This window comes from Mesorhizobium sp. M1348 (assembly GCF_040317925.1).
Lineage (GTDB): Bacteria > Pseudomonadota > Alphaproteobacteria > Rhizobiales > Rhizobiaceae > Mesorhizobium.
Genome location: NZ_JAMYLH010000003.1, coordinates 1 through 56579, shown reverse-complemented (window position 1 = coordinate 56579; position 56579 = coordinate 1). Strand labels below are relative to the sequence as shown.

At 63.1% G+C, this 56579-nt stretch carries 55 protein-coding genes (1 of these 55 running past the window's edge); 40 read left to right on the top strand and 15 right to left on the bottom strand.

All coding sequences use genetic code 11. The annotated features are described in order from the left end of the window. The 10 genes from hisA to NKH13_RS07210 all read left to right on the top strand — a co-directional run. Nucleotides 1-385, top strand: the 3' portion of a protein-coding gene (gene hisA, locus NKH13_RS07255; RefSeq protein ID WP_352911719.1) for a 1-(5-phosphoribosyl)-5-[(5-phosphoribosylamino)methylideneamino]imidazole-4-carboxamide isomerase. The gene continues 359 nt to the left of window position 1, outside the view; only the last 385 of its 744 coding nucleotides appear in the window; its start codon lies beyond the left edge, outside the window; it ends in the stop codon at nt 383-385. A 3-nt stretch (nt 386-388) separates the two neighbouring features. Then, complete coding sequence (locus NKH13_RS07250) at nt 389-1225, top strand: arginase family protein (protein ID WP_352911716.1); 837 nt, start codon at nt 389-391, stop codon at nt 1223-1225. Further along, nucleotides 1222-2016 (top strand): imidazole glycerol phosphate synthase subunit HisF, encoded by a 795-nt coding sequence (gene hisF, locus NKH13_RS07245; protein ID WP_352912200.1) that lies wholly within the window; start codon nt 1222-1224, stop codon nt 2014-2016. The genes NKH13_RS07250 and hisF overlap by 4 nt, the downstream gene beginning before the upstream one ends. Before the next feature lie 36 nt (nt 2017-2052). Continuing rightward, entirely contained in the window at nt 2053-2379 is a 327-nt protein-coding gene (locus NKH13_RS07240) for a phosphoribosyl-ATP diphosphatase (protein ID WP_292660336.1), read from the top strand. Between the two features lie 18 nt (nt 2380-2397). Beyond that, entirely contained in the window at nt 2398-3357 is a 960-nt protein-coding gene (coaA, locus tag NKH13_RS07235; protein WP_352911713.1) for a type I pantothenate kinase, read from the top strand. A gap of 76 nt (nt 3358-3433) precedes the next feature. Then, nucleotides 3434-4441 (top strand): glycosyltransferase family 2 protein, encoded by a 1008-nt coding sequence (locus NKH13_RS07230; protein ID WP_352911711.1) that lies wholly within the window; start codon nt 3434-3436, stop codon nt 4439-4441. Then, nucleotides 4441-5211 carry a class I SAM-dependent methyltransferase gene (locus NKH13_RS07225; RefSeq protein WP_352717195.1) on the top strand — a complete coding sequence of 257 codons (771 nt, stop codon included), beginning with the start codon at nt 4441-4443 and terminating at the stop codon, nt 5209-5211. Before NKH13_RS07230 ends, NKH13_RS07225 begins: the two co-directional genes overlap by 1 nt. 7 nt (nt 5212-5218) lie before the next feature. Beyond that, nucleotides 5219-5614: a GtrA family protein gene (locus NKH13_RS07220; RefSeq protein ID WP_352717196.1), complete on the top strand. Its 396-nt coding sequence runs from the start codon at nt 5219-5221 to the stop codon at nt 5612-5614. Continuing rightward, complete coding sequence (locus NKH13_RS07215; protein WP_352911707.1) at nt 5604-7178, top strand: hypothetical protein; 1575 nt, start codon at nt 5604-5606, stop codon at nt 7176-7178. Before NKH13_RS07220 ends, NKH13_RS07215 begins: the two co-directional genes overlap by 11 nt. Nucleotides 7179-7268: 90 nt before the next feature. Then, nucleotides 7269-8882, top strand: coding sequence for a hypothetical protein (locus tag NKH13_RS07210; protein WP_352911704.1), 1614 nt, complete (start codon nt 7269-7271; stop codon nt 8880-8882). Here NKH13_RS07210 and NKH13_RS07205 read toward each other — a convergent pair. The 3 genes from NKH13_RS07205 to NKH13_RS07195 form a co-directional block, all read right to left on the bottom strand. Further along, nucleotides 8845-9462 carry an alpha-ketoglutarate-dependent dioxygenase AlkB family protein gene (locus NKH13_RS07205; RefSeq protein ID WP_352911702.1) on the bottom strand — a complete coding sequence of 206 codons (618 nt, stop codon included), beginning with the start codon at nt 9460-9462 and terminating at the stop codon, nt 8845-8847. The two genes, NKH13_RS07210 and NKH13_RS07205, sit on opposite strands and share 38 nt — an antisense overlap. Before the next feature lie 131 nt (nt 9463-9593). After that, nucleotides 9594-10031 (bottom strand): alternative ribosome rescue aminoacyl-tRNA hydrolase ArfB, encoded by a 438-nt coding sequence (gene arfB / locus NKH13_RS07200; protein WP_352911699.1) that lies wholly within the window; start codon nt 10029-10031, stop codon nt 9594-9596. 79 nt (nt 10032-10110) lie between these two features. Beyond that, a complete protein-coding gene (locus NKH13_RS07195; RefSeq protein WP_352911696.1) occupies nt 10111-11721 on the bottom strand; it encodes a phosphoenolpyruvate carboxykinase in 1611 nt (536 codons plus the stop codon). Between the two features lie 342 nt (nt 11722-12063). On the opposite strand from NKH13_RS07195, the gene NKH13_RS07190 reads away from it, so the two are divergent. The 13 genes from NKH13_RS07190 to NKH13_RS07130 all read left to right on the top strand — a co-directional run bounded on the left by NKH13_RS07190 (nt 12064) and on the right by NKH13_RS07130 (nt 30165). Continuing rightward, nucleotides 12064-12765 (top strand): response regulator transcription factor, encoded by a 702-nt coding sequence (locus NKH13_RS07190; protein ID WP_023677547.1) that lies wholly within the window; start codon nt 12064-12066, stop codon nt 12763-12765. 201 nt (nt 12766-12966) lie between these two features. Beyond that, nucleotides 12967-14751, top strand: coding sequence for a sensor histidine kinase (locus NKH13_RS07185; RefSeq protein ID WP_352464664.1), 1785 nt, complete (start codon nt 12967-12969; stop codon nt 14749-14751). Between the two features lie 31 nt (nt 14752-14782). After that, entirely contained in the window at nt 14783-15229 is a 447-nt protein-coding gene (locus tag NKH13_RS07180; RefSeq protein WP_352464662.1) for an HPr kinase/phosphorylase, read from the top strand. A 164-nt stretch (nt 15230-15393) separates the two neighbouring features. Further along, nucleotides 15394-15795 (top strand): PTS sugar transporter subunit IIA, encoded by a 402-nt coding sequence (locus NKH13_RS07175; RefSeq protein ID WP_254815942.1) that lies wholly within the window; start codon nt 15394-15396, stop codon nt 15793-15795. Continuing rightward, the gene (locus NKH13_RS07170; protein ID WP_023677551.1) at nt 15792-16088 is read left to right on the top strand and encodes an HPr family phosphocarrier protein; all 297 of its coding nucleotides are present in this window, start codon (nt 15792-15794) and stop codon (nt 16086-16088) included. Before NKH13_RS07175 ends, NKH13_RS07170 begins: the two co-directional genes overlap by 4 nt. A 156-nt stretch (nt 16089-16244) precedes the next feature. Next, nucleotides 16245-17645, top strand: a complete 1401-nt coding sequence (ahcY, locus tag NKH13_RS07165) for an adenosylhomocysteinase (protein WP_352911693.1) — start codon at nt 16245-16247, stop codon at nt 17643-17645. 188 nt (nt 17646-17833) lie between these two features. Then, nucleotides 17834-20395 carry a sensor histidine kinase gene (locus tag NKH13_RS07160; protein ID WP_352911690.1) on the top strand — a complete coding sequence of 854 codons (2562 nt, stop codon included), beginning with the start codon at nt 17834-17836 and terminating at the stop codon, nt 20393-20395. Nucleotides 20396-20403: 8 nt separating this feature from the next. Further along, entirely contained in the window at nt 20404-21915 is a 1512-nt protein-coding gene (tsaE, locus tag NKH13_RS07155) for a tRNA (adenosine(37)-N6)-threonylcarbamoyltransferase complex ATPase subunit type 1 TsaE (protein ID WP_352911688.1), read from the top strand. Nucleotides 21916-21956: 41 nt separating this feature from the next. Then, nucleotides 21957-22715, top strand: a complete 759-nt coding sequence (locus tag NKH13_RS07150) for a nucleotidyltransferase family protein (protein ID WP_352911686.1) — start codon at nt 21957-21959, stop codon at nt 22713-22715. Continuing rightward, nucleotides 22712-25849, top strand: coding sequence for a double-strand break repair protein AddB (gene addB / locus NKH13_RS07145; protein WP_352911684.1), 3138 nt, complete (start codon nt 22712-22714; stop codon nt 25847-25849). Before NKH13_RS07150 ends, addB begins: the two co-directional genes overlap by 4 nt. Then, nucleotides 25846-29358 (top strand): double-strand break repair helicase AddA, encoded by a 3513-nt coding sequence (gene addA, locus NKH13_RS07140; protein WP_352911681.1) that lies wholly within the window; start codon nt 25846-25848, stop codon nt 29356-29358. Before addB ends, addA begins: the two co-directional genes overlap by 4 nt. Before the next feature lie 73 nt (nt 29359-29431). Then, nucleotides 29432-29755, top strand: coding sequence for a thioredoxin (gene trxA / locus NKH13_RS07135; protein ID WP_023677558.1), 324 nt, complete (start codon nt 29432-29434; stop codon nt 29753-29755). Nucleotides 29756-29883: 128 nt separating this feature from the next. Beyond that, nucleotides 29884-30165, top strand: coding sequence for a cupin domain-containing protein (locus tag NKH13_RS07130; protein ID WP_352717209.1), 282 nt, complete (start codon nt 29884-29886; stop codon nt 30163-30165). A 47-nt stretch (nt 30166-30212) separates the two neighbouring features. Here NKH13_RS07130 and NKH13_RS07125 read toward each other — a convergent pair whose 3' ends face one another. The 6 genes from NKH13_RS07125 to NKH13_RS07100 all read right to left on the bottom strand — a co-directional run bounded on the left by NKH13_RS07125 (nt 30213) and on the right by NKH13_RS07100 (nt 35875). Continuing rightward, a complete protein-coding gene (locus tag NKH13_RS07125) occupies nt 30213-30632 on the bottom strand; it encodes a VOC family protein (protein ID WP_352717210.1) in 420 nt (139 codons plus the stop codon). 49 nt (nt 30633-30681) lie between these two features. Continuing rightward, complete coding sequence (locus tag NKH13_RS07120) at nt 30682-32007, bottom strand: bifunctional folylpolyglutamate synthase/dihydrofolate synthase (RefSeq protein ID WP_352717212.1); 1326 nt, start codon at nt 32005-32007, stop codon at nt 30682-30684. A 62-nt stretch (nt 32008-32069) separates the two neighbouring features. Continuing rightward, nucleotides 32070-32996 (bottom strand): acetyl-CoA carboxylase, carboxyltransferase subunit beta, encoded by a 927-nt coding sequence (gene accD, locus NKH13_RS07115; protein WP_352717214.1) that lies wholly within the window; start codon nt 32994-32996, stop codon nt 32070-32072. A gap of 93 nt (nt 32997-33089) precedes the next feature. Further along, a complete protein-coding gene (trpA, locus tag NKH13_RS07110; RefSeq protein ID WP_352911676.1) occupies nt 33090-33929 on the bottom strand; it encodes a tryptophan synthase subunit alpha in 840 nt (279 codons plus the stop codon). 2 nt (nt 33930-33931) lie between these two features. Then, the gene (trpB, locus tag NKH13_RS07105) at nt 33932-35182 is read right to left on the bottom strand and encodes a tryptophan synthase subunit beta (RefSeq protein WP_352911674.1); all 1251 of its coding nucleotides are present in this window, start codon (nt 35180-35182) and stop codon (nt 33932-33934) included. Between the two features lie 33 nt (nt 35183-35215). Further along, nucleotides 35216-35875 (bottom strand): phosphoribosylanthranilate isomerase, encoded by a 660-nt coding sequence (locus NKH13_RS07100; protein WP_352717373.1) that lies wholly within the window; start codon nt 35873-35875, stop codon nt 35216-35218. 165 nt (nt 35876-36040) lie between these two features. On the opposite strand from NKH13_RS07100, the gene NKH13_RS07095 reads away from it, so the two are divergent. Then, on the top strand, nt 36041-36259 hold the full coding sequence (locus NKH13_RS07095; protein WP_352717216.1) for a hypothetical protein: 219 nt from the start codon (nt 36041-36043) through the stop codon (nt 36257-36259). An 8-nt stretch (nt 36260-36267) separates the two neighbouring features. Here the strand turns inward: NKH13_RS07095 and NKH13_RS07090 are convergent, their stop codons facing one another. From NKH13_RS07090 to NKH13_RS07075, 4 genes are all read right to left on the bottom strand, one after another. Next, complete coding sequence (locus NKH13_RS07090) at nt 36268-37026, bottom strand: M48 family metallopeptidase (protein WP_352717218.1); 759 nt, start codon at nt 37024-37026, stop codon at nt 36268-36270. Nucleotides 37027-37123: 97 nt separating this feature from the next. Continuing rightward, a complete protein-coding gene (locus NKH13_RS07085; RefSeq protein ID WP_352911671.1) occupies nt 37124-37594 on the bottom strand; it encodes a DUF2852 domain-containing protein in 471 nt (156 codons plus the stop codon). A 116-nt stretch (nt 37595-37710) separates the two neighbouring features. Continuing rightward, complete coding sequence (locus NKH13_RS07080) at nt 37711-38853, bottom strand: benzoate/H(+) symporter BenE family transporter (protein WP_352911668.1); 1143 nt, start codon at nt 38851-38853, stop codon at nt 37711-37713. A 4-nt stretch (nt 38854-38857) separates the two neighbouring features. Next, nucleotides 38858-39625 carry an alpha/beta hydrolase gene (locus tag NKH13_RS07075; protein WP_352911666.1) on the bottom strand — a complete coding sequence of 256 codons (768 nt, stop codon included), beginning with the start codon at nt 39623-39625 and terminating at the stop codon, nt 38858-38860. Between the two features lie 214 nt (nt 39626-39839). Here NKH13_RS07075 and infC point away from each other — a divergent pair, with 214 nt between their 5' ends. The 9 genes from infC to NKH13_RS07030 all read left to right on the top strand — a co-directional run bounded on the left by infC (nt 39840) and on the right by NKH13_RS07030 (nt 47488). Further along, on the top strand, nt 39840-40376 hold the full coding sequence (infC, locus tag NKH13_RS07070; protein ID WP_023677573.1) for a translation initiation factor IF-3: 537 nt from the start codon (nt 39840-39842) through the stop codon (nt 40374-40376). Nucleotides 40377-40577: 201 nt separating this feature from the next. Beyond that, nucleotides 40578-41219: a methyltransferase family protein gene (locus NKH13_RS07065; RefSeq protein WP_352911663.1), complete on the top strand. Its 642-nt coding sequence runs from the start codon at nt 40578-40580 to the stop codon at nt 41217-41219. Between the two features lie 191 nt (nt 41220-41410). Continuing rightward, entirely contained in the window at nt 41411-41614 is a 204-nt protein-coding gene (gene rpmI / locus NKH13_RS07060) for a 50S ribosomal protein L35 (RefSeq protein WP_006201248.1), read from the top strand. Nucleotides 41615-41762: 148 nt separating this feature from the next. Next, nucleotides 41763-42164: a 50S ribosomal protein L20 gene (gene rplT / locus NKH13_RS07055; protein WP_352522431.1), complete on the top strand. Its 402-nt coding sequence runs from the start codon at nt 41763-41765 to the stop codon at nt 42162-42164. Nucleotides 42165-42260: 96 nt separating this feature from the next. Next, on the top strand, nt 42261-43346 hold the full coding sequence (gene pheS, locus NKH13_RS07050) for a phenylalanine--tRNA ligase subunit alpha (protein ID WP_352717222.1): 1086 nt from the start codon (nt 42261-42263) through the stop codon (nt 43344-43346). A gap of 106 nt (nt 43347-43452) precedes the next feature. Next, the gene (pheT, locus tag NKH13_RS07045) at nt 43453-45861 is read left to right on the top strand and encodes a phenylalanine--tRNA ligase subunit beta (protein ID WP_352717223.1); all 2409 of its coding nucleotides are present in this window, start codon (nt 43453-43455) and stop codon (nt 45859-45861) included. A gap of 10 nt (nt 45862-45871) precedes the next feature. Continuing rightward, entirely contained in the window at nt 45872-46465 is a 594-nt protein-coding gene (locus tag NKH13_RS07040) for a prolyl hydroxylase family protein (RefSeq protein WP_352568469.1), read from the top strand. A 28-nt stretch (nt 46466-46493) separates the two neighbouring features. Further along, nucleotides 46494-46841, top strand: a complete 348-nt coding sequence (locus NKH13_RS07035) for a hypothetical protein (protein WP_352911658.1) — start codon at nt 46494-46496, stop codon at nt 46839-46841. Nucleotides 46842-46885: 44 nt separating this feature from the next. Continuing rightward, on the top strand, nt 46886-47488 hold the full coding sequence (locus NKH13_RS07030) for a nucleotidyltransferase family protein (protein ID WP_352911655.1): 603 nt from the start codon (nt 46886-46888) through the stop codon (nt 47486-47488). Nucleotides 47489-47757: 269 nt separating this feature from the next. Here NKH13_RS07030 and NKH13_RS07025 read toward each other — a convergent pair whose 3' ends face one another. Further along, nucleotides 47758-48753, bottom strand: coding sequence for an aldo/keto reductase (locus tag NKH13_RS07025; RefSeq protein WP_352911652.1), 996 nt, complete (start codon nt 48751-48753; stop codon nt 47758-47760). Nucleotides 48754-48858: 105 nt separating this feature from the next. Here NKH13_RS07025 and NKH13_RS07020 point away from each other — a divergent pair, with 105 nt between their 5' ends. From NKH13_RS07020 to NKH13_RS07000, 5 genes are all read left to right on the top strand, one after another. Beyond that, nucleotides 48859-49749, top strand: coding sequence for a LysR family transcriptional regulator (locus NKH13_RS07020; RefSeq protein ID WP_352717226.1), 891 nt, complete (start codon nt 48859-48861; stop codon nt 49747-49749). 60 nt (nt 49750-49809) lie between these two features. Next, nucleotides 49810-50388, top strand: coding sequence for a cytochrome b (locus NKH13_RS07015; RefSeq protein WP_352717227.1), 579 nt, complete (start codon nt 49810-49812; stop codon nt 50386-50388). A 68-nt stretch (nt 50389-50456) separates the two neighbouring features. Beyond that, on the top strand, nt 50457-51032 hold the full coding sequence (locus tag NKH13_RS07010) for a YceI family protein (RefSeq protein ID WP_352717229.1): 576 nt from the start codon (nt 50457-50459) through the stop codon (nt 51030-51032). Nucleotides 51033-51340: 308 nt separating this feature from the next. Further along, nucleotides 51341-52327, top strand: coding sequence for a Gfo/Idh/MocA family protein (locus tag NKH13_RS07005; RefSeq protein WP_352490432.1), 987 nt, complete (start codon nt 51341-51343; stop codon nt 52325-52327). Between the two features lie 59 nt (nt 52328-52386). Then, entirely contained in the window at nt 52387-54045 is a 1659-nt protein-coding gene (locus tag NKH13_RS07000; protein WP_352911649.1) for an FAD-binding dehydrogenase, read from the top strand. A 61-nt stretch (nt 54046-54106) separates the two neighbouring features. Here the strand turns inward: NKH13_RS07000 and NKH13_RS06995 are convergent, their stop codons facing one another. Next, nucleotides 54107-54853 (bottom strand): GntR family transcriptional regulator, encoded by a 747-nt coding sequence (locus tag NKH13_RS06995; protein ID WP_352911647.1) that lies wholly within the window; start codon nt 54851-54853, stop codon nt 54107-54109. 99 nt (nt 54854-54952) lie between these two features. Between NKH13_RS06995 and NKH13_RS06990 the strand changes: the two genes are divergently transcribed. Continuing rightward, entirely contained in the window at nt 54953-55507 is a 555-nt protein-coding gene (locus tag NKH13_RS06990) for an autotransporter (RefSeq protein ID WP_352911644.1), read from the top strand. A gap of 157 nt (nt 55508-55664) precedes the next feature. Further along, on the top strand, nt 55665-56450 hold the full coding sequence (locus NKH13_RS06985) for a DUF899 domain-containing protein (protein WP_023677589.1): 786 nt from the start codon (nt 55665-55667) through the stop codon (nt 56448-56450). The last annotated feature ends 129 nt before the right edge of the window (nt 56451-56579 follow it).

Below are 56579 nucleotides of genomic sequence, written 5' to 3'. Positions count from 1 at the left end.
CCCGGGCAAGATCGCCGTCGGCATCGACGCCAAGGGCGGCAAGGTCGCGGTCGAAGGCTGGGCCGAGGCATCGAGCCTCGGCGTCATCGAACTGGCGAGGAAATTCGAAGGCGCCGGCGTTGCTGCCATCATCTACACCGACATCGATCGCGACGGTGTGCTGGCAGGCATCAACTGGGACGCAACCATCGACCTCGCCGAGGCGGTTTCGATCCCGGTCATCGCCTCGGGCGGGCTCGCCTCGATCGCCGACATCGTGCGCATGACCATGCCCGATGCGCAGAAGCTCGAAGGCGCGATCTCCGGCCGCGCGCTCTACGACGGCCGCATCGATCCGGCCGAGGCACTGGCGATCCTGCGCGGCAAGCCGATGGCAGGGGTGTGAAACGTGAAGGTCTCGATTATCCTCGCCCCCTATGACAGCGGGCACTATCACGAAGGGTGCGGCCAGGGGCCGGACGCCATTGTCGGCGGTGGGCTGGTCGAAGCCCTGACCGTGGCTGGCCATGACGTCGCCGTCGAAGATATCGGCAAGGTGGGAGACGAGCAGGAGCGCGAAATTGCAACCGGCTTCGCCGTCTGCAACGCTGTCGCGACTAAGGTTAGCCTCGCCCGCGATGGAGAACGCTTCCCCATTATCCTTGCTGGAAATTGCCTGACCGCCGCCGGTGCGGTCGCCGGTGAAGTTGCGGATTCGATCATCTGGATCGACCAGCATGGCGATCTCAACACGCCGGAGACGTCGGCCTACGGCTTTCTCGACGGCATGGCGCTGGCGGCGACGCTCGGGCTCTGCTGGCGTCCGATGGCGGCAGCGATTCCGGGGTTCCGGCCGATAGACCCGGCGCGCTGTATGCTGGTCGATGCCCGCGACCTCGATCCCGACGAAAAGCGCCTGCTGGAAACTTTGCCGATCGTGCGCACCGAATGTGCCGGTGCACTCGATAGAGTCGGAAAGCTCACAGCGGCAGGGGCCGTCCAGGCACATCTGCATCTGGACCTGGATGTTCTAGATCCGGATGTGTTGCAGGTGAACCGCTACGCGCATCCGGGCGGCCCGAGCCCGGAACAGCTACGGCAGCTTGCCTGCGGACTGGCCAGGTCAATCCCGATCGTCGGCGTGACGCTCTCGGCCTACGACCCGGCCTTTGATTCCCAGGCCGAGGTTCCGCCCGTCGTCGGCCAGCTGCTTGTCGATTTTCTTGCGGAGATCGAGAGGATCTGATGCTGAAAGCCCGCGTCATCCCCTGTCTCGACGTCAAGAACGGCCGCGTCGTCAAGGGCGTCAATTTCGTCGACCTGGTCGATGCCGGCGATCCCGTCGAAGCGGCAAAAGCCTATGACGCGGCCGGCGCCGACGAGCTCTGCTTTCTCGACATCACCGCCTCGTCGGAAAACCGCGAGACCATTTTCGATGTCATCGCCCGCACCGCCGAACAATGTTTCATGCCGCTGACCGTTGGCGGTGGCGTCCGTCAGGTCGCCGACATCAGGAAGCTGCTTCTGGCCGGCGCCGACAAGGTGTCGATCAACACGGCGGCGGTGAAGACCCCCAATTTTGTCGCCGAAGCAGCCGACAAATTCGGCAACCAGTGCATCGTCGTCGCTATCGATGCCAAGAAAGTGTCCGCTGCGGGCGAGGCCGGTCGCTGGGAGATATTCACCCATGGCGGCCGCGAGAAGACCGGCATCGATGCCGTCGAGTTCGCTCGGCAAGTGGTCGATCTCGGCGCCGGCGAGATCCTGCTGACATCGATGGACCGCGACGGCACCAAGGCCGGCTACGACATAGCCCTAACCCGCGCGGTCGCCGATGCCGTACGCGTGCCGGTTATCGCTTCCGGCGGCGTCGGCACGCTCGACCACCTGGTCGAAGGCATTCGCGATGGCCATGCCGGCGCGGTGCTGGCGGCGTCGATCTTCCATTTCGGCACCTACAGCATCGCCGAGGCCAAGCTGCATATGGCTCAGGCCGGACTGCCGATGCGGCTGGACTCGCCGGGTAATCGGTCCTAGAGCCTTTCCGGCTAAGAAGAGGCTGTAAACGCCGTCATGACTGAGTTCTCACTCTCCGATCTGGAGAAGATCATTGGCGAACGCGCACGCTCCGGCGATCCGGATTCGTGGACGGCCAAGCTCTTTCAGCGCGGCATGAGCAAGGCAGCGCAGAAACTCGGCGAAGAGGCGGTCGAAACGGTGATCGCAGCCGTCAGCGCCGATAGGGCCGCGCTTGTTTCGGAAAGCGCCGATCTCATTTATCATTGGCTTGTCGTTCTTGGCGTAGCGGGCATTCCGCTGAGCGATGTGCTCAACGAGCTTGAACGCCGCACCGGTCGTTCGGGCATCGCCGAAAAGGCGTCTCGGCTGGACCGGGGCTGATCGCTGCGGAGGAACTCGATGGACCAGCTCGCTCCTACCGAGAAGTATTCACCCTATCGTTTCTTCTCGGCCGAGCAATGGTCGCGGTTCCGCGCCGATACGCCGATGACGCTGACCGCAGACGAGATCCATCGTCTGCGGTCGCTGAACGATCCGGTCGATCTCCACGAGGTCGAGCGCATTTACCTTTCGATGTCGCGGCTGTTGTCGGCTCATGTCGAAGCCAGTCAACTCTTGTTCAGGCAACGCCAGGTCTTCTTCAACGCGCTGGACGTGGCCAAGACACCGTTCATCATCGGCATTGCCGGTTCCGTGGCGGTCGGCAAATCGACCACGGCGCGCGTCCTAGAGGAGCTGCTGGCGCGCTGGCCGTCGAGTCCCAAGGTCGACCTGGTCACCACCGACGGTTTCCTGCTGCCGAACGAAGTACTGCGCCGCAACAATCTGATGGAGCGCAAGGGCTTTCCCGACAGCTACGACGTCGGCGCGCTGCTGCGCTTCCTGTCCGGCATCAAATCGGCGCAGCGTAACGTCCTCGCGCCAGTCTATTCGCACCTGACCTATGACGTCATTCCGGGCGAGTTCCAGACCATCGACCGGCCGGACATCCTGATTTTCGAAGGCATCAATGTCCTGCAGCCGGGCAAGTTGCCGAAGGACGGCAAGATCGTGCCTTTCCTGTCGGATTTCTTCGACTTCGCCATCTATATCGATGCCGAGGAGGCGCTGATCCATCACTGGTATATCGCCCGCTTCATGCGGCTGCGCGAAACCGCCTTCCGCGACCCGGCTTCCTTCTTCCATCGCTATTCGCAACTTTCCGAGGATGCGGCCCGCGCCATCGCCGAGGGCCTGTGGACCAACATCAATCTGAAGAATTTGCGCGAGAATATATTGCCGACCCGCGCCCGAGCCGATCTCATCCTGCGCAAGGGCGCCAACCATCTGGTCGAGGAAGTGGCGCTCCGAAAACTTTGAAATCCTGAGGCATTCCTTAAAGTCATCTTAACCCAGTCTTCCTATTGTCGGGCTTGATCTGCGGGCTCGGCAAACAATGAATGCGCCATTCCTAAATATTGATCGGCCGGCAGCTGGCCGCGCGGCACATCCGGGCAGCGGCGCCGCAACGATTGCCCTGATCGTGCCGGTCCACAATGAGGAAGGCGCAATTGCTCCATTCCTGAAGGCCGTGTGTGAAAGCACTGCTCCGCTGAAGGACAAAGGCGTTGCCCTCGAGTTCATCTTCGTCAACGACGGCAGCAGCGATACGACGCTCGAAAAGCTGATCGAAGCTCAACAAACCGATCCACGCATCCACGTAATCGACCTTTCGCGCAATTTCGGCAAGGAAGCTGCGATGACCGCGGGTCTCGACAGCTGCGATGCCGATGCAGCGATTCCGATGGATGTCGATATGCAGGATCCGCCGCATGTCATTCCGCTGCTTGTGGAAAAGTGGCGCGAGGGTTTCGAGGTTGTTCTTGCCAAGCGAGCCAACCGGTCGAGCGACAGCTTTCTCAAGCAGCGCTCCGCCTCGATGTTCTACCGCGTTCACAACTGGATCGCGCAGCAGAAGATCCCGCACGATGTCGGTGACTTCCGTTTGATCGACCGTCAGGTCATCCAGGCGCTGCGGTCTTTGCCCGAACGCCGTCGTTTCATGAAGGGCCTGTTCGCCTGGGTCGGGTTCCGCACCGCAAGCATCGAATATGTCCGCGATCAGCGCATCGCCGGCCAGTCGAAATTCTCCGGCTGGAAGCTGTGGAACTTCGCGCTCGAAGGCATTACCAGCTTCTCCACCGCTCCGCTTGAAATCTGGACCTATGTCGGCGCAACGATTTCCGCACTGTCGTTCCTCTACGGCCTGCTGATCGTCGCCAAGACAATGATCTTTGGCGTTGATGTTCCCGGCTACGCCTCGCTGCTGGTCAGTGTTCTTTTCCTTGGCGGCATCCAGTTACTCGGCATCGGCATCATCGGACAGTACCTCGGCAGGGTCTACGCCGAGATCAAGCAGCGTCCGATCTACATTGTGCGCCGCAAATATGAGGGAATGAGCTGATGGAGCTCGACGCCTACCGACAGATGGCCGCCACCGAAGACGAGCATTGGTGGTTCTGCGGGCGTCGCGCCATCGCAGAGGCGGTCATTCGCAGCATCGACCTGCCCGAAAAGGCGCGCATCGTCGAGATCGGCGCCGGCACCGGCGGCAACATCAGGATGCTGGAGCAGTTCGGCGCCGTGACGGCAGTCGAGATGAGCGATCTCGCGCGCAGGATTGCCTGGGAAAAGACCGGCCGTGACTTCCTTGCCGGATATCTGCCGGACAACATTCCTGTCGCGCCGCAAAGCTGCGACCTGGTTTGCCTGTTCGACGTGCTGGAACATGTCGCCGAAGACGAGGCATCGCTTGCCGCGATCCGCCAAATGCTGAAACCGGGCGGCAGCGTCGTCCTCACGGTGCCCGCACACCAATGGTTGTGGAGCACGCATGATGTGGGGCTGCATCATATGCGGCGCTATTCGCGCAATCTGCTGCGTGAACGAATTGAAAGGGCTGGCTTCAGGATCGACCGGCTGAGCTACACAAATGCCGCACTCTTTCCTGTAGCGGCACTGGCACGGCTGGTGGACAGGTTGCGCACGTCGGCCTTGCCAGCCGGCCATGCAACGCCGCCGAAACCACTGAATGCGGCGATGAAGGCAGTGTTTTCGGCGGAAGGCCGCATCATACCAAATGCAAGCCTGCCCTTCGGTGTTTCGCTGCTGGCGGTATTCCGCAAGGACGACGCCGTCGAAACCGGTCGCCTCGACGAGAAATTGGCTGCTTGACCGCGTAATGGGCAGCGGCTCGTATCGTCGACTATCGCGCTTTGCGCTAATTGGCATCGCGTCGACGCTGATCTATGCCGTTTGTGCTTTCCTACTGTCGCGTGGACAGGCAACGGCGGCCCTGCCGGCGGCGCTCACATCGTTTGCGGCCTACGCCGTCGCCGCGCTGTTCTCCTACACCGGGCATAAATATTTCACCTTTACCTCGGGCGGCAGCCACGCGATGGAATTGCCCCGCTTCCTCCTGCTCACCGCTTCCGGTCTCGCCGTCGCGATCGCCCTGCCGGGCCTTTTGACCCAGATGCTCGGCGTCCCGGCCGCAATCCCGATCCTGCTCACCTGCATTGCCGTGCCGGTCATCAACTATGTCGTCCTCGGGCGGTGGGTGTTTCGTGGTCTCTAGCGCGCGATCCCTCAGTGAACTGCTGCCCGGCGCCAACCGTTTCTCGCCGTTTGCGGGTGTAGCGGGTGCTCCGTTGCTGCTGGCCTGCCTGGTCGTCACATACGCCGTCTGGCTATCCACCGTTGCAATTCCGACCAATGTCGACGTGTCATGGCTTCTGGTCGTCTGTGACCGCCTGCTTGGCGGAGAGCGGCTCAACACGGACATCATGGAGACCAACCCACCGTTCTCGATCTGGCTCTACATGCCGTTCATGCTCCTGGAAAAGCTCACCGGCATACGTGCGGAATTCTGGCTGACGCTTGGCATCGTTTGCCTGAGCCTGGCCAGTCTTTTTATTTCCGTCCGCATTTTCGCGCGCGATGAACCGGTTTACCGGCAGCCCCATGCGCTGTGGGCGGCAGCGGCGGCCCTGTTTTCGATCCTCTGTTTCATGCCGGATCAATTCGGCCAACGCGAGCACTTCGCGATGATTGCCATTTTGCCCTGGGTGGCGTTGCAATGCACACGTCAGCGGACCCCGGATTTCAGCGCGGGCTCGCCCCTGGAGCACATGGTCGCGGGCCTCGGCGCGGCGGTCGGGGTCATGGTCAAGCCGCCCTATTTTGCGCTGGCCTTCATGTTGCCGTCACTCTGTCTTGCGGTTGAAAGGCGGTCGCTGAAACCGCTCTTCGTCGTGGAGAACGTGCTTGGCGCTGCGATCGTGGCCGCCTATGTCGCGTCCATCGCGCTCTTCGACCGCGCTTACGTCAGCGACGTCCTGCCCTTGGTCAGGGAGGTCTATCTTCCGTTGAGGGCCTCTGCCGCCGATATGCTGGCAAACTGGCCGAAAGTGGTGCTGCTTCTGGCCGCCGCCACCGTGCTTGTGGCCGGCGGCCTGAGACAGACGAGCTGGGACGTCAGGATTCCGCTTCTGACCGCACTGGGGTTCATTCCGGCCTTCATCATCATGGGCAAGGGTTGGCCCAATCACGCCCTGCCGATGGTCGTTGTTGCAGCACTTGCATTTGGCATCCAGCTTGTGCGGTTCGGCACATTCCGCAGTGCAGGCTTCGTTCGTAAGGCCGCCCTGATCTTCGGTTGCGTGCTGGTGCTGCAAATAGCGGTCAGGGCACAGTACGCGGCGCTGACGACGGACGACGGACCGATCGCCCGGTCTGTCGCCGCGATCCGCTCGACGGTCGAAGCCCCGACCATCATGTCGATTGCCGACCAGATGCAGGTTGCCCATCCCCTCGCCAGGCTGGTCGACGGCAGGTTCATATCACGCCATCCGAGCGCCTGGGCGGTCTCCAACGCGGACACGCTCGCCCGCGTCACCGGTGATCTCGAACGGAGACGGGACCTTGAAAGCATCCGCGATCGGGTGATCGGCGAATACGCCGCCGAGATATCAGCGAAGAAGCCCGATATCGTGCTGTCAGGCTCGCCGGCGTGGACTGCCCTGATGCTGCAGGACAAGCGGATCGCTGTCGCTTTGGCCGACTATCGTCTGCTGCACGCCGAGCCGGAAATTACTGTCTATCTTCGTTACACGGCGCTCGCGCCGCTCCAAACCGATTGAGCAGAGGCTTCCAGAAACTATGGCACGGCTGGATCCAATCGCTCCGCTGGACGACATATGGCTCGAGCCCGAGAGCCTTGGTGAAACATCATGAGCGTCTCGAACGACATTGGCGGCTTGAGCCACGGGCGCGGCCGGGATATCGCAGCGTCGCTGCTTCCTAGCCGCAATGTCCTGGCCATTGCCGCAGTCACCGTCTTCTCGATCGTCTGGCAGCGGCGTTGGGGGACTGTTCCCGATACTAGCTGGCTGATCACGGTCTGCGAGCGTATGCTGTCCGGTGAGCGGCTTTACTCGCAAATCTACGAGACCAATCCTCCATTCAGCGTCTGGCTCTATCTGCCGCCAGTGGCTGCGGCCAGATTGCTGGGCACCGCCCCGGAAATCCTGGTTGAGGCCTGGACATACCTTGCCGTGCTTATCGGACTTTCGCTCTCGGGCGTGATCGTCAAGCGTGCGGGTTTCACCGAAACTGCATCATTGTTTGCACTGGGGCCAGCGTTTTGCGCAATGTTGGTGGTCTTCCCCGGCAATGCCTTCAGCGAGCGGGAGCATATCGGCATGGCGCTTTTCATGCCGCTGCTTGCGCTTCATGCTTGGCGCGCGCGCAGAGATGCAGCTGCCCAACCAGGCACGGGGCTTGCCGTACTCGCCGGCCTGTCGGGCAGCATTCTGCTGCTGGTCAAGCCCTACTATGCGATCATGGTGTTGGCGCCGGCGTTGGTCGTTGCAGTGCGCCGGCGCAGTCTGAAATCGATCTTCGCCCTGGAACACTGGGTCATTGCCGGCATCTGCATTGTCTATCTCAGCACGGTCACGCTGATCCATCCGGAATTCCTGCGTGACGTCTATCCCCTCTTGGCGGATGTTTATGGAAAGATCGGCATCTTTTGGCCGATTGTGATCGGCTACGGTTTCTCGTGGTGTTTCCTTGTCTTCCTGATCTGGTGGCTGTGGCCTGCCAGGCGGTTTCCAGAGCTGGCGGCGGTAGCGTTGGCGGCATCGATCGCCGGCATGTTTCCCCTATTCTACCAAGCGAAAGGCTGGTCTTATCATGCCTATCCCGCGATCTTTTGCGCTGTGGCAGCCATTTTCTGCCTGCTGGCGGTGCCCAGGATCGTGCAGCAGCCGTCGAAGCTGTTGGCGTTCGTGACGGCTCCTTCGCGAGCTTGGGCACTGGCGGCGGTGGCAATCGCTTTCTTGCCGTACTGGAGCACCCAGAAACCAGGGCCGGCGCTGGTTGCCACCATTCGCGCCGCCACCGATCGGCCGACCGTAGCGTTGGTCAGTTCGGATATTTCCTCGGGACATCCGTTGAACCGTATGATCGATGGGCAGTTCGTTTCGACCCACGTCAGCGATTGGCTTGGAGCGTTCGCACTTTCCCTGTCCCGGCAGGCAGCCCTCTCGGGTGACACCGCCGAAGCCACGCGTTACCAGGCCATCATGGCGCGTTACGTCGAAAGCAAACGCGAAGAATTCGCGCGTCTGCGTCCGGATGTCGTCGTCTTCAAGAAAAACAACACAATGTGGACAAGCCAACTGATGGGGCGTTTTGGCTTTGACGCCATCCTGGCGCACTACCGCATTCTCGTCGAGGACGAGACCGAGCGCATCTATCTGCGCGACGATTATGTCCGCCCCGGCCGCCGGCCGCCCGAGCAGCCTATTTCGGCATCGTCACCCGTCGCAGCGTCAGATTAATGCGGCCGCCGTTCCTGAGCAATGCCGAGGTCGACGGGTAGATACGGTCGACGCCGTGAAAGCAGAGCCGCCCTTCGCCGCCAAGCACCACGACGTCGCCGCTTTTCAACCTGAACGATTTGGTGGCGCCGTCGCGCGTCGTCTGGCCGACCCGGAACAGGCAATCGTCGCCGAGCGACACCGAGACGACGGGCGCGGAGAAATCGCTCTCGTCGCGGTCCTGGTGAAGACCCATCTTGGCATCCTGCGAATAGAAATTGACCAGGCAGGCCTCCGGCGGGTGCGCATAGGCAGATACGTCCCGCCACAGATCTAGTAGTATCTCCGGGATCGGCGGCCAAGGCCTTCCGGTCACCGGGTGGGTCGGCTGGTAGCGATAGCCATGCTCCTTGTCGGTGACCCAGCCCAGCGGGCCGCAATTGGTCATGCGCACGCTCATCTCCTTGCCGGTACGCGGCATCGCCGGCACGAACAGCGGGGCCTCCTGCACGACCTCCCTGATATCTTCCACCAGCACTTCCTGCATGGCGCGCGACAGGTAGCCGGGCATATGGCGGACGCCTTTGGGCAGTACGAGCATCGCGTCGCTTGATCCGTTGGTCTGGAGAAATCAGAATGCCACCGTCAAACGAAAACGGCGACCCGAAAGCCGCCTCCGACGGTGGCTGCGCGCTTTAGCCGGCGATCTGGAATCCGAAGCCGCTTCGGCTGTCAGTCATCCTCGACCCGGCCGCGCATTTTCTTGATCGAGCCCCGCCCGGCCTTGCTTTTGAGCCGTCTTTCGACCGCGCCTTTGGACGGCCTGGTCTTCTTGCGCGGCGGTGGTGGTGGTTCGGCGGCCTTGGCGACCAGTGCCGTCAGCCGCGCCCGGGCGTCCGCCCGGTTCTGCTCCTGGGTGCGGAAGCGTCCGGCTTCGATGACGATGACGCCGTCCTTGGTGGCGCGCTGGCCGGCGAGCTTGATGGTCCGTTCGCGCACACGCTCCGACAGGCCTGGAGCATTGGCAGCATCGAAGCGCAATTGCACCGCCGTCGCCACCTTGTTGACATTCTGGCCGCCCGGGCCCGACGAACGGATGAAGTCCTCGTGCAGGTCGCCCGGATTAATCACCGCATCGTCGGTGATGATGATCTTGTCGTCGGCGTTCATGCCGCAGTCATGGCGCGGCAGGCGAAAAAAGAAAGGGCCCGATCGAAGCCGGGCCTTGAAGCATCACCAGGGGCGACGGCTATTCAGCCGCTACCTGCATGCGTGGTGCAGCGCCGAGCACGGTGGCGTCGACATGGGCCTCGAACTTTTCGAAATTGTCGACGAACATGCCGACCAGCCTTGCCGCCTGCCGGTCATAGGCGGGCTTGTCGATCCAGGTCGATCTCGGGTCGAGAATGGCGCAGTCGACGCCGGCAACCGTCACCGGTACGTCAAAACCGAAATTGGCGTCGGTCCGGAAGTCGGCCGCTTTCAGCGAGCCGTCGAGCGCTGCCGCAAGCAGCGCCCGTGTTGCCTTGATCGGCATCCGCTTGCCGGTGCCGTAGGCGCCGCCGGTCCAGCCGGTATTGACCAGCCAGCAATCGACACCGTGGTGTGCGATGAGCTCGCGCAGCAGATTGCCGTATTCCGATGGATGCCGCGGCATGAACGGTGCGCCGAAGCATGTCGAAAATGTCGCTTCGGGCTCGGTAACGCCCTTCTCGGTCCCCGCCACCTTGGCGGTATAGCCGGAGAGGAAATGGTACATGGCCTGCGCTGGGGTCAGCCGCGCGATCGGCGGCATCACTCCGAATGCGTCGGCGGTCAGCATGATGATGTTTTTCGGGTGGCTGGCGCGCCCCGTCTTGCTGGCGTTGGGGATGAAGTGGAGCGGGTAGGCGCAGCGCGTGTTTTCGGTCAGCCCGCCGTCGTCGAAATCCGGCACGCGACCGGCGTCGAGCGCGACATTCTCCAGCACCGTGCCGAAGCGCTGGGTGGTGGCGAAGATCTCCGGCTCGGCTTCGGCCGAAAGCTTGATCGTCTTGGCATAGCAGCCGCCTTCGAAATTGAAGATGCCGTGCGGTCCCCAGCCATGCTCGTCATCGCCGACCAGCGTGCGCGATGGGTCGGCCGACAACGTCGTCTTGCCGGTCCCGGAAAGGCCGAAGAAAACGGCCGCGTCGCCGGCTGGCCCTTCATTGGCCGAGCAATGCATCGGCATCACGCCTTTTGTCGGCAGCAGATAGTTGAGCACGGTGAACACCGACTTCTTCATCTCGCCGGCATAGGAGGTACCGCCAATCAACACGATCATGCGCGAAAGATCGACGGCAATCACCGTTTCGCCGCGCGTGCCGTGGCGGGCGGGATCGGCGCGGAACGACGGCAGGTCGATGATCGTCAAACCGGGCATGAAATGCTCGAGTTCGGCGGCGGCCGGCCGGATGAGCAGATTGCGGATGAACAGGGAGTGCCAGGCAAGCTCCGTGATCACCCTGGTCGGCAGCTTCAGTTCCTCGTCGGCACCGCCGACCAGGTCCTGCACATAAAGGTCCTTTTCAGCGGCATGGGCGCGAAAATCGGCAAGCAGCGTATCGAATTGCCCCGGCGAAATCGCTTTGTTGTTGTCCCACCATACATGCGGCGCGGTGCTTTCGTCGCGCACCACGAATTTGTCCCTGGGCGAGCGGCCGGTGTGCTGTCCGGTTTCGGCGGCAAGCGCGCCATGCGCGGTGAGTCGGGCCTCGCCACGGCGGATTGCCTCCTCGTAGAGCGCGGCCGCGCCGAAATTATAGCGCACCACGCCCGTGGTTCTCAGGCCGATCCGATCGATTGCACATGCAGGATTGCGTTTGCCGGCTTCCGACATGGGTGTCCCTTCTTCGATTTACCGCGTCTTTACCGGCGAATTCCGGAACCCCCATTGCAGGAGCTAAAAACGTCAAAACCAGAAAAGGCGAATGATATCAAATCATTAATCGATTTAAATATTTTGAAAGTTGTTTAAATCGTTTATATGTGCAAAAACACTGATGGTTGCCCAAAGGATTGGCGATGTTCATTGGTCCAATCCATGTCGAGGTACAATTGTGGCCGCCGGCATGCCGCGCGTGACAGCGGATAGAGCCTATGCCACATTTTGTACCTAATTTGTCCTGCAAAAGCCCCTTCTCGACGAAAGAAGGGACAGCTCATGAGGGAGCCGCTTGAAATGGCAACAATCGCGCTTGTCGACGACGATCGCAACATTCTGACTTCGGTTTCGATCGCCCTCGAATCCGAGGGTTATCGGGTCGAAACCTACACGGATGGGGCGTCGGCGCTGGAGGGACTGGCGGCGCGCCCGCCGAACCTCGCCATCCTCGACATCAAGATGCCGCGCATGGACGGCATGGAGCTGCTGCGCCGGATGCGTCAGAAATCCGACCTGCCGGTAATCTTCCTGACCTCCAAGGACGATGAGATCGATGAACTGTTCGGCCTCAAGATGGGCGCCGACGACTTCATCCGCAAACCCTTCTCGCAGCGTCTTCTGGTCGAACGCGTCCGCGCCGTGCTGCGCCGCGCCAGCACCCGCGAGGCGGCGGCCAAGGCGCCCAACCAGCAGGCTCGGTCGCTTGAGCGCGGCCAGCTTGTCATGGACCAGGAGCGCCACACGTGCACCTGGAAGGGCGAGCCGGTGACGCTTACCGTCACCGAGTTCCTCATCCTGCATTCGCTGGCCCAGCGCCCGGGCGTCGTAAAAAGCCGTGATGCGCTGATGGATTCGGCTTATGATGAGCAGGTCTATGTCGATGACCGCACCATCGACAGTCACATCAAGCGGCTGCGCAAAAAGTTCAAGGCCGTCGATGATGACTTCGAAATGATCGAAACCCTTTACGGAGTCGGGTATCGGTTCCGCGAAGCATGAGTTAATGCATGTCGCCCAAAAGTGGTCCCGGTTTTTGGGACAACGACATGCATCAAAACGCTAATGCATGTCGCCCAAAAGTGGTCCCGGTTTTGGGGCAGCGACATGCGTCAAAACGCTAATGCATGTCGCCCAAAAGTGGTCCCGGTTTTGGGGCAACGGCATGCATCAAACTAAAGACTGAGCGGGGGCTGCTATTCGATGGCAGTGCAAGTTGAGCGAGTGAGACGGTCGGGCGCCGCCAGGCGCCCGCCGCGGATTCTGCCCGCCTTCGTGTCGAAAATTACGGTGCCGATGCGCCGGTTTCTCGGCCATCACATCTTTTCCAGCCTGACGCGGCGCATCCTCTTTCTCAACCTTGCCGGCCTTGCGGTCCTGGTCACCGGCATTCTCTATCTCAACACCTTTCGCGACGGGCTGATCGACGCCCGTGTCGAGAGCCTGATGACTCAAGGCGAGATCATCGCCGGCGCGATCGCCGCCTCGGCGACGGTCGAGACCGATTCGATCAGCATCGATCCGGAGAAGCTGCTCGAGTTGCAGGCCGGCGAAAGCCTAGGCCCCGGCTCCGACCAGCTCGACAACCTCGATTTCCCGATCAATCCGGAGCGCGTGGCGCCGGTGCTCAGGCGATTGATCTCGCCCACGCGCACACGCGCCCGCATTTACGACCGCGACGCCAACCTGCTGCTCGATTCCCGCCATCTCTATTCGCGCGGCCAGATCCTTCGTTACGATCTGCCGCCGGTCGAAGAGGAACAGCCGGATCTTCTGGAGCGCATCCAGAAATTCGTCTTTGATTTCTTCCGCAACAAGCAGCTGCCGGTCTATCGCGAGCAGCCGGGTGGCAACGGTGCCGCGTTTCCGGAAGTGGTCAAGGCGCTTACCGGCAGTCCGTCAACGATTGTGCGGATCTCGGAGCAGGGCGAGCAGATCGTTTCAGTGGCGGTGCCGATCCAGCGCTTCCGTGCCGTTCTCGGCGTGCTGATGCTGTCGACCGAAGGCGGCGACATCGACAAGATCGTCGCGGCCGAGCGCAAGGCGATCCTGCGCGTGTTCGGCATTGCCGCCCTGGTTACCGCCATCCTGTCGATGCTGCTGGCCTCCACCATCGCCAACCCGCTGCGCCGGCTTTCGGCGGCGGCGGTCAGGGTTCGCCGCGGCGTCAAGAACCGTGAGGAAATCCCCGACTTCTCCGACCGCCAGGACGAGATCGGCAATCTGTCGATCGCCGTGCGCGACATGACCAATGCACTCTACGCCCGCATCGAGGCGATCGAAAGTTTTGCCGCGGATGTCTCGCACGAGTTGAAGAACCCGCTCACCTCGCTGCGCAGCGCGGTGGAAACATTGCCGCTGGCCAGGAACGACAATTCGCGTAGCCGGCTGATGGATATCATCCAGCACGATGTGAGGCGGCTTGACCGCTTGATCACCGATATTTCCGATGCCTCCCGTCTCGATGCCGAACTGGCGCGGGAAGACGCGGGAACCGTCGACCTGAAGAAGTTCATCACCGATCTGGTCGCCGTCTCGCGCGAGGCCACGCGCAACAAGAAGGCGGTCGAGATCGAATTCAAGGTCGCCAAACTGCCGCAGGGCGTGAAAGGCTACTTCGTCGTCGGCCATGATCTGAGGATCGGCCAGGTGATCACCAACCTGATCGAGAATGCCCGCTCGTTCGTCCCCGAAGAACGTGGCCACATCACCATATCGCTGGCGCGCGCCGGCAAGTTCAACATCGTCACCGTCGACGACAATGGGCCCGGCATCCGGGCCGATAACATCGATCGCATTTTCGAGCGGTTCTATACCGATCGGCCGGCCGGCGAGGCGTTCGGCCAGAACTCGGGCCTTGGCCTGTCGATATCCAGGCAGATCGTCGAAGCCCATGGCGGCACGCTGAGCGCCGAGAACATCCCGGGCACCAAGCCCGGCGAGATCAAGGGCGCGCGCTTCGTGGTAACGCTGCCGGCCGAAGGCTGACGGATGAATTCCAATCACGCCTGGTCCTATTGTGCAGCCTGAAAATATTCACGGCACCGCGATCCTGATAGGTGATCGCGGCATTCTCATCACCGGACCGTCCGGCTTGGGCAAGACGACGCTGGCGCTCGCCTTGATCGATCATTGCAGCCAGCGCGGGCTGTTTTCCCGGCTGATCGGCGATGACCAGCTCTATGCCGCCGATTGCGAGGGGCGGCTGGTCTGCCGCGCACCAGCCAGCATAGCCGGCCTCGTCGAGGTGCCGGGATTCGGCCCCAAGCCGATACAGTTCGAGCCAAGCTGCGTGATCGACCTCATTATCCGGCTGGTGCCAGCCGGCAAAATGGCCCGCTTCCAGGAAGACTGGAGCGAACTCGTTTTCGGCGTACCAGTGCCGCGCATCGATCTTGCCGGGCGCAATGTCGCGGCGGCCTTGCCGGCAGTGATGTCGCGCCTGTCGATTGCGCCTTTCCTGTGATCCGATTTCGATTTTTTGCTGCAATGCGTCAAATTGGCCTGGGCCGGCGCAATTTTGGGCTTGTCAACGGGCCTTGCGTCGACAAGATAGCGCTCCCGCCACCTGGAACGGTCGGCGAGCATAAAATGCGCCTGTGAAGCGGCCATGACGGGAGCCACCAAAGAATGATCGGACTCGTGCTTGTAACGCACGGTCAACTGGCCGCCGAGTTCCGCAATGCGGTGGAACATGTCGTTGGGCCACAAGACAATTTCGAGACCGTGGCGATCGGTGCCGACGACGATATGGAACAGCGCCGCCGCGACATTATCGACGCAGTCGGCCGCGTCGATACGGGATCAGGCGTCATCGTTTTGACCGACATGTTCGGCGGCACGCCCTCCAACCTCGCCATTTCAGTGATGGAATCCGGCCGTATCGAGGTCATTGCCGGCATGAACCTGCCGATGCTGATCAAGCTGTCCAGCGTGCGCAAAGGCGACAACATGACGGCCGCGCTGGATGAGGCGCAGGCTGCCGGCCGCAAATACATCAACGTCGCCAGTCAGCTCCTGAGCAGTAAATGAGTGCGCTGTTGCCGGAAAAGGACAAGATCGTTCGCGACTTTCCGATCGTCAACCAGCGCGGCCTGCACGCGCGCGCCTCTGCCAAGTTCGTTCAAATTGCCAGCGGCTTCAACGCCACGGTCCAGGTCGAGAAGGACGGGGTCAAGGTCGGCGGCACCTCGATCATGGGCCTGATGATGCTGGCGGCGAGCCCCGGTTATTCGATCCGCGTCACCGCCACCGGCCCGGAGGCCGAAGAGGTCATCGATGCGCTGGAGCAACTGGTTGCTTCCCGTTTTGGCGAGGAATGCTGACGTGTTGGTCGCCGCTTAAGACATGCACGGATAAAGATTTCTTTATATCCCATTGTCGTCCGACTCTCGATCTGCTAGTCAGGCCGGCAACTCGCGCCCTCCGGCACGCCTTCGGGGCGGGCGCGTCCCGCAATCAATTCGCATCGGAGCACTGCCATGACGGGTAGCAAGGACTATGTGGTCGCAGACATCGCGCTTGCCGGCTGGGGCCGCAAGGAGATCGAGATCGCCGAAACCGAAATGCCGGGCCTGATGGCCTGCCGCGAGGAATTCGGCGACAAGAAGCCGCTCAGGGGCGCGCGTATCACCGGCTCGCTGCACATGACCATCCAGACGGCGGTGCTGATCGAAACGCTTAAGGCGCTCGGCGCCGATATCCGCTGGGCTTCCTGCAACATCTTCTCGACCCAGGACCACGCTGCCGCGGCCATTGCCGAGGCCGGAATTCCGGTGTTTGCCGTCAAGGGCGAGACGCTGGAGGACTATTGGGTCTACACCGACAAGATCTTCCAGTGGGCCGATGGCGGCACCTCCAACATGATCCTCGACGACGGTGGCGATGCCACCATGTACATCCTGATCGGCGCCCGCGCCGAGGCCGGCGAGGATGTGCTGTCCAATCCGGGCAGCGAAGAGGAAGAAATCCTGTTTGCCCAGATCAAGAAGCGCATGCAGGCATCGCCCGGCTTCTTCACCAAGCAGAAGGAAGCGATCCGCGGCGTCACCGAAGAGACGACGACCGGCGTCAACCGGCTCTATCAGTTGCAGAAAAAAGGCCTGCTGCCGTTCCCGGCGATCAACGTCAATGATTCCGTCACCAAGTCGAAATTCGACAACAAATATGGCTGCAAGGAATCGCTTGTCGACGGCATTCGCCGCGGCACCGACACGATGATTGCCGGCAAGGTCGCGGTCGTCTGCGGCTATGGCGACGTCGGCAAGGGCTCGTCGGCTTCGCTCAAGGGCGCCGGCGCCCGCGTCAAGGTCACCGAGGTCGATCCGATCTGCGCGCTGCAGGCGGCGATGGATGGTTTCGAGGTGGTCACGCTCGAAGACGCGGCGCCGACGGCCGACATCGTCATCACCACCACCGGCAACAAGGACGTCGTTACCCTCGACCACATGCGCCTGATGAAGGACATGGTGATCGTCGGCAACATCGGTCACTTCGACAACGAGATCCAGGTGGCGTCGCTGCGCAACCTGAAATGGACCAACATCAAGCCGCAGGTGGATATGATCACCTTCCCGGACGGCAAGCGGATGATCCTTTTGTCGGAAGGCCGTCTGCTCAACCTCGGCAACGCCACCGGCCACCCGAGCTTCGTCATGTCGGCGTCCTTCACCAACCAGGTGTTGGCCCAGATCGAGCTGTACACCAAGCCCGGTCAGTACGAAAACCAGGTCTATGTCCTGCCGAAGCATCTCGACGAAAAGGTCGCGCGCCTGCATCTCGACAAGCTCGGTGCCCGCCTGACCGAACTGTCCGGCGAACAGGCCGCCTATATCGGCGTCACTCCGCAGGGACCGTTCAAGCCGGAACACTACCGCTATTAACCACGGCGAAACTTACCACTAGATATTGAAGCCGGGCGATTGACTTTTCGCCCGGCTTTATTTTTGCGCTGATTGATTCTTCACGCCGATTCGCGCAAGCGCTATGGTGCTGATTCGCGGTCCGGGGACGAGGCCCGGGCGCACGCATCAGGGCGGTCTTGCATTCAGGCGGCGAAGAGGACCAAGACATGCCGGGGGATAACCCGCCTTGCGCGGGACAGGCCGTTTCCGGCGGCCATAACGATTCGATCACGGGCTCCGCTGCCAGAGGCGGCAGCCTTTTATGGCGTGCCGGCAGCCGTGTCGGGGTGCTGCTTGCTTCTTCCGCGCTGGTTGGTCCGCTGCTTGGCTTTACTGCACATGCCCAAACCCGCGTGGCGCAAAAGGCCGGGCTGTCGGTCAGCACGGTCGAGGTCATGCAACTCGCCATGTTCGTCGGCGTCATGGGGGCGGCATTGCTGTCAGCCATCTTTCTGATCCGCGAAAGGGCGCGCACCTCGGCGGAAAATGCCGAGCTCAGGACCCGCATCGCTGACGTTAATGCCGCGCTGCAGCGCTCGGAGGCGCTGCTCCATTCCCGCGATCAGCGCGTGGTCGTATGGGCCGCCGAGAACAAGAAACCAGAGCTTGTCGGGACATTGCCGATCGAGAGCGGCGCGCCGGAGGACCGGGCGGCCTTCCTGGCTTTCGGACGCTGGCTGATGCCGCGTTCGGCGGCCGCACTCGAACATGCCGTCGCAGCGCTGCGGGACAAGGCAAAGCCCTTCGATCTGGTCATCGAATCGCAGGCCGGCCAGCCGCTCGAGGTTCACGGCCGCAAGAGTGCGGCGCATGTATTGGTTCGCTTCGTCTCGCTGTCGGAGACACAGCGAAGCCAGGCCAGGCTGAAGATCGAGAACCAGCGCTTAGCCGCCGACCATGAGACGCTGATCGGCCTTCTGGATGCGCTCAAGATGCCATCATGGCTGCGCACCGTCGACGGGCGGCTGAAATGGGTCAACCGGGCCTATGCCGAAGCGGTCGAGGCGGAGAATGCCGAAGCGGCGGTTCGTGACGGCAAGGAATTCCTCGGCGGCCAGGCGCGCGACACGATTGCTGCGCAGCACAAGTCGCACCCCGTCTTCGAACAGGCGCTCTCCACTGTGATCGAAGGCGACCGCCGTATGTTTGCCGTGACCGACTTTGCCGGGGCGGATGGTTCGGCTGGTCTTGCCTGCGACATCAGTGCCATCGAGGCCATTCGCGGCGAGTATGAGCGGACCGTGCAGAGCCACGCCGATACGCTCGATCAGCTCAACACCGCCGTGGCGATTTTCGATACCGACGAGAAATTGCGGTTTTTCAATCAGGCGTTCCAGAAGCTATGGGGCCTCGACAGTGGCTTCCTGCACAGCGCGCCGGACAACGCCTTGCTGCTCGACCGCCTGCGCAGCGAAGGCAAGATTGCCGAGCAGCCCGAATGGCGGCGCTGGAAAGAGAGCTTGCTCGGCGCTTACCGCGCGGTTGAATCGCAGGAGCATTGGTGGCATCTGCCGGACGGCAAGACCATTCGCGTCATCGCCAATCCGCAGCCCAAGGGCGGCGTCACCTGGGTGTTCGAGAACCTGACCGAGAAGATGGACCTTGAAAGCCGCTACCAGACCGCCGTCCGGGTTCAGGGCGAGACGCTCGACAACCTTGCCGAAGGCGTCGCTGTGTTCGGTCCCGACGGCAGGCTGAGATTGTCCAACCCGGCCTTCGCGGCACTGTGGGGGCTGGATGCCGATGCCTCAAAACCCAACGTCCATGTCTCGACGATCCGCGACCTTTGCGACCGCCGTGCCGTCGACAGTCCTTGGGGCGGGTTCGTTGCCGCCATCACCGGCTTCGACGACGAGCGCCGCGACCGCCACGGCCAGACCGAATTGAACAACGGCACCGTTTTGCGCTACGCCGTCATCCCTTTGCCCAACGGCCAGGTGATGATGACCTTTGTCGACGTTACCGACAGCGTCAATGTCGAGCGGGCACTGAAGGACAAGAATGAGGCGCTGCAAAAGTCCGACCAGATCAAGAACGAATTCGTGCAGCACGTCTCCTATGAGCTGCGCTCGCCGCTCACCAACATCATCGGCTTTACCGAGCTTCTTTCACTGCCGTCGACTGGTCCGTTGAACCAGAAGCAACGCGAATATATCGGGCATGTCGGCTCGTCCTCCTCGGTCCTTCTCACCATCGTCAACGACATCCTCGATCTGGCGACGGTGGATGCCGGCATCATGGAACTCGACATTTCCGAAGTTCACATCGATCGAACCATTACGGCCGCCGCCGAACTGGTCGCCGACCGGCTGGAGGAACATGCGATCAAGCTTAGGATCGACGCGGCTGCCGCGCCGAAAACCTTCCATGGCGACGAGATCCGCGTCCGTCAGATACTCTACAATCTGCTTAGCAATGCGGCCAATTACGCGCCGGAGGCGAGCACCATAACGCTCGCCTGCCGCCAGCTTGCCAACGGCGTGGAATTTTCCGTTCACGATGACGGTCCCGGCATGCCGCCGGACCTGCTTGACTCCGTGTTCCGGCGCTTCGAGCCGCGCACCAATGGCGGCCGCCGCCGTGGCGCCGGGCTCGGCCTGTCGATCGTCAAGAGCTTTGTCGAACTGCATGGCGGCAGCGTCCGCATCGAGACCGGCAGGGATAAGGGCACCACGGTTGTTTGCGCCTTTCCCGACACGCCGTCCGGCATCCGCGCCGCGGCCGAGTAGCGCGTTCGATGGCGGTATTGGTGCTGGACCGTTTTCTCGCCGACGAGGCTGCGACGGCAAGGCTCGGCGAGGATCTCGCCATGTCGCTGCGCATTGGCGACGTGCTCGCTCTCAAGGGCGATCTCGGCGCCGGCAAATCGACCTTGGCACGGGCGCTGATCAGGGCACTGGCCGACGATGCGAGCCTCGACGTGCCGAGCCCGACCTTCACGCTGGTCCAGAGCTACGACACACGCGTGCCGGTCCATCATTTCGATCTCTACCGCTTGGGCACCGCATCCGAGCTGGACGAGCTGGGTTTTGACGAGGCCCTGACGCAAGGCGCTGCGCTGGTCGAATGGCCGGAGCGGGCAGAGGCATATTTGCCGGATACGTCGGTGCTGGTCGAACTTCTCCAGCAGGGCGACGGCCGACTGGTGAGACTATCGGGAGAGGGTGCCGCCTTCGAGCGCGCGGCGCGATCGCTGGCAATGCGCGATTTTCTCGGGCAGGCCGGCTGGGGCGAAGCGCAGCGACGATATTTCATCGGTGATGCCTCGGCTCGCTCCTACGAGATCGTCACGCTCGCCGGCTTTCCGCCGCGCGTGCTGATGAACTCGCCAAGGCTGGTGCTCGGGCCGCCAGTCCGCGACGGCAAACCCTATGCCGAAATCGCCCACACCGCGCAATCCGTTTCGGCTTTCGTGGCCATCGACCGGGCCTTGCGGGCCGGCGGCGTCAGCGTCCCGGAAATCCATGACCAGGACCTCGACCAGGGTTTTCTCCTGCTGGAACATCTCGGTTCCCAAGGGTTTCTGGACAAGCGCGGCCAGGCGGTGGCCGAGCGTTATGCGGCGGCGGCCGAACTGCTTGCCATGATGCACGGCAAAACATGGCCGGCCCGCATGCCGGCCGGCCCCGGCGTCTTCCACGAGGTGCCGCCTTTCGACCGCGACGCCATGATGATCGAGGCCGAATTGCTGGTCGACTGGTATGTCCCGGCGATATCAGGCGCTCCGCCAAGCGAGGCGCTGCGCGCCGGTTACCGCAGCGAATGGAATGCGGTGCTCGATCGGCTCGAAGGGCGCGAATACACGCTTATGTTGCGCGACTTCCATTCGCCCAACCTGATCTGGCGCGCTGACCGTTCCGGTCACGATCGCCTCGGCGTCGTCGATGTCCAGGACGCGCTGATCGGACCGTCCGCCTACGACGTCGCGTCGCTCGCCATGGACGCGCGCGTCACCATTTCACCCGAAATCGAAAAGCACACGCTCGCCGCCTACATCGCCGCGCGCCGCGCCGCCGGCGCCTTCGACGAGAACGAATTCCGCGAAACCTATGCAATCATGGCCGCACAGCGCAATTCCAAGATCCTCGGCATTTTCGTGCGGCTCGAAAAACGTGACGGCAAGCCTTATTATCTGAAGCATCTGCCGCGCATCCGCGATTATCTTCGCCGGGCGCTGGCGCATCCGGCGCTGGCCGGGCTGCAGGATTTCTACATCGCCCACGGCTTGCTGGAGGAACGCTCGATTTGACGGCTAAGGATTTGGGCCTGAAGGCGTCGGATGAGCAGCCGATGCCGACGACCGCCATGGTGCTCGCCGCCGGGCTCGGCAAGCGCATGCGGCCGATCACCGAGACAATGCCGAAGCCGCTGGTCAAGATCGCCGGCAAGACATTGCTCGACTGGGGGCTGGACTGCCTAGCCGAAGCCGGCGTCGCCAAGGCCGTCGTTAACGTCCATTACCTGCCGCAACAGATCGTGGACCATGTAGCCCGCCGCAGTGCGCCGAGAATCGTCATCTCGGATGAGAGCACCGGCCTGCTCGACTCTGCCGGCGGTATCGTCAAGGCATTGCCCAGGTTAGGGGCGCCCTTCTATGTGCTTAACGCGGACACCTTCTGGATCGACAGCGGCGTTTCCAATCTCAGGCGACTTGCCCTTGCATGGGAGGGCGCGACAATGGACATTCTGCTGATGCTTGCGGATCTCCAGTCGGCAACCGGGCATAGCGGCGGCACCGATTTCCTGATGGCGCCGGATGGCGCCTTGCGGCGTGCGAACAACGATCCGGCCGGCCTGATCTATGCCGGCGCAGCAATCGTCCATCCGCGCATCTTCAAGGATGCGCCGGGCGGCCCGCTGTCGCTCAACGCCTATTTCGATGCGGCAATCGCCGCCGGCCGCCTGTTCGGCATGAAGATGCAGGGTCACTGGATCACTGTCGGCACACCGGACGCGATCCCGCGGGCGGAAGCAGCGGTCGCCGCTGCGCTTGCCGGCACGCCCGATGCTGTTGCTGAGGCACCCGGCGCTCTTACCGAGTCGAAATGAGCGGCTCCCGCCGCGTTTTCTCGATCCCGCCCGGAGCGCCGTTCCTGCCGACGCTGGCCGAGGCGCTGCTTGCAGGGCGCCTGGTTCCCGGCTTTGCCTATGATGGCGATCCGCTGGTGCTGGCCGATCTCACCATCTATGTGCCGACGCGCCGTGCGGCGCGGGCGCTTCGCGGCGTCTTCGTCGATGCTCTCTCGCGCTCCGGAAGCCGCTCGGCGATCCTGCCGGTCATCCGCCCGCTTGGTGAGTTCGATGAAGATGAAGCCGCCTTCGAGGCGGGAGCTTCGGCCGCCATCGACCTTGCGCCGCCGATCGCCGCGGTAGAGCGCCTGTTGCTGCTTGCGCCACTGGTGCGGGCGTGGAAACGCCGCCTGCCGGCGCATGTCGCGGCATTGTTCGACGAGGAGATCGTCATCCCGGCCTCCGCCGCCGACGCCATCTGGCTGGCGCGCGACCTTGCACGCCTGATGGATGAGATCGAGACCGAAGGCACGGATTGGGCAAGGCTCGCCGACCTTGTGACCGGCAATCTTGCAGGCTGGTGGCAGGTGACGCTCGATTTCCTGACCATCGTGACCGAGAACTGGCCGAAGCTGCTCGAGGAACGCCATCGCTCCAATCCGGCCGCGCATCGTAATGCCCTGATAAGGCTGGAGGCGGCGCGGCTGAAGCGTAATCCGCCGGCCGGACCGGTGATCGCCGCCGGTTCCACCGGCTCCATTCCCGCCACGGCCGAGCTGCTTGCCGTGATCGCCGGTCTGCCCAATGGCGCCGTTGTGCTGCCCGGGCTCGACCGGGCGCTGGACGAGCCGTCCTTTGCCGCCATCAGTGCACTTGGCGCGCGCCCGGCCCTGCTTGGCCACCCGCAATACGGCCTGGCAAAGTTGATCGGCAAGATCGGCGTGCCGCGCGCCGATGTCGGGGAACTCGCTGTTGCGCCGCGGCCGCTTGCACTGCGCGCCGCACTCGTCGGCGAAGCGCTGCGCCCGGCGGAGACCACCGAGCTGTGGGCCGAGACGCGCGCCCGCTTTACGGCCGGCGATATTGCCGAGGCCTTCGCCGATGTGACGCTTCTCGAAGCCGCCAGCGAACGCGACGAAGCCGTAGCGATCGCCGTCGCGCTCAAACAGGCCGTCGAGCGGCCCGGCCAGCGCGCAGCACTCGTCACCGGCGACCGCGCACTGGCGCGGCGCGTCTCAGTCGAGCTGTTGCGCTTCGGCGTTGCCGCCGACGATTCCGGCGGCACGCTGCTCATCAACACGCCAGCCGCCAGCCTGCTCAGGCTGGCGCTTCAGGCAGCCTTCCGCCCGGGCGACCCGGTCGCCCTACTGTCGCTGCTCAAGCATCCCCTGCTTGGCCTCGGCCTGGAGCGGGCAAGCGTGCGCCATGCGGCCGAGATAGTCGAACTCGTGGCGCTGCGCGGCGGCACCGGTCGTCCGGACGTGGCGTCGCTGCCGCAACTCTTCGATGCCCGGCTCCTCGAATTCGACGGCGGTGGCAATCGCCGCCCGCCTTTCTGGCGATCGCGCCTCTCGGTCAGGCGCATTGAGCAGGCCCGCGACCTGCTGATCCGGCTAACGGCTGCGCTGGCGCCGCTGGTTGCCTTTCGCGGCGAGGAGAATGCCGATCTTGCCACGCTTGTGCGCGCCAGTGTCGGCGTGCTCGAAAGCCTCGGACGCGCCGCCGACGGCAGCCTGAGCGAACTCTATGCCGGCGATGCCGGCGAAAAGCTTGCCGAGCTCTTGCGCGGTCTGGTCGCGGCCTCGGTGTCGTTCTCCTTCGCCGCTGACGAATGGCCTGACGTGATGGAGGCGCTGATCGCGCCCGAGACGGTCAAGCCGGCGCAGGGCACCGACAGGAACATCGCCATCTGGGGTGTGCTGGAAGCGCGGCTTCAGGACGTCGATACGCTGGTCGTCGGCGGGCTCAACGAAGGCGTGTGGCCGCGCAAGCCGGAGAGTGACCGCTTCATGTCGCGGCTGATGAAGACCGGCATCGATCTTGAACCGCCGGAGCGGCGCATCGGCCTTGCCGCCCATGATTTCCAGATGGCCATGGGCGCCAAAAAAGTGGTGCTGGCTCGCTCCGCCCGCTCCGGCGACGCACCGTCGGTACCTTCGCGCTGGCTGCAGCGCATCCTTACCTTCGTCGGCGAGGATCATGCCGCGGCACTTCGCCGGCGCGGCGACGAACTGCTTGCCTGGGCGCGTGCGCTCGATGCCGGCGAAAAGCAGGACTTTGCGCCGCGGCCGCAGCCGAAACCGCCGCTCGCCGCACGGCCGCACCACCTCTCGGTCACCGAGATCGAAACGCTACGTCGCGATCCCTATGCGGTCTATGCCAGAAGGATACTCGGCCTGATGCCGCTCGATCCGGTCATTCGCGATCCGGGCGCCGCCGAGCGCGGCACGCTGTTTCACGCTATTCTGCACTTGTTCTCGCGGACGGTGGCCGATCCGCGCGCGCCGGAGGCGCTGGACGGGCTCATCGCCGCCGGCCGCTCCTGCTTTGCCGAGGCGGCTCTGCCGGCCGATGTCGAGGCGGTGTGGTGGCCACGCTTCGAAAAGCTTGCCGCCGGCATCATCGAATGGGAGCGCGGCCGGGCCGCAGCCGTGGCACGGCGGCACGCCGAGGAACGCGCCGAAAAGACCGGTGTCGGCCGATCCGGCGTGACCCTGTCCGGCTCTGCCGATCGCATCGATCTGCTGGCTGGCGGAATGGCCGACATTCTCGATTACAAGACCGGCTCGTCGCCATCCAAAGCACAGGCGCACACGCTGCTCGCGCCGCAACTGGCGCTGGAGGGCGCGCTGCTGCGTCGCGGCGCCTTCAAGGAGCTTGGCGCACGCGAGCCGTCGCAACTGGCCTTCGTGCGGCTGAAGCCGAATGGCGAGGTGTTCGAAGAATCGATCCTCGAATACAACCGCAAGCCGCGAACCGCCGCCGATCTCGCCGAAGAGGCGTGGGCGCGGCTGGAAAAACTGCTGATCCACTACGCCGACCCGGCGACCGGCTATCTGTCGCGGGCGCTGCCGTTCCGCGAGGGCGAGACCGACGGCGACTATGATCATCTCGCCCGCGTGCTCGAGTGGTCGGCCGGCGGCGATGCCGACGACGAGGGAGGGGAGGTATGAAAAAGGCCTACCCCATTCCAAGCGACACCGCCGCCAGCCAGGCAAGCGCCTCCGATCCGCATAATTCCGCCTGGGTGTCGGCCAATGCCGGATCGGGCAAGACCCATGTACTCGCCCAGCGCGTCATCCGGCTTCTGCTGCGCGGCACCCATCCGTCCAAGATCCTGTGCCTGACCTATACGCGTGCCGCCGCCGCCAACATGTCCAACCGGGTGTTTTCGACCCTGTCGCAATGGACGGCCCTGGGCGATGCCGAGCTCTCGACACGGATAGAGGCGCTGGACGGGCGCCAGCCCGACCGCGAAACCATGCGCCGGGCGCGGCGGTTGTTTGCCGAGGCGCTGGAAACCCCGGGCGGGCTGAAGATCCAGACCATCCACGCCTTCTGCGAATCGGTGCTGCATCAGTTCCCGCTGGAAGCCAATATCCCGGCGCATTTCGAAATGCTCGATCCGCAAATGGAGGCTTCGCTGTTTGCCGCCGCCCGCCGCGACATGATTTCGGGCGGCGTTGCAGGCGATGCGGCATTGGCCGAGGCCTTCGCCACCGTGCTGGAGCGCGGTGGCGAACATGGGCTTGACGCACTGCTGGCCGAGATCGTGCGCAAGCGCGATGGTTTGCGCGCCTTCATCGCCGCGGCCGGCGGCGATAGTTTTCAGGCGCTGTTCGATGAGTTTCAGTTTCGCGCCGGCCAGACCGCCGAAGGCATAGCCGCCTCCGTCTGGCCGCTGCCCGGCTTCCTGCCGGATTATCTCGTCACTTTTTCACGGTCGGCTGAGGCCGCCGATGCGCGCATCGTGCTGAACAATCTGCTGCCATACGCCCGTCTTGCCTTCGCCGAGGAGCATCCGGTCCGCCGCCTGAATCTGCTCTCCAAGGCTTTCCTGAGGGCCGACGGCGAGCCTTACGATCCGGCAAAGACGTTTAAAAGGGCATTGCTTGACCGGCTGCCCGATCTTGCCGAACGTTATCTGGCGGCGGTCGACGCCATTCTCGAAATCTCCGACCGGCTGGCCTTGTTCAGAATGCTGGAAGGCACGCGTGCCGCACTGACCATCGCCGACTGGCTGATCGCCCGCTACGAGCAATTGAAGCGCGCCCGCGGCTTCCTCGACTTCAACGACCTGATCACCCGCACGGTCAATTTACTGGCGCGGCCCGACGCCGGCCCATGGGTGCAATACAAGCTCGACCAGGGCATCGACCACATCCTCCTCGACGAGGCGCAGGACACCAGTCCCGACCAGTGGGAGGTGGTCAAGCGGCTGGCGGAGGAGTTCTTTGCCGGGCTCGGCGCACGCGACGCCGTCCACCGCACCATCTTTGCGGTCGGCGACGAAAAGCAGTCGATCTATTCCTTCCAGGGAGCCGCCCCGGATTCCTTTGCCGACAGCCGGCTTTTGTTTGCCGGCAAAGTTAGATCGGCCGATGCGGCCTTCGCCGATCTCAAGCTGACCTGGTCGTTTCGCTCGACCGACGACGTGCTTGCGGCGGTGGATCGTGTCTTTGCCGACCCGAACGTGCGGCGCGGCATCAGCCATGATCCCGATCCGCTCGACCACAAGGCGATCCGTACCGATGCGCCGGGTTATGTCGAGGTCTGGCCGTCGATCGGCGCCGACGTCGTCGACGAACCAGACGATTGGACGCAAGCGGTCGACCATGCCCACGCGCCGGCAGTCCGCGTCGCTGAAAACGTCGCCGCAACCATTGCCGGCTGGATTGGCAGCGGCGAGGTCATCGAAGGCCGCGGCAAGAAACTCCGCCCCGGCGACGTGCTGGTGCTGGTGCGCAAGCGCGATCGCTTCGTCCATGCGCTAACGCGGGCGCTGAAGCGCCGCGACATTCCGGTGGCCGGCGCCGATCGGCTCAGCCTGCCCGGCCACATCGCGGTGAAAGACCTGATCGCACTTGGCCATTTTCTCATCCAGCCCGAGGACGATCTGTCGCTCGCTGCCGTGCTGCGCAGCCCGATCTTCGATGTCTCGGAAGAGCAGCTTTTCGCGCTTGCTGCCGAGAGGCCGTCGGGCGTCTCGCTGATCGCCTCGCTGCGCCGGCATGCCGGCGAAAGCGAGGCGTTGGCCGCCGTCGTCAGCCGGCTCGACACATGGTCGAACGAAGCCGCGTTCAATCAGGTGTTCGAATTCTATGCCGCAGCACTCGCCCGCGACGGCCTGCGCAAGAAGATGATCGCGCGGCTCGGGCCGGAGGCCGGCGATATCCTCGACGAATTCCTGAATTTCTGCCTGGCCGAGGAGCGGACCGGCCTGCCGGGACTGGAATCCTTCCTGTCGACATTGGAAAACGCCGGCCCCGAGATCAAGCGCGAAATGGACCAGACCCGCGACGAGGTTCGCGTCATGACCGTGCATGCCGCCAAAGGCCTGGAAGCGCCGGTGGTGTTCCTCGTCGATGGCGGTTCCGCGCCGTTCAGCGACCAGCATCTGCCGAGATTGATGCCGTTCGAAGGCTCGGGCGACTGCTGGGAGGGCAAGGGCTATCTCTGGCGTTCCGCCAGCGATGTCGCCAATGGGTTTTCACGCGCGGCATCGGCCCGCGCCCGCGAGCTCGCCGACGACGAATACCGCCGGCTGCTCTATGTCGGCATGACCCGCGCCGAGGATCGGCTGATCGTCTGCGGCTACCATGGCAAGCGGGCGCCGAATACCGGCACCTGGCATTCGATCGTCAGCCGCGCACTGGTCGGTGCCGCGGAGAGCGAAGAACGCCGGCATCCCGCCGCTGGCGAGACCGTGCATCGTTTCCAGGTGACGAAGCTGCCGCCCATGCCGTCGGCGGCAGTGGGTGAGGCACGACAGGCGGAACGCTTTGCGCCATTGCCGGAAACCCTGTTCCAGCCTCTGCCGCCCTTCGAGGAATTGCCGCGGCCGCTCTCGCCGTCCGGCGCCTCGGTGCTGATCGACGAGGCGCGGCAAGCGGTGGCCGACACGCGTTCGCCGGTACTGGATGCCGACGCCGAGCCCGGCTTTGCCGTCATGCGCGGGCTGGCGCTGCACAAATTGCTGCAGATGCTACCCGGCATCGCCGAGGGAAAACGCCAGGATGCCGCTGAACGCTATCTGGCAAGAGCCGGCGCGGGATGGCCCGACGACGAGCGCGACAAGGCCTTGGCTGGCGTTTTCAGAATTCTTGCCGACAGCCGCTTCGCGCCGCTGTTTGCGCCAAACTCGCGCGCTGAAGTCGCCATCATGGGCAGCCTGGGAGTGAGGGGCAAACTGCGCTCGATTTCCGGCAAGATCGACCGGCTGGCAGTAACGCCGGACAAGGTTTCGATCGTCGACTACAAGACCAATCGGCCAGCGCCGGCTACGCTCGCCGAAGTGCCGCAAGCCTATGTTTTGCAGCTCGCACTCTATCGCGCGCTGCTTCAGCCGCTCTATCCGGGACGCGAGGTCTCGGCGGCGCTGCTGTTTACCGAGGCGCCGCGGCTGATCGAGCTGCCGGCGGCGGCCATGGACGACGCGCTTGCTAGACTCACGGGAGCGTGACACAAGACTTGCTTGAACACGGACGCGATCACCACCACATTTGGTGCGACGAACAAATCGAAAGGATCTCAGCATGGCTACCGTCAAGGTCGACAAGAGCAATTTCCAGGCCGACGTGCTCAACGCCAAGGAGCCGGTCGTGGTCGATTTCTGGGCGGAATGGTGCGGCCCGTGCAAGATGATCGCCCCGGCGCTTGAGGACATTGCCATCGAACTCGGCAGCAAGATAAAGATCGCCAAGCTCAACATCGACGAGAATCCTGAGCTGGCCGCGCAGTTCGGCGTGCGCTCGATCCCGACGCTGATGATCTTCAAGGGCGGCGAAGTCGCCGACATGAAGGTCGGTGCTGCGCCGAAAACGGCATTGTCGCACTGGATCAACGGCAGCCTCGCCTGATCCGATCAATATTTTGCAGAAAGGCCCGGCCTCGCGCCGGGCTTTCTTGTGGCGTCACCGATCCGCAGATCTGGCACTCGCCACTTGCCGTCTCATGCTCTTGTCTGGCTTAAAGCAGGAGAAGCGATATGACCGGATCCGCCAAGGCCACCGTCTTCATCGATAATGAGCGCGTCATCGTCACCGAATACCGCTTCGCTCCCGGCGACAACACCGGCTGGCACCGCCATGGCCACGACTATGTGATCGTGCCGCTGACCGACGGCAAGGTGAAGCTCCTGACCAAGGATGGCGAATCCTTCGCCGAGATGAAGAAGGGCTCGCCGTATTTCCGCAACGAGGGCGTCGAACATGACGTCATCAGCACAAACGATGGCGAATTCGCCTTCATCGAGGTCGAGCTGAAGTAAGTCCACCGACCATAGGCTGCGCCGCTACAATTGTCCGCGAGGCGCGATCACCAATCCGCGATACGATCGCCACCGACGAATTGTGCGCTTTTCTCAGTGTATTCGAACAGTTCTATCTTCACGCCGTTGGGGTCGCGGATCCAAGCCTGGTAGGTGTCATCGCACGCGCGTTTCTTGGAAGTGATATCAACCCCCTTTGACCTCAGATGGGCGATCGCGGCGTCGATGTTTTCCACTTCGAGGCAGAAGTGGTTGATCTGGTTCAAGTCGCTATAGCTGGCGCCGTCTTTCTGGAACACCTCGACATGGCTACGGCTGCCGCAATTGAGGTAGAAGCCGAAAATCTTCCCGTCGCGCAGAAAATTGAACTGCGTATCCATGCCGAGGACGTCTCGATAGAAGCTTCGCGTCATCTCCAGGTCATTCGCGAAAATGCAAACGTGAGCGAGCTGCTTTACCTTGATCATGATTGCCTCCTCGCGGTGGTCTCGTAAGTGTTCCCGGGTGAAGCACGCCTCAAACCGGCGGCGTGCCGTTTTCGGCCAATACCGCGCCGGCCAGGTAGAGCGATCCGCCGATCAGGATGCGTGGCGGCGGTCCGTCCCATGTGTCGCGCAGCAGCATCAGCGCATTGGCGACGGAACTGACCGGTTCGGCCGACAGGCCGGCCTCGATGGCGCGGGTCGCCAGTTCGTCGTTCGGCACGCCGGCGTCGCTCAGGCTCACCGGCACGGTGTAGACATGCCGGACCAGCCCTTTGAAGGCGCGGAAATAGCCGCTCTGGTCCTTGGTGTTGATCATGCCCGAGATCAGGAACAGGGGCCGCGGGTTCTTTTCCTCCTGCTCGGCCAGCGCCTCGGCGACGACCACGCCGGCGCCGGGATTGTGGCCGCCGTCGAGCCAGATGTCGGCGCCCTTTGGCGCCAGTTCGCTCAGCCGGCCCTGAGGCAGCTTCTGCATCCGGCCCGGCCAGGCAACATTGGCCATCGCCTTCTCGGCGGCGCGGTGGCTGATCTCGAAACCCGCCGCCTTGACCGCCGCGATCGCCGCCGCCGCATTGGCGAATTGGTGGCGTCCCGGCAGGCGCGGCGGCGGCAGGTCCATCAATCCGTCTTCGTCCTGATAGACCATGCGGCCGTTTTCCTCATAGGCAAGGAAGTCCTGGCCATAGAGGAAGGCGGGGCAGTCGAGCCGCTCGGCGGTTTCGATGAGCACCTGCTGCGCCGTCTCGCTTTCCTGCGCGCCGATGACGACCGGGCATCCGCGCTTGATGATGCCGGCCTTTTCGACGGCGATCAGCTCGACGCGGTCGCCGAGATAGGCTTCGTGGTCGAGCGAGACCGGCATGATCACCGACACGGCCGGCTCGGCGATGACATTGGTGGCGTCGAAGCGGCCGCCAAGGCCGACCTCGAGGATGACGGCATCGGCCGGATGTTCGGAAAACAGCAGGAAGGTGACGGCGGTGAGGATTTCGAAGACGGTGATCTTCTGGCCTTGATTGGCTTTGGCGACGCGGGCGATGGCTTCGGCGAAGACCTTGTCGTCCACCAGCTTGCCGCCGCCATCGGCGGCCAGCCGGTAGCGCTCGTGCCAGTTCACCAGATGTGGCGAGGTGTGGACGTGGACGCGGTAGCCGGCGGCTTCGAGCAGCGCCCGTGAAAAAGCAGCACAGGAACCCTTGCCGTTGGTGCCGGCGATGTGGATGACCGGCGGCAGCTGGTCCTGCGGATTGCCGAGCCGCTCGAGCAGCCGCGAAATGCGGTCGAGCGAAAGGTCGAAGCCCTTCGGGTGAAGCGCCATCAGGCTTTCGATTTCGCGGTCGGCGGCAAGCGTGGTCATGGAAGAATCCTAGGCGCGTGCGCAACGGCACACAACAGCCGCTCGCGCCGCGTGATGTCGCGTCAGGCGTGCGGCCGGGCTTCGGCCGGAATCACCGACGGCGGCAGGATTTCCGGCTCCTGCGGTTTTTGCTCTTCCGGCAGCTTGAGCAGCATTCTCAACAGTCGCGCAATCGTCTGACGCATTTCCAGCCGTGACACCACCATGTCGACCATGCCGTGTTCCATCAGATATTCGGCGCGCTGGAAGCCGTCGGGCAGCTTTTCGCGGATGGTCTGCTCGATGACGCGCGGGCCGGCAAAGCCGATCAGCGCGCCGGGCTCGGCAATATGCACGTCACCCAGCATGGCGTAGGAAGCGGTGACGCCGCCGGTCGTCGGGTTGGTCAGGACGACGATGTAGGGCAGGCCGGCCTCCTTCAGCCTGTCGACGCCGACCGTGGTCCGCGGCAACTGCATCAGCGACAGGATGCCTTCCTGCATACGGGCGCCGCCGGAGGCCGCAAACAGAATCAGCGGCCGCTTGCGCTGCAAGGCGACCTCGAAGCCATGCACGATGGCGTCGCCGGCCGCCATGCCGAGTGAGCCGCCCATGAAGGCAAAATCCTGCACCGTCACCACCACCGGCAGACCTTCGACGGTGCCCAGCGCATTGATGATGGCGTCTTCCATGCCGGTCTTGGCCTTGGCATCCTTCAGCCGGTCTAGGTAGCGCTTCTCATCGCGGAACTTGAGCGGATCCTGAACGACCTTGGGGTTTTCCAGCGTCTCGTATTTGCCGTCGTCGAGGAAGAATTTCAGCCGTTCCTTGGCCGATATCTTCATATGGTGGCCGGAGGACGGGATGACGAACTGGTTCTGCTCCAGATCCTTGTGGAACACCATTTCGCCGGTCTCGGGATCCTTGATCCACAGGTTTTCCGGCATGTCGGTGCGGCGGCCGAGCATCGAATTGATCTTCGGGCGGACGTAATTGGTGATCCAGTTCATCGCTTCGCTCCTGTCCTTACGAAGAGTTAGACCATGATCCCGAAAAGTGGAAACCGGTTATCGGCAAGATCATGGCCAACCAGAAGATCAAGATTATTCGGCGGCAGCAAGGCGAGCCGCGCGAACTCCTTGCGAAAGCCCGCTGACCAGCGTGGCGACGGCCTCGGCCGGATCGGCGGTCTTTTCGCCCTTCGGCCCGAGCACGTTGGCGACGGCATTGACAATCGCGGTTCCGACGACGACGCCGTCGGCTGACGCGCCGATGGTGCGCGCCTGCTCGGCGGTCTTGACGCCGAAGCCGACGCAGACCGGCAGGTGGGTATGGCTCTTGATGCGCTTGACCGCCGCCGCCACCTTGCCGGTGTCGGCCAGCGCCGAACCGGTGATACCGGTCATCGACACATAATAGACGAAGCCGGAGGTGTTCTGCAGCACCTTGGGCAGGCGCTTGTCGTCGGTGGTCGGCGTCGCCAGCCGGATGAAATTGATGCCGGCCTTGAGTGCCGGGATGCAAAGCTCCTCGTCCATCTCCGGCGGCAGGTCGACAACGATCAGCCCGTCTATGCCGCTAGCAATCGCGTCCTTCAGGAAGCGGTCGACGCCGTAGATGTAGATCGGATTGTAATAGCCCATCAACACGATCGGCGTTTCATTGTCGCCGGCGCGGAATTCCGAGGCCATCTTCAGCGTTTTGACCAGTGTCTGGCCGCCCTTCAGCGCCCGCAGGCCGGCCGCCTGGATCGCCGGGCCGTCGGCCATTGGATCGGAAAACGGCATGCCGAGCTCGATGATGTCGCTGCCGGCGCCGGGCAGCGCCTTCATGATCGACAGGGACGTGTCGTAGTCAGGGTCGCCGCCCATGAAATAGGTGACGAGTGCCGGTCGACCTTCGGCCTTCAGCTTTGCCATGCGGCGGTCGATACGGGTGGCCATGATCAGATCTCCATGCCCAGCATATTGGCCACTGTGTGCACGTCCTTGTCGCCGCGGCCGGACATGTTGACGATGACGATCTGTTCCTTGTCCATATCAGGCACGATCTTCACCGCCTGCGCGATGGCATGGGCCGATTCCAGCGCCGGAATGATGCCCTCGACGCGCGTCGTCAGCTGAAACGCCTCCAGCGCCTCGTCGTCGAGGATCGGCACATAGTCGACGCGGCCGGAATCGCGCAGCCACGAATGCTCCGGCCCGACGCCCGGATAGTCAAGGCCCGCCGAGATCGAGTGGCCGTCCATGATCTGGCCGTCGGCGTTCTGCAGGAGGTAGGTACGGTTGCCATGCAGCACGCCGGGCGCGCCGGCACTCATCGAGGCGCAATGCTCGATGCCGTCGAGGCCGCGACCGCCGGCTTCGACGCCGATGATGCGCACCTCACTATCGTCGAGGAAGGGATGAAACAGGCCGATGGCGTTGGAACCGCCGCCGACACAAGCGATGATCGTGTCCGGCAGCCGGCCTTCCTGCTCGAGGATCTGGGCGCGCGCCTCGGTGCCGATCACCGACTGGAAGTCGCGCACCAGCTCCGGATAGGGATGTGGGCCGGCGGCGGTGCCGATCAGGTAATAGGTGTCCTCGACATTGGTTACCCAGTCGCGCAGGGCCTCGTTCATGGCGTCCTTCAGCGTGCCGTGGCCGGCGGTCACCGGCCGCACCTCGGCGCCCAGAAGCTTCATGCGAAACACGTTGGGGCTTTGCCGGGCGACGTCGGTCGCGCCCATATAGACGATACAGGGAAGCCCGAAGCGCGCCGCCACTGTAGCGGAAGCGACGCCATGCTGGCCGGCACCGGTCTCGGCGATGATCCTCGTCTTGCCCATGCGCTTGGCGAGCAGGATCTGGCCGAGGCAGTTGTTGATCTTGTGCGAGCCGGTGTGGTTCAGGTCCTCGCGCTTGAAATAGACTTTTGCGCCACCCCCGAGGCCCTTAGCCGCGGAAACCCCGCGAAGATGCCGGGTAAGGCCTTCGGCGAAATAGAGCTTCGATGGCCGCCCGGCATAGTGCGTCGAGAGATCGGTCAGTTCGGCCTTGAAATCCGGGTCGTTCTTGACCTCGTTCCAGTGCCGCTCCAGCTCGAGGATCAGGGGCATCAGCGTTTCGGCAACGAAACGACCGCCAAAAATGCCGAACATGCCCTGCTCGTCGGGGCCGGTGCGGAAGGAATTCGGTATCGCCGGCTTATCCATCGCCGATCTCCTGGTCTGTGGTTTGAAGCGTGGTCAGGCGGCGCGGTTGTCGCGTGCTGCCCCGACGGCCCGGAAAAATTGTTCGATCAGCGCCGGTTCCTTGACGCCCGGTGCGCTCTCCACGCCCGAGGAAACATCTATTCCGGGCGGGTTCGCCAGCCGAAGGGCGTCGCCGATATTGCCGGCGTTGAGCCCACCGGAAAGCATGTAATCAACGCCGGCGTCAAGGCCGGCCAGAACGCGCCAGTCGAAGGCAAGGCCGTTGCCGCCCGGCAATTCCGAACCCTTAGGCGGCTTGGCGTCGAACAGGAAACGGTCGGCAATGCCGATGAAGGGTTTAACCCGCTCGAGATCGGCAGTCTCGCTGACCGGCAGCGCCTTCATCACCGGCAAGCCGTAGCGCGCCTTCACTTCGGCCACCCGCCCGGGGGTTTCGGCGCCGTGAAGCTGCAGCATGTCGGGCTGCATCTTTTCGACGATCTCGTCCAGGAACATATCGCTGGCGTCGACCGTCACCGCAACAGCCTTAGCCTTGCCGCGCGCCGCTTCGCGCAGGCGGCCGGCTTCCGCCGGCCCGACATAGCGCGGGCTTTTGGCAAAGAAAATGAAGCCGACATGGCTGGCGCCGCCGGCCAATGCCGCAGCCAGTGCCTTGTCGGTCTTCAACCCGCATATCTTGATGTCGAGCGCCATGGCGCGGGATTGGCACGAAACGGCAAAAGAGTCGAGAAAAAGCATCCTGTTTGCCGCCAGCCCGGAACGCGCTACCTTGCTAATGTAAGAGCGGAACGCGCTACCTTGCTAATATAAGAGCGCGACGCGCTACTTGCTCAGGCACAAAGGCGGGAGAACAAAGACATGCCGGAAAAGACCGTCGCGGAACTCAGGCAAAAGCTGGCACAGGCCCATGAGGTCATCGCTCATTTGATGGACAAGGCGGCTTTCAACGGCGCCGAGGCGCACCGGGCGCTGGCCTATTTCAGCAACGAGACCTTCGAGCAGGATTTTCTGCCTTGGCCGCGCCATGTCGATGAGGGGTTGCGGCCGGAGGAGTTGAACGCGGCGAATGACGATTGATCGGACAACTACTCGAACGCGATCGCCTGCAGCGCGCCGCCATTGCGCTTGAGCCAGTCCTTGCAGCGGTCAGTGTCCGGGCAAAGCTGCTCGCATAATTTCCAGAATTTCGGGCCGTGGTTCATCTCCTTGAGATGCGCCACCTCATGCGCGACGAGGTAGTTTATCACCGGCCGCGGCGCCATCATGATGCGCCAGGAAAACGACAGATTGCCGTCCGACGTGCACGATCCCCAGCGGCTCGACGTATCCTTGAAGCGGATCGCCTTGGCGCGCTTGCCAACCGCAGCACAGTGCTTGGTCACCAGCGCCTCGATCTCGCGCTTGGCCTCGCGCTTCAGGAAATCGGCGATGCGGCGCGGCAGATGCACGCGTTCGCCATGCACGATCATCAGCGGCCCGCGCTCGTCGTGCGACAGCGTGACGGTGCCGCGTTTCGACGGTTCATGGACGATGCGATGCGGCACGCCGCGCATCGGTATCTTGATGCCGGGCCGCACCTGCGGCCGATTGGGCACTTTGGCCAGCCTTTGCTCCAGCCAGTCCTGATGGCGGTCGAGGAATTTTTCGACCTCGCCGCGGCGCAGCCCCGGCGGCACGGTGATGCGCAGGCCGCGGCCGCCGGAATCGATGCGCAGCGTCAGGCGCCGCGCCCGGTCGTTCTCGACGATCTTGAGCGGCAGAGTGCGGCCGGCAACGCAATGCTCGCGCTCCACGACGGGCGTGGGCTTGGGTTTCGTCGGGGTGCGGAAGAAGCCGAAGGACATTCCGGGACGATACGTGATTCGAGGGAAACGACTAGAACAAAAAAGAAACGGCGCCGCTGACGCGACGCCGTTGGATTATCTATCTGCGCACGGGACCTTACTCGTCGAGCAGGCCTAGCGTGCCGCTGGGTTTGTTGTTCGTCGTCGATCCGGTCGTGGGTGATGTCGACTTGTTGCGGTTGGCCATGAAGCGGTCGAACTCTTCCTGGTCCTTGGCGCGGCGCAATTCGCGGGCATATTCGTCGAACTCGCTCAGCATCTCGTCGAGCTTGCGGCGTTCCTCGGCAAGCCGCTCGAGTTCCTTTTCGCGCCAGTCGTCGAAAGCGACGTTGCCGGTGCGGGCGGAGCCATGACTCCAGCGCGCGGCCTTGTCGGAACCGCGGCGGCAGCCGGCGAAGATGCCGTCGGTGGCGCGGTTGACGTCACGCTTGAAGCCGTCGAGCCTGTCGCCCCAGATGATGTAGGCGAGCATGGCTAAGCCGAGCGGCCAGAACACCATGAACCCGATCACCATCAACGCGATGGTCGCCGGCGTCCAGGCCGGACGGATCAATGCAGATGTGTTCATTTCTCCCAATCCTTCAGTTGGAGACAGCCAAATCCGGCTGCGTGGAATCGAAATGGGATGGAGAAAACGGCGATTCAAGACAGCAACCGCCAAAACCGGACAAGCGGCTGAAATGATTATCGCTTTTTGAGCTTTTCGAGGAAAAGCACGACCAATCCCGCTATCAGCCCCCAGAAAGCCGCACCGACGCCGAATAACGTCAGCCCCGACGCGGTGACCGCGAAGGTGACGGTGGCGGCCATCCGCTCGTCCTCGTCTTTCAGGGCGATCGACAGCGCATTGGCGAGCGGTGCCATTAGCGCCAGGCCGGCGACCAGCGCGATCAGGCTCGGCGGCAATACGGCGAAGATCGCCACCAGCGACGCGCCGAACAGGGCAAAGACGAGATAGGCCAGTGCGTAGAACGGCCCGGTCTTCCAGCGCTCGGCTGGATCGGGATGCACGTCGGGTCCGGTGCAGATCGCCGCCGAGATCGCCGCCAGATTGGTGGTCGAGGCGCCGAACGGCGCCGTCAGCAGCGAAAACAGGCCGGTGACGCCGATCAGCGGCCCGGGTTCGGGATGATAGCCGGCTGCCCTCAGCACGGCGAGGCCGGACAGGTTCTGCGAGGCCATGGTGACGAGGTAGAGCGGCAAAGCGAGGCCGATGATCGCGGTGGCGGTGAACTGCGGCATCACCAGCGTCAAGCTCGAGAGTTCCGGTGCCGGCAGACCGCCGACCCGGCCGGTGAGGAAGGCGGCGAGACCGCCGCCGATCAGCACCAACAGCACCGACAGCGCCGGGTTGAACAGGCGGATGACGAAGAACGCCGCAATCAGCGGCAGGATCAGCCACGGGTCGACGGGAACGGTTTTCACCGCATTGATGGCGAAGGTGACGACGATGCCGGCCAGCATTCCGGACGCGACCGAAGCCGGTATTCTGGCGATCAGCTTGGTCAACGGCCCGAACAGGCCTGTGGTGATTAGCAGGACCGCGGTGACGATGAAGGCGCCAACCGCCTCGCCCATCGAAAAGCCGGTCGATGCGGCGATCAGCGCCACGCCTGGCGTCGACCATGCGGTGATGACCGGCATTTTTGTGCGCCAGGACAGCCACAGGCTCTCGATCGCCATCGCCAGGCAAAGCGCCGCCACCCAGCTTGCGGTCTCAACCTGCGTTGCGCCGACCGCCTTGGCGGCGGCGATGACGATGGCCAGCGTACCGCCGAAGCCGACGATCGCCGCCACAAAGGCAGACATCGGAATGGAAATGCGCATGTCCTTATCCCGCCTGCCGCACCATCGCGCCCACCGCCCGCACCAGCATGTCGAGATCCTGAGGCCGCGACAGGCGGTGGTCGCCGTCGGGGATGAGCGACAGCGTGACGTCGTCGGCCGGCAGCAGGCTGACCAGCTTCAGCGCATGGCTCGACGGCACGTCGGGATCGGCCAGTCCTTGCAGGATGTGGACCGGGCAGTGCGTGTCGATCGGCCCGGTCATCACCCGGTTGCTGCGGCCGTCCTCGATCAGAGCGCGCGTGTAGATGTAAGGCTCGGCTGAATAACCCGACGGCTCTTCGAAAAAACCCTTTTTTCTGAGGTCGCGCTTCTGCGCCCCGGTCAGCACCGGCTCCACCAGTTCGAACGTGAAATCAGGCGCCGGGGCCAGCAGCACAAGGCCGGCGACACTGTTCTCGCCCGCCTTGCGCAATTCCTGCACCATACGCAGCGCGATCCAGGCACCCATCGACGAGCCGACCAGGATTTGCCTGCCCTGGGTGAAGCGACGGTAAACGGCCAGGCTCTCGTCCAGCCATTTCGAGATGGTGCCGTCGGCAAAGGCGCCACTCGATTCGCCATGGCCGGAATAATCGTGGCGCAGGAAGGCGCGGCCTTCCCCGAGCGCCCATTCCGACAGGGCTTCGGCCTTAGTGCCCAGCATGTCGGATCTGTAGCCGCCAAGCCAGACGATGCCGGGCTCGGCAGCTGCCGCATGCCTGACGGCGATGCTCGTCCCGTCGACGTCCAGAAAGATCGGGGTGGTGGTCATGGTGTATTCCCTCACGCCGGTCTTTTGGCACAGCAAGGCATTCAACGAAAAGTGCTCTGCTACTTTCTTCGCTTGGTGCAGAGGAGCATTCATCGAGCAGGTGATTTCCTGAGAATGCTGTGCTATTGACTCCGACCGCGCGCTCACCACATTGCGCGTTCGCAATTCTGAACTGAAGAACCCCTTAACGAAACGGCTCAAGGAGACCACGACCATTCGCAGACCTTTCAAAGCAGCGGCGCCCACCAAGGAAGGCCCGCGCTCCAACCGTGACATCCGGGTTCCCCGGGTCCAGCTAATCGACGCCGAAGGCCAGAACCGCGGCGATGTCTCCATCAACGACGCATTGCTGCTCGCCGAAGAGGCTGGGCTCGATCTGGTCGAGATATCGCCCAATGCAGTGCCGCCCGTCGTAAAGATCCTCGATCTCGGCAAGCTGAAATACGCCAACCAGAAGAAGGCGGCCGAGGCGCGCAAGAACCAGAAGGTCATCGAGATCAAGGAGATCAAGATGCGCCCGAACATCGACAGCCATGATTATGAGACCAAGATGAAGGCCGTCCGGCGCTTTTTCGAGGAGGGCGACAAGGTCAAGCTGACATTGCGCTTCCGCGGTCGCGAGATGGCGCATATGGAACTCGGCATGCAGCTTCTGAACAAGGTTCGCGAGGAAGTGGCGCCCATCGCCAAGGTCGAAGCCGAACCGAAGCTCGAAGGCCGCCAGATGATGATGGTGCTGGCGCCCCGCTAAAGCGCGTTGCGCTTTAGTTCTGTTTTGTGCATGTCGTTGTCCCAAAACCGCGGCGCACTTTTGGGCGACATGCATTAAATCCGCCTGAATCATGTTGCAAGGCGTCCCGGCGATCGGCGGGGCGCCTGTTTCTTGTCCAGACGCTGCGATCGCCGGCGAGCGCAAAGACGCTCTGGTTCCCTCGACGATCGGATTCCCGACATGGTCAATGACGTCAAGCATTCGGAAGCCAAATATGGGCTGGGCAGCTACCAGCACACGCGCAGGATGGTGCTTGCCGTCGTCGTCGTCGTCCTGTTCGCGATGCTTTTGTTCGGGCAGTCGGTTTTTCCGCCCGATACGCCAGTGCATGAAACGATCGAAATGGTTGGCGTCGTGCTGATCTTTCTCGGCATCGTCGGGCGCTTGTGGTCGACGCTCTATATCGGCGGTCGCAAATCCTCCGAAGTGGTGACCGGCGGACCCTATTCGATCACCCGCAACCCGCTCTATGTCTTCTCTACTTTAGCTGCCGCCGGTGTCGGCGCACAGATCGGCTCCTTCACCGCCACGATCGGCTTTGGAGCGCTCTGCGCGGGTGCCTTTTACATCGTTATCCTGCGCGAGGAGAAATTCCTCAAGGAGGTTCTCGGCGCGCCATACCAGGCCTACCTGGCGAAAGTGCCGCGCTTTTTACCGAAGCTGTCGCTGTATGAGGAAGGCGACACCGGCGGCTTCAAGCCGCGCCTGCTGCGAACCACGCTGCTGGACGGTCTGGTCTTCCTGGTTGCCTTGCCGGCTTTCGAACTGATCGACGGCGCCCAGCAGTCCGGCATATTGCCGGTGCTGTTCCGTTTCCCCTGAGTACAGTGTTGCTGAGTACAGCGTTGCTGAGCACGGGGTGTTGCGCGCGCCCCCGCTTTGACGTATAGGACCGCCGTTCCCAAAAAACCGCCCGGCAGGGCATGCCGTGGCGGTTTCATTTGCTTTTCGGGCTTTGGTCGGCCTGAAGCGAACAAAAAGCGCATTGGTGCGCATATAAACGGAGTAGCAAAATGCCCAAGATGAAGACCAAATCGGCCGCCAAGAAGCGGTTCAAGATCACAGGTACGGGTAAAGTTCTGTCGGCTGCGGCCGGCAAGCGTCACGGCATGATCAAGCGTTCCAACAAGTTCATTCGAAATGCCCGCGGCACGATGGTTCTGGCTGAACCGGATGGCAAGAAGGTCATCAAGAATTTTCTGCCGAACGGCCTCTAGGGCATGATGCCAAAAAGTTGCAGACTTTTTGGAAAACATCATGCACCAAAATAAGGGCATTCGGTCTGGACACGCATTTGTTTTACGCAATTCCGAACGGAAAACCGCTAGGCACTTTTCCTGGAATTGCTTTTAAGGAGATCATGACATGGCACGCGTAAAGAGAGGCGTCACCTCGCACGCCAAGCACAAGAAGGTCCTGAAAGCCGCCAAGGGTTTTTACGGCCGTCGCAAGAACACCATCCGCATCGCCAAGCAGGCGGTGGAAAAGTCGATGCAGTATGCGTATCGCGATCGCAAGAACCGCAAGCGCTCGTTCCGCGCGCTGTGGATCCAGCGCATCAATGCGGCGACGCATGAGCATGGCCTGACCTATGGCCGCTTCATCGACGGTCTCAACAAGGCCGGCATCGAGATCGACCGCAAGATCCTGTCGGATATGGCCATCCACGAGCCGCAGGCCTTCGCCGCACTCGTGGCCAAGGCCAAGGTTGCACTCGAATACCTCAAGAACACCACGCCGAATGCTTTTGAAAGCGCTGTCGCTTAAGACCAGCGCTTCCCAAGCTATTCGACACTTGATTTGGGAAACCCGCGCTGGCAGGGCTGGCGCGGGTTTTTCTTTGCTTCCAATCGGATCTGGAACATGAGTGACATGGAAACTCTCGAAAATTCCCTGATGGCCGAGATTGCCTCGGCTGCCGATGAGCAGGCGATCGAGGCGGTGCGTGTCTCTGCTCTCGGCAAGAAGGGCTCGGTTTCCGAGATACTGAAGACACTCGGCTCGATGAGCGCCGAGGAGCGCCAGGTCAAAGGCCCGGCAATCAACGGCCTCAAGAACCGCGTCACCGAGGCACTTTCTGTTCGCCGCGCCGAGCTGAAGGACGCGGCGATTACGGCCCGTCTCGCCGCCGAGAAGGTCGACGTCACCTTGCCGGTCAGGCAATCGCCGGCCGAGCGCGGCCGCATCCATCCGATCAGCCAGGTTATCGACGAGATCGCGGCGATCTTCGGCGATCTCGGCTTTGCCATCGCCGAAGGTCCGGACATCGAGACCGACTATTACAATTTCACCTCGCTGAACTTCCCGGAAGGCCACCCGGCGCGCGAGATGCACGACACCTTCTTCTTCCAGCCGGACGCGCAGGGCGAGCGCAAGCTTTTGCGCACCCACACCTCGCCGGTACAGATCCGCACCATGGAAATGCAGAAGCCGCCGATCCGCATCGTCATTCCCGGCAAGACCTACCGGCAGGATTCCGATGCCACCCACTCACCGATGTTCCATCAGGTCGAGGGGCTGGTGATCGACAAATCGGCCAATGTCGCCAACATGAAGTGGGTGCTGGAGGAGTTCTGCAAAGCCTTCTTCGAGGTGCCGAGCGTCAAGATGCGCTTCCGGCCGTCCTTCTTCCCGTTCACCGAGCCCAGCCTCGAGGTCGACATCCAGTGCGACCGTTCGCGGCCGGGCGAAGTGCGCTTCGGCGAGGGCTCGGACTGGATGGAGATCCTCGGCTGCGGCATGGTCCACCCCAATGTGCTCCGCTACGGCGGCCTCGATCCCGACGAATACCAGGGCTTTGCCTGGGGCATGGGCATCGACCGTATCGCCATGCTGAAATACGGAATGCCAGATCTGCGCGCCTTCTTCGACGCGGATGTGCGCTGGCTGTCGCATTACGGTTTTAGGCCGCTCGACATGCCGACGCTGTTCGGGGGCTTGAGCGCGTGACAACCGGGCCGCAGCAAATCCGCGGGCAGCTCGCCTTCCTGCACATGTCCGACGCGCGGCCGCATAGCTTCAAGTGCAGCGTGCCTAGACCAGACGGAACACAGTCATGAAACTTACCCTCTCCTGGCTCAAGGATCATCTCGAGACCGACGCCTCGCTGGCGGAAATCGTCGAGCGTCTCACCTCGATCGGCCTCGAGGTCGAGCATGTCGACGACCGGGCGAGCCTGGCCCCCTTCGTCATCGCCAAGGTGGTGACGGCGGTCCAGCATCCCGACGCCGACCGGCTTCGCGTGCTGACCGTCGACACCGGCGACGGCAGGGCGCCAGTGCAGGTTGTGTGTGGAGCGCCGAACGCCCGCGCGGGCCTGATCGGCGCCTTTGCAGCACCGGGCACCTATATTCCCGGCATCGACGTGACGCTGACCGTCGGCAAGATCCGCGGCGTTGAAAGCCACGGCATGATGTGCTCCGAGCGCGAGCTCGAATTGTCAGAAGAGCATGACGGCATCATCGACCTGCCGGCCGATGCGCCGGTCGGCACCAGTTTCGCCGCCTATGCCCATCTCGACGATCCGCTGATCGAGATCAATCTGACGCCGAACCGGCCCGATGCAACCAGCGTCCATGGCATCGCCCGCGATCTGGCTGCGAGCGGGCTCGGCACGCTGAAGAGCGCGCCGATAGAGCCGGTCCCCGGCAAGGGCGAGACGCCGGTCAAGGTGACGATCGAAGCGCCGGAGCTCTGTCCCGGTTTTGCGCTGCGCCTGGTGCGCGGCGTCAAGAACGGTCCGTCGCCGAAATGGCTGCAGCAAAGGCTTCTCGCCATCGGCTTGAGGCCGATCAGCGCGCTCGTCGACATCACCAATTACGTCACCTTCGACCGCGGCCGGCCCCTGCATGTCTTCGACGCTGGGAAGGTCACCGGCAATCTCGCCGTGCGCCGGGCGCGTGACGGCGAAAAGGTGCTGGCGCTCGACGGCCGCGAATACACGCTTACGCCGGAGATGTGCGTGATCGCCGACCAGGACGGCATCGAATCGATCGCCGGCATCATGGGCGGCGAGCATTCCGGCTGCGACGAGAACACCACCGACGTGCTGATCGAGTCGGCGCTTTGGGACCCGATCGCGACCGCCCGCACTGGCCGCACGCTCGGCATCATCACCGATGCACGCTATCGGTTCGAGCGCGGCGTCGACCCGGAGATGATGGTTCCCGGCCTGGAGCTGGCAACGAAGCTGGTGCTCGATTTCTGCGGCGGCACGCCGGCGCAAACCGAAGTCGTCGGCTACGCAGGCCATCGGCCGAAGATCGTCTCGTTTCCGTTGTCGGAAGTGAAGCGGCTGACCGGCATCGAAGTGCCGCGCTCGACGAGCCTCGACATTCTTGCCCGCCTCGGCTTCGAGCCGGAGGGCACGGGCGATGTCGTCAATGTGGCGGTCCCGTCCTGGCGGCCGGATGTCGCCGGCAAGGCCGACCTGGTCGAGGAGGTCATGCGCATCCACGGCGTCGACAACATCGCGCCGCAGCCGCTTGGTTCTCATGATGCGGTCAACGCCAAGATCCTGACTGTGCTGCAGATCCGCACCCGCGCCGCCAAGCGGGCACTCGCCGTGCGCGGCATGATGGAGGCCGTCACCTGGTCGTTTATTCCGGCAAAACACGCCGAATTGTTCGGCGGCGGCCAGCAGGCGCTGAAGCTTGCCAACCCGATCGCCGCCGATATGTCGGACATGCGGCCGTCGCTGCTGCCGGGGCTGATTGCGGCCGCGCAGCGTAATGCCGACAAGGGCATCGGCGATGTCGCGCTGTTCGAAGTGTCGGGCACCTACGAGGGCGATGGCGCCGACCAGCAGCGGCGTGTTGCCGCCGGCGTGCGGCGCGGCACCGCCAAGCTCGAGGGCTCCGGCCGCCATTGGGCCGGCAACGCCGGCGCCGTCGGCGTCTTCGACGCCAAGGCCGATGCGATCGCAGCACTCGAAGCCTGCGGCGCGCCGGTCGAGCGGCTGCAGATCGAGGCCGGCGGCCCGGCCTGGTATCATCCCGGCCGCTCCGGCACGATCAAGCTTGGGCCGAAGGTAATCCTTGGCACGTTTGGCGAGTTCCATCCGAAGACGCTGGAGGGGCTGGACGTCTCCGGCCCGCTTTGCGGCTTCGAAGTGTTCATCGATGCGGTGCCTGAGCCGAAGGCCAAGCCGACGCGGACGAAGCCGAGGCTCGATCTGTCCGCCTTCCAGGCGGTCAAGCGCGATTTCGCCTTCGTCGTCGACAAGGCGGTCGATGCCGGCACACTCGTTCGCGCTGCCCTTGCCGCCGACCGGAAGCTGATTTCCGGTGTCTCGGTGTTCGATGTTTTCGAGGGTGCAGCGCTCGGCGCGGCGAAGAAGTCGATCGCCATCGAAGTGTCGATCCAGCCGGTTGAAAAGACGCTGACCGATGAGGATTTCGAGGCGCTTGCCAAGCGCATCGTCGAGAATGTCGGCAAGCAGACCGGCGGCGTGCTCAGAACCTAGAACGGTTGCGATGATGGTTCACACCAGCAAGCTCTCCATCACCTGGCTGGCAACTCACATCGGGACGATCGACGGCTTCCTGGATGACCAGGAATGCGCCGATCTGATCGCTGACAGTGAACGGCGCGGTTTCGAGGCGGCCAAGGTGAACAGCTCCGGCGGCGCCACCGTCCTGAAGGAGCTTCGCAACAACGACCGGGTTGTCTTCGATGACGAGGACCTTGCGGATTTGCTCTTCGCACGGGCGCGGCCTCTGCTCTATCGTGGTCTCGGCGACTGGCGCTTGACCGGGCTGAATGAGCGTTTCCGTTTCTATCGCTATGGGCCGGGCCAGAAGTTCGATTGGCACCATGACGGCTATTTCGAGCGCCACGCCTTGGAGCGCAGTCAGTTCACGTTCATGATTTATCTATCGGATGGATTTGAAGGGGGAGGAACCTCGTTTCGCGGCGAGATGCCGGGCTATGCCGGTAGCAGTCTTCTGGTGAAGCCGAAGAAAGGAATGGCACTGGCGTTCTACCATCCGATCGAGCATCGCGGCGACGAGGTGCTGTCGGGGCGCAAGTACGTCATCCGAACGGACGTGATGTACAAGCGCCAATGAAAGGCTGTCCGTTGTGCCGCTGAGCTAGATGCACCTGACCCCGCTGGAAGTGTTTTTCGTCCAGGAGTTCTGCCGTTCCGCCGGCATTTCTCCTGTCATGATGGGTACCCTGAAAGTCAAAAAACGCAGCCGCGATCCTGTAGGGTTCATGACCACAGTCACTTCCTCATCGGTTGCTCCGGAATTGCGATTTGAGAGTCGGGTGTTCAGTTCGCCCAGGGTAGCGTATGTCGGCCCCGACCGGCTTCCTTGCGGCATGGTTTTGTTCTTCGACGAGGTTACAGGAAGGCTCGACGCGATCGAGGGCTTTGCATATGGCGAGGAGTGGCCTTCAAACGAAGAACCGTTCTTCTGGGCAGAGCCTGACGAACCATGAACTGATGGATTGCGCAGGCATCGCGAATCGCCTTCCAAGAGCCGATGGACCATCTGCGCTATTCCGGGCTCTCCTTCGAAACTCAGCGCACGGCGTTTCTCGACATCGTCTCGAAAGACGCCCTGATCCATGAAGCGCTGGTTCGCGCGCGCGGTCTCGACCTCCCCGACTGGCTGGTCGTGTCCGGCGCGCTTTACAACAGCGTCTGGAACCATCTGACCGGAAAGCCGTCGGGCTATGGCATCCGGGATGTCGACCTGTTTTATTTCGATGAGAGCGATCTGTCTTACGAGGCCGAGGATTTGGTCATTCGTTGTGCAGCGGAGCATTTCGAAGGGTTGACGCTTCTGGTCGAGATCCGCAATCAGGCGCGGGTGCATCTGTGGTTTGAGGCGCGCTTTGGCGGTTCCTATCCCAGACTGTCGTCGTCCGCCGAGGCGCTTTGCTATTTCGCGTCGAAGACGCATGCGGTCGGCGTCCGCTTCGGCAATCACGGCCAGCTGGAGCTCGTCGCGCCGTTCGGGCTCGACGAAATCTTTTCATTTCGAATTACGCCGAACCGGGCACTGGACAATCGGCAGACGCACGAGACGAAGGGCGCTCGCGCAAGGGAGAACTGGCCGGAGATCAGTGTCGTGCCTTGGTAGGAAATGTCGGCGCGAGGCACCCCCCTCTGTCCTGCCGGACATCTCCCCCTCAAGGGGGGAGATCGGATGTCGCCTCGGCTTTCGCCAATCACCGGCGCCGGAAGGGCGGGCAGGGCGCTGGAACTGCCAATCTCCCCCCTTGAGGGGGATATGTCCGGCAGGACAGAGGGGGGTGTTTCGCGCCAATTTCTCGCAATTATTTGCATTGCGCTGCCACCGAAAACGGGGTGCCGAAACGCCCCGTTTTCGATTCCGCCGTCGATCGCCACTCACCCGTTGACCAGGGCCAGCAGCTCCTCGGTATAGCGCTTGCCGACCACCTTCTCCGGCGACAGCGCATCGCCGATGGCCTGCACCTCGGCCGCGCTCAATTCGATATCCGCCGCCGCCGTATTCTGTTCCAGATGGCGGATTTTTCGTGCACCAGGGATCGGTACGATGAAATCGCCCTGATGCAGCACCCAGGCGAGCGCCAGCTGCGCCGGCGTCACGCCCTTCTCGGCGGCCATCTTTTCCAGCACGGCGACGACCGCCGCATTGGCCGCCATGGCGTCGGCCTGGAAGCGCGGCAACCCGCGGCGCCAGTCGTCGGCGCCGAGAACATCGGGCTTGGCGATCGTGCCGGTGAGCAGGCCGCGGCCGAGCGGGCTATAGGGGACAAAGCCGATGCCGAGCTCGCGGCAGACGGCCAAGACCTCTTCCTCCGGATCGCGGGTCCACAGCGAATATTCGCTCTGCACGGCGGCGATCGGATGCACGGCATGCGCCCGGCGGATGGTCGCCGCACTCGCCTCCGACAGGCCGAGCGCCCGCACCTTGCCCTCGCGCACCAGCTCGGCCATGGCGCCGACCGTATCCTCGATCGGCACGTTGGGATCGACGCGGTGCTGGTAGTAGAGGTCGATAACCTCCGTATCCAGCCGCTTCAACGACGCTTCGGCAACCGCCTTGACGTGTTCGGGACGGCTGTCGACGCCGGCCATGCGCTCCATGCCGCTGCCTTCTTCGAGGATCTTGAAGCCGAATTTGGTTGCGATCGTCACCTTGTCACGCACCGGCTTCAGCGCCTTGCCGACCAGGACCTCGTTCTCGTAGGGGCCATAGACTTCGGCCGTGTCGAAGAAATTGACGCCGATCTCGACGGCGTGGCGCAGCGTGGCAATCGCCTCCGCCTCCGGCTGGCCGCCATAGGCAAAGCTCATCCCCATGCAGCCGAGGCCGACCGGGTAGACGTCGAGTTCATTGCCAAGCTTGCGGGTTTGCATCACGTGTCTCCTTGTTGTGATGGTTGTGATGCGGCAGAGATAGCGTCTTGCGCTGCGTTCGATAATCGGCTCTCATCTGCACGGGCTGTTCCAAGAAATAGATCAATGAAGCGAACCCATCTTTCACAGCTCGCTGTGCTGGCAACGGTCGCCCAATGCGGCAGTTTTCGCGGTGCCGCCAAGGAGCTGGCAATCGCGCCATCCGCGGTCAGTCATGCGGTTTCCAGCCTCGAAGCGCGCCTCGGCGTCCGCCTTCTGGCGCGCAGTACGCGCAGCGTCGCGCCGACCGAGGCGGGCGCGCAGCTGCTCGAGCGTCTCAGGCCGGCGCTGTCGGAGATCGACCTGGCGCTGGAATCGGCGATCGAGGCACGCGACCGGCCGGCCGGCAATCTCAGGCTGACCGTGCCGCGCACCGCGGCCCACCTGGCGCTGACGCCAAGGCTCGGCGCCTTTGCCGCTGCCTATCCGGACATCGTGCTGGAAATCGTCATCGAGGACCGCTTCACCGACATGGTCGAGGGCGGCTTCGATGCCGGCGTGCGGCTGGGCGAGAGCCTGCAGCGCGACATGATCGCCGTGTGCATCGGGCCGAACCTCCGCGGCGCCGTGGTCGGCGCGCCGTCCTATTTCAAGACCAGGCCCAGGCCGCTGCATCCGCACGATCTTGCCGCTCACCGCTGCATCCGTTTCCGCTTCTCCAGCGGCATTCTCTACCGATGGGAATTCGAGAAAAACGGCGAGGAGATCGAGATAGCGGTACAGGGGCCGCTGATCCTCGACGAGGACCATCTGATTGCCAACGCCGCGGTAGATGGCGCCGGGCTTGCCTTCGTGTTCGAGGACTATGTCCGCGATGCGCTCACCACCGCCAAGCTCATTCGCGTGCTGGAGGACTGGTGCCCGCCTTTCGACGGCTTCTTCGTCTATTATCCCAGCAGCCGCCAGATGCGGCCGGCGCTCAGGGCCTTTGTCGATTTCTTCAAGGTCGGCGAGTAAGCCAACCCTCCCCACAAGGGAGAGGTGGAAGAAAGCCGACCTGGCATTCGTTCACCGACCATGTCAGCACTGCCCAAAAACCAGGCCACCGGCTACGGCTGGACGGCGATCATCCTTCACTGGCTGATCGCGGCGCTCTTTATCGGCCAGTTCGTGCTCGGCTTCGTCATGGTGAGACTGTCCAGCCAGCGCACCGCCTTCGAACTGATCCAGCTGCATAAATCCTTCGGCTTCCTGCTGCTTGGGCTGGTCATCCTGCGCATCGCCTGGCGCCTAGGCAGACCGACCCCGCCGCTGCCGCGCTCGGTCGGCCCGTTCGAGCGCCGGATGGCGCCGCTGGTCCATCTCGCGCTTTATGCGTTTCAGCTCGCTCTGCCGTTGTCCGGCTGGGCGCTGGTCTCGGTCTCGGTGCTGGAGATCCCGAGCGTGCCGTTCAATCTGTTCGTCATGCCCAATCTGCCGCTTGGCGAATCGGACAAGGCAGAAAGCTTCTGGGCAGCGACGCACTGGTATCTCGCCTATGCCGGCATCGGACTTGTCGCTTTGCATCTCGCCGCGGCGCTGCGCCATCATTTCTGGCTGAGGGATACGGTGCTGACGCGCATGATCACGGCTTCGTCACATCGCGACACGGAATAGAGCGGGCGGCTCATTCGTTGATGGGGCGAGGACGCAAGAAAGCGTTGCCTGCCAAGAGGACCATTTCCATGTACGCGCGCATCTTCGGATTTGCGGCAACTGCCGCTTGTTTTGCCATGCCTGTTTTCGCCGCCGTTGCCCTTGGCGACGCGGCCGGCAGCTACACCATCAGTCCGGGGAGTTCCAGCATCCACTTCTCCATCGCCAAGCTCGGCGGCGGCGGGCTCGACGGTGCTTTCTCCCGCTTCAAGGGCAGTATCCTCATCGACAACAGCGATGTCGGCCGGTCCCAGGTCAATTTCACCATCTTCCCCGAAAGCGTCGGTACCGGCCAAGGCCGCATCGATGCCTTTCTCCGCTCGGACGCAGTCTTCGACGCGGCCAACAATCCGGAGATCCAGTTCCGTTCGACCAGCGTCAAACGGACCGGCGACACGTCAGCCCTTGTCACCGGCCGGCTGACGGCGCGCGGCAAGACCTTTCAGGAAAAATTCACGGCCGAGCTTGGCGGCCTCAAGGCGGGCACGATAAAATTCCACGTCACCGGCAAGGTGTTGCGGTCGCGCTATGGCATGGATGTCGGCACGCCGATTTATTCCAACGTCGTCGACTTCGACATGACGCTGACGGGTAGAAGGGGATAGTCTTTGCGGAACCTGGTTCCTCGCCCCCGCAAAGCGGGGGAGAGGTGGCCCGGCGAAGCCGGGACGGAGAGGGGGACGACGGCCGCCAAGCCAGAATCCTGCAGGGGCAGGGCGCGGACTGATTATGATGCGAAGCCCATAACGGGCGCGTGAACAGCCAATTCGGCCGCCGCGAAGGCCCCTCTCCGTCTCGGGCTTCGCCCGAGCCACCTCTCCCCACTTCGTGGGGCGAGGAACCAGTGTCCCGCATTGGCTTTTCTCTTGAATTAGGGCAAACCTCCAGGCCTGCAATCGAGAGGAGAAACCTGATGTTCCGATGGGGTGTTTTGTCGACGGCCAAGATCGGCCGCGAGCAGCTTTTGCCGGCAATCGTCGAGGCGGAGAATGGCGTGCTGTCGGCGATCGCCAGCCGCGACCTGTCGAAAGCCCGGGCACTCGGTGAACGCTTCGGCGCGCGCCACGCTTTCGGCTCCTATGAGGAGCTGCTCGCCTCCAGCGACATCGACGGCGTCTACATTCCGCTGCCGACCTCGCAGCATGTCGAATGGACGGCCAAGGCGATCGAGGCCGGCAAGCATGTTCTGGTCGAAAAGCCGCTGGCGCTCGATGCCAAGGACATTCCGCCGCTGATCAAGCTGCGCGATGCCAGGAAGGTTCTGGTCTGCGAAGCCTTCATGGTCGTCTACCATCCGCAATGGATCAAGGTGCGCGAGCTGATCGCCAACGGCGCCATCGGCCGGCTGCGCCATGTCCAGGGCGCGTTCTCCTATTACAATGTCGACCCCAACAACATGCGCAACAAGCTCGATCTTGGTGGCGGCGCGCTGCCCGACATCGGCGTCTATCCGACGGTGTCGACACGCTTTTCGACGGGCAAGGAGCCGCTGCGCGTCCAGGCGACGATCGAGCGCGACAAGACATTCGGCACCGACATCTATTCCTCGATCCGTGCCGATTTCGGCGACTTCGAGCTGTCCTTCTACCTGTCGACGCAGATGGCGGCACGCCAGGTGATGGTCTTCCACGGCGAGAAGGGCTTCATCGAGGTGTTCTCACCGTTCAACGCCGGGCTCTACGACCATCACCGCGTCGAGCTGCACAACCAGAACCACAGCGAGGCGCAGGTGTTCCGCTTTCCTGGCACGCAACAGTACCGGCTGGAAGTCGAGGCCTTCGCGCGGGCGGCACAGGGCGGCAAGGACCGCGTCTTCACCCTGGAAGAATCCGTGCTCAACCAGAAGGTCATCGATGCCATCTTTCGCGCCGGCGAGAAGGAAGGCTGGGAGGCAGTCTAGGCCGGCCATGATCCCAAAAAGTGGGGGACCGGTTTTTGGACGAGATCATGGTCAAATAGATGCCCGACGACGCGGATGTGATCATTGTCGGCGCCGGCCTTGCCGGCCTTGTCGCGGCGGCCGAACTGACTGCGGCCGGCAAGAAGACCATCATCGTCGAGCAGGAGCCGGAACAGTCGCTTGGCGGTCAGGCATTCTGGTCGCTCGGCGGCATCTTCCTCGTCGATTCGCCCGAACAACGGCGCATGCGCATCCGCGATTCGTATGAGCTGGCGCTCGAGGACTGGCTGGGCACCGCAGCCTTCGACCGTGCGGAAGATCTCTGGCCGCGCCGCTGGGCCGAGGCCTATCTCGGCTTCGCCGCCGGCGAGAAGCGGTCCTGGCTCATGCAGCGCGGCCTGAAATTCTTTCCGGTGGTCGGCTGGGCCGAACGCGGCGGCGGCAATGCCGTCGGCCACGGCAATTCGGTGCCGCGCTTCCACATCACCTGGGGCACCGGCCCTGGCGTGCTCGAACCGTTCGTCCAGCGCGTGCGCGAGGCCGAGAAGCGCGGATTGATCCGCTTCAGGTTCCGTCACCGGGTCAACGAATTGACCCGGACGGGCGGCGTCGTCAACGGCGTGCGTGGCGACCTATTGGCGGCGAGCGATGCCGAGCGCGGCCGCAAGAGCTCGCGCGAGATCGCCGGCGATTTCGAGCTGAAGGCGCAGGCCGTCATCGTCGCCTCCGGCGGCATCGGCGCCAATCACCAGCTGGTTCGGGAGAATTGGCCGCAGCGGCTGGGTGCGCCGCCGAAACGCATGATCACCGGCGTTCCCGATCATGTCGATGGCCGCATGCTGGCGATCGCCGAGGCTGCCGGCGGCAGGCTCATCAACCGCGACCGCATGTGGCACTATGTCGAGGGCGTCAGGAACTGGGCACCACTCTGGACCGATCATGCGATCCGCATCCTGCCCGGCCCGTCATCGCTGTGGCTCGACGCGCGCGGCAAGCGCCTGCCGGTGCCGCTTTATCCCGGTTTCGACACGCTGGCCACGCTCAGCCACATCATGAGCACCGGATACGACTATTCCTGGTTCATCCTGACCAAAAAGATCATCCAGAAGGAGTTCGCGCTGTCGGGTTCCGAACAGAACCCCGATCTGACCGGGAAGAGCTGGCGCCAGGTGCTCGGCCGCGCCACCGGCGGCGTGCCCGCGCCGGTCAATGCGTTCATGGAGAAGGGCGAGGATTTCATCGTCGAGCCTGATTTGCCGGCGCTGGTCGCCCGCATGAACGCACTGACCGGCGGCGAGCCGCTGCTCGAACTGGGGCAGGTCGAGCGCGAAATCCGCGCCCGCGACCGGCAGCTCGACAATCCGTTCTCCAAGGACATGCAGATCACCGCGCTGCGCGGTGCGCGAGCTTATCTCGGCGACCGGCTGATCCGCACCGCAAGGCCGCACAAGCTGCTCGACCCCGCCAATGGCCCGCTGGTTGCCGTCAGGCTCAGCATCCTGACCCGCAAGACGCTCGGCGGGCTTGAGACTGACCTCGACAGCCGGGTGCTGGGCGCCGGCGGCCAACCGGTCGAGGGACTGTACGCGGTGGGCGAGGCCGCCGGTTTCGGCGGCGGCGGCATGCACGGCTATGCAGCGCTCGAAGGCACGTTTCTCGGCGGCTGCATCTTTTCCGGCCGCAGCGCTGGACGGGCGGCGGCACGCGCGGTGGGGTGAAACAAGGCCCGCGGCGGCCGTTTGCGCCAAGGTGGCGGTCGCACCGAATGGCCAACTTCCCTTAGGCGAAGGGCTGCAAATTGACGTCCTGAAGCTTGGAACTTGCAAGCAAAGCCTCGAGCACCTGCTTCTTGAGATACAGGCACTGCGAACGGGCAAGTTTGACGATGCCGGAAACGTCGCCTGCCTCGCAGGCAAGAACCAGTTCCTTTTGCTGGGCGATGATCAACTGGGTGAAGTCGCGCGACTTGAACCCGAGGTGGAGAACCCGCGCCGACTGGTCGAGGATCTGGTCCAGCAGATGCGCCAGCCGCAGATTTCCCGAGAGCTCCGCAAGGGCCAGACGAAAGGCACGATCGGCCGCAAGGAATGCAATTTGACTGCGTAGCGTCTCCGGCTTCAGCACTTTTTTTGCTGCCAGCCTGATGTCCTCCAGCCCGCGCTCGGTCATGTTCGATGCCGCCACCCTGAACACTTCCGGTTCGATCAAGCTACGGACATCGAAGATCTCGTTGACATCGCGCAGGCTGAGCGTCGCGACGACGTAGCCACGGCGCGGCTCGCTCCTGACCAGCCCTTCCTGCATCAGGCGGGCCAGCGCGGCGCGGATCGTCGCCTTTTTGATCAGGTATCGATCGCCGATCTGTTTCTCGGTCAGCGCTTCGCCGGGGCGCAGCACGCAGGCAATGATGTCATTCCTCAGCTGCTCATATGCCTGTTCCCTGCGAAGGACGTCGGCGGCTGACAGTGCTGTCGCCTCGACCGTGGCCGGCCTTGCCGGTTCGGCCCTCAACTTCGTCGTTTTCATATTTTGTCCGTCTGGCTGTCCGGTTGACGCTGGCATCAGCCTTCGCTAGCGTGAGCATCTCAGATTGGAAATCTGAGCATCTCAGGGAGGATAACTGATATGCCTTTACCCGCCAACTCGCCTCTCTACGCCGTTGCCGATGATATCGTCAATGCCGCGAAGGGGCCAGATCCCCTCGAAGCGGTAAGGACGGTCCTGGGCGACTACACCAACCGTTTTCACGCATCGGCAACACTCGCTCACGAAGAAGACGACGACGAGGTTCTTTTGCATGCGAGCCCGAACCTGACGATCTATCACATCACGCTGTCGCCCGGCCTGCAGTACCCGCCCCACAACCACCGGATGGATGCCTTGATCGGCATCTACAAGGGCAGCGAGACGAACTTCATCTATCCCGTTGCTGGCAGCGAACTCGATGTTCCCGAAAGGCAGGACATCGCAGCGCCTGCCGTGGTGCATCTGGCGTCAAATACCGTGCATTCGGTTGCGAATACAGGCAGCGCGCGATCGGGTGCGCTGCATGTCTACCTCGGCGATCTCACACGAACCCACCGCCAGCTGTGGAGCCCGGACAGCAACCAGGCCGAGCCGTTTGACAATGACCGCTACCTCGCCGGCGCTCGGCCCATTCAGCAGTCCGGGCACGAATGAGCGCGGGGGCGCCACGGGCGGCAAAGTCGGCAGTGATCAGCGAACCCGTCGGAATCGCGTCACACTTGTCACTCTCGCCAATCTGCTATCGCCCCTATCCTATCTCACGACCCAACACGTCGCGCCTGCGGCGACAAACCAGCAAGGGAGATGCACAATGACGGCACATCAGAATGGCACAGGCGAGCAGACGACGCGGCTCGCGATGAAGACACCACCGGTCGTTTCGCCTGACGCGTGGGAAGCCGCGCGCCAGCAACTGCTCGTGAAGGAGAAGACGGTGACCCGGGCTCGCGACGCACTGGCCGCCGAGCGCCGGCGGATGCCGTGGATGGCGGTGGAGAAGACCTATACGTTCGAAGGGCCCGACGGAAAGGTCAGCCTGCTCGACCTGTTCGAGGGCCGCCGTCAGCTGATCGTCTACCGCGCCTTCTTCGAGCCCGGCGTATTCGGCTGGCCCGACCACGCTTGCCGCGGCTGCTCGCTGGGGGCCGATCAGGTCGGCAACCTCGCCCATCTGAACGCCCGCGACACCACGCTTGCCTACGCCTCGCGCGCACCGCAGGCCGACATTGCGCGGCTGAAGGCGCGGATGGACTGGAAGATGCCCTGGTACACCATCACCGACAGCTTCGATGCCGACTTCGGCGTTGACGAGTGGCACGGTCATAACGTGTTCATCCGCGACGGCGATCGCGTGTTTCGCACCTACTTCATCAACAACCGCGGCGACGAGGCGATGGGGACGGTATGGAGCTATCTCGACCTGTCGCCGCTCGGCCGCCAGGAGGTTTGGGAAGATTCGCCCGAGGGCTATCCGCAGACGCCGACGTACAAGTGGTGGAACTGGCACGACAATTACGGCGCCGAAGCCGTTCCCGACAAAAAGTGGGTCGAGGTGTCGGACGCGGGAGAGGCCGCGTTCCGGAACCGCACTGAATAGAACGTCTTTGGCGTCGCGGAAATGCGGCTAGAGCGGTTCCCCCTTTGACGGAATCAAAGGGGATTCCAGATTTATCTGTTTTGTGATTCAAGATGCTGGCTGGAGTGGAGGCCAGCATCGGATGACCCG

Coding starts and splice junctions, on each gene's coding strand:
- NKH13_RS07190 (WP_023677547.1), top strand. CDS start 12,064: ATGGCAACAATCGCGCTTGTCGACGACGATCGCAACATTCTGACTTCG.
- NKH13_RS07225 (WP_352717195.1), top strand. CDS start 4,441: ATGGAGCTCGACGCCTACCGACAGATGGCCGCCACCGAAGACGAGCAT.
- NKH13_RS07160 (WP_352911690.1), top strand. CDS start 17,834: ATGCCGGGGGATAACCCGCCTTGCGCGGGACAGGCCGTTTCCGGCGGC.
- NKH13_RS07150 (WP_352911686.1), top strand. CDS start 21,957: ATGCCGACGACCGCCATGGTGCTCGCCGCCGGGCTCGGCAAGCGCATG.
- NKH13_RS07010 (WP_352717229.1), top strand. CDS start 50,457: ATGTACGCGCGCATCTTCGGATTTGCGGCAACTGCCGCTTGTTTTGCC.
- pheT (WP_352717223.1), top strand. CDS start 43,453: ATGAAACTTACCCTCTCCTGGCTCAAGGATCATCTCGAGACCGACGCC.
- NKH13_RS06995 (WP_352911647.1), bottom strand. CDS start 54,853: ATGAAAACGACGAAGTTGAGGGCCGAACCGGCAAGGCCGGCCACGGTC.
- addA (WP_352911681.1), top strand. CDS start 25,846: ATGAAAAAGGCCTACCCCATTCCAAGCGACACCGCCGCCAGCCAGGCA.
- NKH13_RS07120 (WP_352717212.1), bottom strand. CDS start 32,007: ATGACCACGCTTGCCGCCGACCGCGAAATCGAAAGCCTGATGGCGCTT.
- NKH13_RS07240 (WP_292660336.1), top strand. CDS start 2,053: ATGACTGAGTTCTCACTCTCCGATCTGGAGAAGATCATTGGCGAACGC.
- NKH13_RS07095 (WP_352717216.1), top strand. CDS start 36,041: ATGCCGGAAAAGACCGTCGCGGAACTCAGGCAAAAGCTGGCACAGGCC.
- rplT (WP_352522431.1), top strand. CDS start 41,763: ATGGCACGCGTAAAGAGAGGCGTCACCTCGCACGCCAAGCACAAGAAG.
- NKH13_RS07025 (WP_352911652.1), bottom strand. CDS start 48,753: ATGCAAACCCGCAAGCTTGGCAATGAACTCGACGTCTACCCGGTCGGC.
- NKH13_RS07090 (WP_352717218.1), bottom strand. CDS start 37,026: ATGTCCTTCGGCTTCTTCCGCACCCCGACGAAACCCAAGCCCACGCCC.
- NKH13_RS07100 (WP_352717373.1), bottom strand. CDS start 35,875: ATGGCGCTCGACATCAAGATATGCGGGTTGAAGACCGACAAGGCACTG.
- accD (WP_352717214.1), bottom strand. CDS start 32,996: ATGAACTGGATCACCAATTACGTCCGCCCGAAGATCAATTCGATGCTC.
- NKH13_RS07080 (WP_352911668.1), bottom strand. CDS start 38,853: ATGCGCATTTCCATTCCGATGTCTGCCTTTGTGGCGGCGATCGTCGGC.
- NKH13_RS07000 (WP_352911649.1), top strand. CDS start 52,387: ATGCCCGACGACGCGGATGTGATCATTGTCGGCGCCGGCCTTGCCGGC.
- NKH13_RS07040 (WP_352568469.1), top strand. CDS start 45,872: ATGATGGTTCACACCAGCAAGCTCTCCATCACCTGGCTGGCAACTCAC.
- NKH13_RS06990 (WP_352911644.1), top strand. CDS start 54,953: ATGCCTTTACCCGCCAACTCGCCTCTCTACGCCGTTGCCGATGATATC.
- rpmI (WP_006201248.1), top strand. CDS start 41,411: ATGCCCAAGATGAAGACCAAATCGGCCGCCAAGAAGCGGTTCAAGATC.
- NKH13_RS07015 (WP_352717227.1), top strand. CDS start 49,810: ATGTCAGCACTGCCCAAAAACCAGGCCACCGGCTACGGCTGGACGGCG.
- tsaE (WP_352911688.1), top strand. CDS start 20,404: ATGGCGGTATTGGTGCTGGACCGTTTTCTCGCCGACGAGGCTGCGACG.
- NKH13_RS07185 (WP_352464664.1), top strand. CDS start 12,967: ATGGCAGTGCAAGTTGAGCGAGTGAGACGGTCGGGCGCCGCCAGGCGC.
- trpA (WP_352911676.1), bottom strand. CDS start 33,929: ATGGCCACCCGTATCGACCGCCGCATGGCAAAGCTGAAGGCCGAAGGT.
- NKH13_RS07205 (WP_352911702.1), bottom strand. CDS start 9,462: ATGCTCGTACTGCCCAAAGGCGTCCGCCATATGCCCGGCTACCTGTCG.
- NKH13_RS07030 (WP_352911655.1), top strand. CDS start 46,886: ATGGACCATCTGCGCTATTCCGGGCTCTCCTTCGAAACTCAGCGCACG.
- NKH13_RS07065 (WP_352911663.1), top strand. CDS start 40,578: ATGGTCAATGACGTCAAGCATTCGGAAGCCAAATATGGGCTGGGCAGC.
- NKH13_RS07175 (WP_254815942.1), top strand. CDS start 15,394: ATGATCGGACTCGTGCTTGTAACGCACGGTCAACTGGCCGCCGAGTTC.
- coaA (WP_352911713.1), top strand. CDS start 2,398: ATGGACCAGCTCGCTCCTACCGAGAAGTATTCACCCTATCGTTTCTTC.
- NKH13_RS07195 (WP_352911696.1), bottom strand. CDS start 11,721: ATGTCGGAAGCCGGCAAACGCAATCCTGCATGTGCAATCGATCGGATC.
- pheS (WP_352717222.1), top strand. CDS start 42,261: ATGAGTGACATGGAAACTCTCGAAAATTCCCTGATGGCCGAGATTGCC.
- addB (WP_352911684.1), top strand. CDS start 22,712: ATGAGCGGCTCCCGCCGCGTTTTCTCGATCCCGCCCGGAGCGCCGTTC.
- NKH13_RS07125 (WP_352717210.1), bottom strand. CDS start 30,632: ATGATCAAGGTAAAGCAGCTCGCTCACGTTTGCATTTTCGCGAATGAC.
- trpB (WP_352911674.1), bottom strand. CDS start 35,182: ATGGATAAGCCGGCGATACCGAATTCCTTCCGCACCGGCCCCGACGAG.
- NKH13_RS07020 (WP_352717226.1), top strand. CDS start 48,859: ATGAAGCGAACCCATCTTTCACAGCTCGCTGTGCTGGCAACGGTCGCC.
- NKH13_RS07035 (WP_352911658.1), top strand. CDS start 46,494: ATGCACCTGACCCCGCTGGAAGTGTTTTTCGTCCAGGAGTTCTGCCGT.
- NKH13_RS07220 (WP_352717196.1), top strand. CDS start 5,219: ATGGGCAGCGGCTCGTATCGTCGACTATCGCGCTTTGCGCTAATTGGC.
- NKH13_RS07210 (WP_352911704.1), top strand. CDS start 7,269: ATGAGCGTCTCGAACGACATTGGCGGCTTGAGCCACGGGCGCGGCCGG.
- NKH13_RS07085 (WP_352911671.1), bottom strand. CDS start 37,594: ATGAACACATCTGCATTGATCCGTCCGGCCTGGACGCCGGCGACCATC.
- NKH13_RS07230 (WP_352911711.1), top strand. CDS start 3,434: ATGAATGCGCCATTCCTAAATATTGATCGGCCGGCAGCTGGCCGCGCG.
- NKH13_RS07005 (WP_352490432.1), top strand. CDS start 51,341: ATGTTCCGATGGGGTGTTTTGTCGACGGCCAAGATCGGCCGCGAGCAG.
- NKH13_RS07130 (WP_352717209.1), top strand. CDS start 29,884: ATGACCGGATCCGCCAAGGCCACCGTCTTCATCGATAATGAGCGCGTC.
- NKH13_RS07075 (WP_352911666.1), bottom strand. CDS start 39,625: ATGACCACCACCCCGATCTTTCTGGACGTCGACGGGACGAGCATCGCC.
- NKH13_RS07170 (WP_023677551.1), top strand. CDS start 15,792: ATGAGTGCGCTGTTGCCGGAAAAGGACAAGATCGTTCGCGACTTTCCG.
- NKH13_RS06985 (WP_023677589.1), top strand. CDS start 55,665: ATGACGGCACATCAGAATGGCACAGGCGAGCAGACGACGCGGCTCGCG.
- trxA (WP_023677558.1), top strand. CDS start 29,432: ATGGCTACCGTCAAGGTCGACAAGAGCAATTTCCAGGCCGACGTGCTC.
- arfB (WP_352911699.1), bottom strand. CDS start 10,031: ATGAACGCCGACGACAAGATCATCATCACCGACGATGCGGTGATTAAT.
- ahcY (WP_352911693.1), top strand. CDS start 16,245: ATGACGGGTAGCAAGGACTATGTGGTCGCAGACATCGCGCTTGCCGGC.